This window comes from Desulfosporosinus sp. BICA1-9 (genome assembly GCF_000802135.1).
Genome location: NZ_JUEE01000223.1, coordinates 1 through 40,812, shown reverse-complemented (window position 1 = coordinate 40,812; position 40,812 = coordinate 1). Strand labels below are relative to the sequence as shown.

34 protein-coding genes and 1 pseudogene are annotated in these 40,812 nt (G+C 41.7%); 2 read left to right on the top strand and 33 right to left on the bottom strand.

Annotated elements, in window-relative coordinates:
* The 9 genes and pseudogenes from JL57_RS27660 to JL57_RS27620 form a co-directional block, all read right to left on the bottom strand.
* Nucleotides 1-842: BCCT family transporter (locus JL57_RS27660; RefSeq protein WP_034145119.1), on the bottom strand; the 842-nt coding region annotated here is incomplete at its 3' end.
* Nucleotides 843-1,596: 754 nt separating this feature from the next.
* The gene (locus JL57_RS27655; protein ID WP_034145123.1) at nucleotides 1,597-2,943 is read right to left on the bottom strand and encodes an MATE family efflux transporter; all 1,347 of its coding nucleotides are present in this window, start codon (nucleotides 2,941-2,943) and stop codon (nucleotides 1,597-1,599) included.
* Between the two features lie 10 nt (nucleotides 2,944-2,953).
* On the bottom strand, nucleotides 2,954-5,344 hold the full coding sequence (locus tag JL57_RS27650; RefSeq protein ID WP_034145118.1) for a type IA DNA topoisomerase: 2,391 nt from the start codon (nucleotides 5,342-5,344) through the stop codon (nucleotides 2,954-2,956).
* Between the two features lie 442 nt (nucleotides 5,345-5,786).
* Entirely contained in the window at nucleotides 5,787-6,887 is a 1,101-nt protein-coding gene (locus JL57_RS27645) for a polysaccharide deacetylase (protein WP_291300666.1), read from the bottom strand.
* Nucleotides 6,888-6,999: 112 nt separating this feature from the next.
* Entirely contained in the window at nucleotides 7,000-8,325 is a 1,326-nt protein-coding gene (locus JL57_RS27640; protein WP_291300665.1) for an MFS transporter, read from the bottom strand.
* A gap of 888 nt (nucleotides 8,326-9,213) precedes the next feature.
* Nucleotides 9,214-11,175 (bottom strand): sigma 54-interacting transcriptional regulator, encoded by a 1,962-nt coding sequence (locus tag JL57_RS27635; RefSeq protein WP_034145116.1) that lies wholly within the window; start codon nucleotides 11,173-11,175, stop codon nucleotides 9,214-9,216.
* 196 nt (nucleotides 11,176-11,371) lie between these two features.
* Nucleotides 11,372-12,784 carry an amidase gene (locus JL57_RS27630; RefSeq protein WP_034145115.1) on the bottom strand — a complete coding sequence of 471 codons (1,413 nt, stop codon included), beginning with the start codon at nucleotides 12,782-12,784 and terminating at the stop codon, nucleotides 11,372-11,374.
* Nucleotides 12,785-13,155: 371 nt separating this feature from the next.
* A complete protein-coding gene (locus JL57_RS27625; protein WP_034145114.1) occupies nucleotides 13,156-14,556 on the bottom strand; it encodes a dihydroorotase family protein in 1,401 nt (466 codons plus the stop codon).
* A 189-nt stretch (nucleotides 14,557-14,745) separates the two neighbouring features.
* Nucleotides 14,746-14,976: pseudogene (locus JL57_RS27620) on the bottom strand (IS4 family transposase); the annotation flags it as partial.
* A gap of 209 nt (nucleotides 14,977-15,185) precedes the next feature.
* On the opposite strand from JL57_RS27620, the gene JL57_RS27615 reads away from it, so the two are divergent.
* A complete protein-coding gene (locus JL57_RS27615) occupies nucleotides 15,186-16,499 on the top strand; it encodes a PAS domain-containing protein (protein WP_034145112.1) in 1,314 nt (437 codons plus the stop codon).
* A gap of 223 nt (nucleotides 16,500-16,722) precedes the next feature.
* On the opposite strand, the gene JL57_RS27610 is transcribed toward JL57_RS27615, so the two are convergent.
* Nucleotides 16,723-16,974, bottom strand: coding sequence for a hypothetical protein (locus JL57_RS27610; RefSeq protein WP_034145111.1), 252 nt, complete (start codon nucleotides 16,972-16,974; stop codon nucleotides 16,723-16,725).
* 356 nt (nucleotides 16,975-17,330) lie between these two features.
* Nucleotides 17,331-18,701, bottom strand: a complete 1,371-nt coding sequence (locus JL57_RS27605) for a transposase (protein WP_045691777.1) — start codon at nucleotides 18,699-18,701, stop codon at nucleotides 17,331-17,333.
* A 154-nt stretch (nucleotides 18,702-18,855) separates the two neighbouring features.
* On the opposite strand from JL57_RS27605, the gene JL57_RS27600 reads away from it, so the two are divergent.
* Entirely contained in the window at nucleotides 18,856-19,506 is a 651-nt protein-coding gene (locus JL57_RS27600; protein WP_366557121.1) for a substrate-binding domain-containing protein, read from the top strand.
* 40 nt (nucleotides 19,507-19,546) lie between these two features.
* Here JL57_RS27600 and JL57_RS27595 read toward each other — a convergent pair whose 3' ends face one another.
* From JL57_RS27595 to JL57_RS35760, 22 genes are all read right to left on the bottom strand, one after another.
* A complete protein-coding gene (locus JL57_RS27595; RefSeq protein ID WP_034145108.1) occupies nucleotides 19,547-20,809 on the bottom strand; it encodes an adenosylhomocysteinase in 1,263 nt (420 codons plus the stop codon).
* A 168-nt stretch (nucleotides 20,810-20,977) separates the two neighbouring features.
* The gene (locus JL57_RS27590; RefSeq protein ID WP_034145107.1) at nucleotides 20,978-21,628 is read right to left on the bottom strand and encodes a class II aldolase/adducin family protein; all 651 of its coding nucleotides are present in this window, start codon (nucleotides 21,626-21,628) and stop codon (nucleotides 20,978-20,980) included.
* Between the two features lie 152 nt (nucleotides 21,629-21,780).
* Nucleotides 21,781-22,479, bottom strand: a complete 699-nt coding sequence (locus JL57_RS27585) for a response regulator transcription factor (protein WP_034145106.1) — start codon at nucleotides 22,477-22,479, stop codon at nucleotides 21,781-21,783.
* Between the two features lie 14 nt (nucleotides 22,480-22,493).
* A complete protein-coding gene (locus JL57_RS27580) occupies nucleotides 22,494-23,918 on the bottom strand; it encodes a cell wall metabolism sensor histidine kinase WalK (protein WP_034145105.1) in 1,425 nt (474 codons plus the stop codon).
* Between the two features lie 9 nt (nucleotides 23,919-23,927).
* Nucleotides 23,928-24,680 (bottom strand): ABC transporter permease, encoded by a 753-nt coding sequence (locus tag JL57_RS27575; protein WP_034145104.1) that lies wholly within the window; start codon nucleotides 24,678-24,680, stop codon nucleotides 23,928-23,930.
* The gene (locus JL57_RS27570; protein ID WP_034145121.1) at nucleotides 24,652-25,392 is read right to left on the bottom strand and encodes an ABC transporter ATP-binding protein; all 741 of its coding nucleotides are present in this window, start codon (nucleotides 25,390-25,392) and stop codon (nucleotides 24,652-24,654) included. Before JL57_RS27570 ends, JL57_RS27575 begins: the two co-directional genes overlap by 29 nt.
* Before the next feature lie 94 nt (nucleotides 25,393-25,486).
* Nucleotides 25,487-26,737: a hypothetical protein gene (locus tag JL57_RS27565; RefSeq protein ID WP_034145103.1), complete on the bottom strand. Its 1,251-nt coding sequence runs from the start codon at nucleotides 26,735-26,737 to the stop codon at nucleotides 25,487-25,489.
* Nucleotides 26,738-27,004: 267 nt separating this feature from the next.
* Nucleotides 27,005-27,322: a TusE/DsrC/DsvC family sulfur relay protein gene (locus JL57_RS27560; protein ID WP_034145102.1), complete on the bottom strand. Its 318-nt coding sequence runs from the start codon at nucleotides 27,320-27,322 to the stop codon at nucleotides 27,005-27,007.
* A 100-nt stretch (nucleotides 27,323-27,422) separates the two neighbouring features.
* Nucleotides 27,423-28,583 carry a sulfate reduction electron transfer complex DsrMKJOP subunit DsrP gene (dsrP, locus tag JL57_RS27555; protein ID WP_034145101.1) on the bottom strand — a complete coding sequence of 387 codons (1,161 nt, stop codon included), beginning with the start codon at nucleotides 28,581-28,583 and terminating at the stop codon, nucleotides 27,423-27,425.
* Nucleotides 28,576-29,376, bottom strand: coding sequence for a sulfate reduction electron transfer complex DsrMKJOP subunit DsrO (dsrO, locus tag JL57_RS27550; protein ID WP_034145100.1), 801 nt, complete (start codon nucleotides 29,374-29,376; stop codon nucleotides 28,576-28,578). Before dsrO ends, dsrP begins: the two co-directional genes overlap by 8 nt.
* Nucleotides 29,373-29,864 carry a sulfate reduction electron transfer complex DsrMKJOP subunit DsrJ gene (dsrJ, locus tag JL57_RS27545; RefSeq protein ID WP_034145099.1) on the bottom strand — a complete coding sequence of 164 codons (492 nt, stop codon included), beginning with the start codon at nucleotides 29,862-29,864 and terminating at the stop codon, nucleotides 29,373-29,375. Before dsrJ ends, dsrO begins: the two co-directional genes overlap by 4 nt.
* The gene (gene dsrK, locus JL57_RS27540; protein WP_034145098.1) at nucleotides 29,864-31,483 is read right to left on the bottom strand and encodes a sulfate reduction electron transfer complex DsrMKJOP subunit DsrK; all 1,620 of its coding nucleotides are present in this window, start codon (nucleotides 31,481-31,483) and stop codon (nucleotides 29,864-29,866) included. The genes dsrJ and dsrK overlap by 1 nt, the downstream gene beginning before the upstream one ends.
* Before the next feature lie 6 nt (nucleotides 31,484-31,489).
* Nucleotides 31,490-32,491: a sulfate reduction electron transfer complex DsrMKJOP subunit DsrM gene (gene dsrM, locus JL57_RS27535; RefSeq protein ID WP_034145097.1), complete on the bottom strand. Its 1,002-nt coding sequence runs from the start codon at nucleotides 32,489-32,491 to the stop codon at nucleotides 31,490-31,492.
* 17 nt (nucleotides 32,492-32,508) lie between these two features.
* Nucleotides 32,509-32,778, bottom strand: coding sequence for a hypothetical protein (locus JL57_RS27530; protein ID WP_291300664.1), 270 nt, complete (start codon nucleotides 32,776-32,778; stop codon nucleotides 32,509-32,511).
* Nucleotides 32,779-33,281: 503 nt separating this feature from the next.
* Complete coding sequence (gene htpG / locus JL57_RS27525; RefSeq protein WP_034145096.1) at nucleotides 33,282-35,129, bottom strand: molecular chaperone HtpG; 1,848 nt, start codon at nucleotides 35,127-35,129, stop codon at nucleotides 33,282-33,284.
* A 126-nt stretch (nucleotides 35,130-35,255) separates the two neighbouring features.
* The gene (locus tag JL57_RS27520) at nucleotides 35,256-35,708 is read right to left on the bottom strand and encodes a DUF188 domain-containing protein (RefSeq protein ID WP_034145095.1); all 453 of its coding nucleotides are present in this window, start codon (nucleotides 35,706-35,708) and stop codon (nucleotides 35,256-35,258) included.
* Nucleotides 35,705-36,550, bottom strand: coding sequence for a S1 RNA-binding domain-containing protein (locus JL57_RS27515; RefSeq protein ID WP_034145094.1), 846 nt, complete (start codon nucleotides 36,548-36,550; stop codon nucleotides 35,705-35,707). Before JL57_RS27515 ends, JL57_RS27520 begins: the two co-directional genes overlap by 4 nt.
* A gap of 300 nt (nucleotides 36,551-36,850) precedes the next feature.
* Nucleotides 36,851-37,048 (bottom strand): hypothetical protein, encoded by a 198-nt coding sequence (locus JL57_RS27510; RefSeq protein WP_034145093.1) that lies wholly within the window; start codon nucleotides 37,046-37,048, stop codon nucleotides 36,851-36,853.
* 93 nt (nucleotides 37,049-37,141) lie between these two features.
* On the bottom strand, nucleotides 37,142-37,897 hold the full coding sequence (gene sdhB, locus JL57_RS27505) for a succinate dehydrogenase iron-sulfur subunit (RefSeq protein ID WP_034145092.1): 756 nt from the start codon (nucleotides 37,895-37,897) through the stop codon (nucleotides 37,142-37,144).
* 26 nt (nucleotides 37,898-37,923) lie between these two features.
* Entirely contained in the window at nucleotides 37,924-39,648 is a 1,725-nt protein-coding gene (gene sdhA / locus JL57_RS27500; protein WP_034145091.1) for a succinate dehydrogenase flavoprotein subunit, read from the bottom strand.
* Between the two features lie 59 nt (nucleotides 39,649-39,707).
* Nucleotides 39,708-40,313 carry a succinate dehydrogenase gene (locus JL57_RS27495; protein ID WP_034145090.1) on the bottom strand — a complete coding sequence of 202 codons (606 nt, stop codon included), beginning with the start codon at nucleotides 40,311-40,313 and terminating at the stop codon, nucleotides 39,708-39,710.
* A gap of 359 nt (nucleotides 40,314-40,672) precedes the next feature.
* The coding region (locus JL57_RS35760) for a helix-turn-helix domain-containing protein (protein ID WP_291300668.1) at nucleotides 40,673-40,812 on the bottom strand (140 nt) is incomplete at its 5' end.

Here is a 40,812-nt window from a genome sequence, read left to right as displayed (position 1 = left end):
GCTAATAATCCCATACATAACCAACTATTTAATTCCGACAATTTTTTAATTCCGCTATTTAAACCGGAGAAAGCACTATAGCCAAATACCGCTGAAATCACCAGTGTGACCGCAACTTTTACCGTCATAGAATTCTCAATACCCAGCATATTGGCGCTTACAGCCGCCATCATAGGTACAACCGTTCCTAAGGTAGTCCCTAATCCGCCTACCAGACCGATAATAACAAAGACATCGATAGCTCTGCCAAGCCATCCGTCAACCCGGTCCCCCAATATTCCCCTGCAAGCATAGCTTGGGTAGAAGTAGGGTATTTTTCTTACGTGAAGCATGTAGGCAAAGGCGATGGCCCCTGGAACAAAGATAGCCCAGGCCGTAATACCCCAGTGAAATATTCCATAAGCAATAGAGAATTGCGCAGCTTGCGCTGAGAATGCCTCACCCCAGAAAGGAGGAAACTTAAGATAAAAAATAGGCTCGGCCATGGACCAATAAACCAAACCTGCTCCGACACCGCCTGTGAACATCATCGATACCCAGCTGAAGTCTGAGAATTCAGGTTTATCATTTGATCCGCCCAATTTAACATTGCCAAATCTGCCAAAAGCCAACCAAAGTGAAAACACTACACAGCCCAAAGCAAATAATAACCATAACCAGTCCATTCTATAGGTTATAGCTTTTAAAATGATTGACACATAGGGTTGCAGTTCTTTACCCAAAAAAAGCATTGGGGCATATAACACAACGCATAAAATAGCACTGCCCCAGAAAACAACAGGATTAATACGAGCATATATACCTTTAGATTTAGGTATTTTTTCCAGTTTCTCTTGTGACAAGTTATTCACCCTTTCTTATGATTTAATCTGAGAATCGGGTTTAAAAAGATAAGTCAGCTGATAAATTCCACGTGTCTATTCATAGTATGTGTTACGAAAGAAAAATCCTTGGTTATTACCTTCTTGGTATTTTCAGGTCCGTGAAAAACAATCCTATGCTGATGCCCGCTAAGAACCTTAGGTTATCGGCCTTAATATAGCTATTTTTCACCTCACTAGACTTCAATAAAGTTTAAAATGATTTGTCAAGTAAGAATTACAAAGATATATCATGAAAAATGCATAATAATACCGTTAATCCTTTACTTTTATTCCTCCTTTGATTCAAATATTTCATTGCCCTGAAATGACCATCAAAACCTCCTTTTTATAAAAGGATTAACTTCTTTCCCACAACTTTATTGCAAGTTCTTTGCCAATTATCACACAAATTAGTATATTATCTCAGAAAGTTTAATAGCAGTGGATTATGTACGTATTTTCAAGGACTTATGCTAAGCTTTCAGGTCTCATTTATCAAACCCCGGAAAAGCATCAACTCAGAGTAATTTAAAGATTTTAACTTTTCAACCATAAATAAATAAGTCTTGATAACTCATTTAAGTCACCAAGACTTATTTTCGAAGTATTGCTGTAAGTCAGGAAGTCTTAAACTTAAATGCCAATTTGGTCTCAACGGCATTTTCTCAAATCAAATAGGCTGCAAATGATTGCCCTGCTTTCGACTTAAACCCTTTAACTAAGTTTACTATCCTCAAGAGGAATATCGACGTTGTACAATAAGAAGTCGCCCCGACAGACCAACAGCGCTGACCGCCAATCCCAAAATTAAACCAATCCAGTAACCCACTGCTCCTAATGAAGTATAGCTAGCCATGTAATACCCTGCCGGTAATCCGATAATCCAATAGGAGATGAACGCCGTTATAAACGTCACGTTAACATCTTTATAGCCACGTAAAGCCCCCTGAATCGGGGCGGCAATCGCATCCGATAATTGAAAGAACAAGGCATAAATGAGAAACTGTTGGGCCATTTGAATGACTTCAGTTTCCCGGGAATACAAATTGGCTACTTGCTCGCTAAAGATTAATAGAATAATTGCACAAAGTCCGGCCATTGCTAAGGACATCCCCATGCCTAAAAAGCTGTATTGTCGAGCATCCTTGTGTCTTCCCGCACCTACTTCAAAACCGACTAAAATAGTTAAAGAAGTAGAAATGCTAAAGGGTACCATATAGAGCAATGAAGCAAAATTCATAGCTGCCTGATGAGCTGCAATGGTTACAGTATTATAATTACTCATCAGTAAAGCAACCACTGCAAATATACTGACCTCCACAAAGATAGCAAACCCGATAGGTAAACCTATCTTTAACTGTTCACTCCATTCCTTAAGGGATACGCCAAATAAACGATCAAACACTCCATAAGTTGCGAAGGATTCCATCCGCAAAATGATGGTCAAGGCAATAAGAAGTAGACACCAGTAAGTAATCGCAGAGGCAACGCCTGCTCCAACTCCGCCTAAAGCTGGGACACCAAGTTTTCCGAAAATCAGAATAAAATTCAAAGCAATATTTATTGGCAATGAAAGTATGGCAATCATCATCGTGACACGAGTCTTCCCTAAGGCATCGATAAAGGAACGTAGAACCTGGTATATAAACAGTGCTGGAATTCCACAGGCTAGAGCTAACAAGTAATAACGCGAAATACGACGCACTGTATCTTCTAAACCCATCAAAGATAGCACAGAGTCTAAGCAAAGTGCTCCCCCAATAATCACTAAAACTGAAATTGCCATGGCCAAATAGATTCCCTGGACGACCTTGGCCGCAATCTTTTCACTGCGTTTAGCACCGATCAGCTGAGCTACGATGGGAGTCACCGCCACTAAAATTCCACCCAATCCGGCACCGATGGGTACCCATAAACTTGAACCAATTGCTACCCCGGCTAAGTCTGCTGTACTCGCTTGTCCGGACATCACGGTATCAAAAAAATTCATCGAGAACATTGTTACCTGGGCAACTAAGACAGGCCATAAAATCACAAATAATTGTCTCATCTTTTGCAGTAAGGTAAATGTCTGTTTCATCCTTAAATACTCATTCTTTCTCAAATTCAAATTTTAATTTAGCTTCGATTTGATCCTCCCAAGTTAGATAAGCCGCGAAAGATTTACCCGATTTAGATTTAAACCCTTTAATAAGGGGAGTTTTCCCTTTCTTCAACAGGCTTTTAACTTGGTTCGGGGTAAGCACCTTACCACAGATCGGGGTCTTCCAGAGCACAAAACGGCATCCTGCTCGCCAATTCGCGCACCCGAACCCCTTTTGCCCTTCGATCACGTCCCCACCACATTTTGGACACTTGCCAAACCCTTCGGTCTGGAGTTCACTTTTCTCTCTTTTTTCTTTGCCAGATTCCTCTAACTTATTAAGCTTAGCCTTCTCTTCCGTTGATCCAGGGTGATTCTGAGCTTTAGTAGGCTTCTTGCGGGGAGCTTTTGCCCCTTCCCCTTTTCCTTTCCCTGTCCCTCCTGTCCTAGAAGTCGTCTGACCATCTGCTGTTGGGGCAAGGGCTAGAGGGGTTTTCCCATGGGAATGTTCAAAAGAGCGCAGTTCCTGGATAATTCGACCTATCGCTTCTTCAACATCCGTCATATACTGTTGGATGCTCAATTCTCCCTTTTCCACTTTAGAAAGATTGAATTCCATTTGTCCTGTCATCTCGGCACTGATCAGAAGCTGGGCCTGAGGAAGTCGTTCCTTGATCAGACGAATCAGCTCGATCCCTTTTTGGGTCGGCTTTAAGGCCTTCTGTTCTTGAAGGATATATCCCCTATCGATGAGGTTTTCCATAATCGCTGGTCGGGTTGCGACAGTGCCCAAGCCTTTACCTTTCAATTGCTGACGGAGCACCTCATCATCAATCTGCTTGCCTGCGCCTTCCATGGCCTTGAGCAGGTCTCCCTGGGTAAAGCGTTTCGGCGGTTTAGTACTTTTTTCTTCGCTAAACACACGTTTCGTGCGCACCTCTTCCCCTTTGCTCAAGGGTGGTAGGGAGGCGTTTTCGTCATCTGCCTGTTCACTGTCGTTTTTCTTCTTGGTTTTACGAGTATTTGCCTCGTCTAATTCATCGGGTCCATAAACTTTTTTCCAGCCGGGACTCAGCAGTACTTTGCCTTTGGTACGAAACTGCTCCCCCTCGACCAATGTCACCACCTCTGTTTGGTGATATTTAGCAGGCGGAAACCAGACAGCCAAAAATTGGCGAGCGATTAAGTCATACAGGTTCTGTTCTTCACGACTAAGTCTCTCGAGGGCAACCTTCTCTGTCGTCGGAATGATGGCATGATGGGCTGTGATCGTATTAATAACGCGTTTCCCCTTAGGTACACCCAAAAGACTGGCCTCGTCCACCCAATTCGTGTAGGGTTCTTGGCGTATCGCTTGCAGGTGTTCCGGTAACTTGGGTATAAGGTCCTCAGAAAGATAGGCGCAGTCGGTTCGAGGATAGGTTATAGCCTTTTTCTCATACAGGGATTGTGCCAATTGGAGAACTTTTTCCACACTAAAGCCAAATTTCTTTGAGGCAGCAATCGTTAAGGAGGTCAAATCAAAGAGTAGCGGTGCCGGTTCCTGGACATCCTTCTGTTCCATTTTTGATAGTTTCCCTGTTTTACCTTGAGTTTTGGCTACAATGCTCTCGGCTATTTGGGGATCAGTAAGACGTTTCGACTCCTCACGTGGATCGAACCACTTGCCAAGGTACTCCCCTTGGGAGGTCACAAACTCTGCTCGGACTTCAAAGAAGGGCTGAGCTACAAAGCGTTCAATCTCCCATTCTCTTTCAACGATTAAGGCCAGAGTCGGGGTCTGCACTCTGCCTATGGAAATGACATTGGGTTTTTTGCGTACAGCATCAAAGCTGCCAAACAAGGCGGTAAACCCTTCGGTCAGATTCATGCCAAAATCCCAATCTGCAAAGGCTCGACCATTCCCAGCAGCTGCTAAGCCAGCCACAGCTTCTGCAGGACGGAGACTCTTTAAACCCTCTCGAATCGCCGCAGTCGTCAGCGAGGAAATCCAGAGTCTTGATAATGGCTTACTGCACTTCGAGGCATCCCATACTTCTTGAAAGAGCAACTGCCCTTCCCGGTCCGCGTCAGTTCCACAAATAACCTCTCCGATATCTGAAGACTTTAACCACTGCTGGATGACTTGGTATTGTTTAGCCGCCCCCGCTTTGACCACCCGACGAAAGGTCTGCAGACTCGGTAAGACCGGCAGACGATTTAGACTCCAGCGTTTCCCTACCCGCTCTAAATCCATATATGCTTCCGGACGCTCTAGCTCCAAAAGGTGGCCATAGCACCAGGTAATTACATACTGTTCATTTTCTAAATACCCGTCGCCTCGACCTCTAACTCCTAAGGCCGTTGCATATTCACGGGCTTGCGACGGTTTTTCCGCGACAATAAGTGTTTTTCCCATGCCTTAGCCTCTCTTTATCTAAAATATTAACCCAACTAAGATGAATCTAATCATAACGAATCTACTAAGAACTATAACACCAATTATATAGGAATAGACAGCTGCTTGACTGCTTGATTAACATTTTTTCTAGAGATGAACCAAAAATATTTGAGATAAAAATTTAATGATGTGTGAAAAGACTAAAAGAGCCTCCACAACCGTGAGACTCTTTCTGGTAAAGTATGCTTTTTCTGTGACTTACAGCTTTCTATAGCTTATCAGACCATGGTATAAACATTTCAATCCACGCCCCCATATGGGGAGCGCCTCAGGTAACGGTCATCAAGGAGTTGTTGTAGATTCTCAAATTGAATCTGAATCCTTTCCCCACCTCCCGCTGCATAGGGGTGCTAATTGATACGATGCCAGAGAGTATAGGGAGATAGATATATGATTTGACTTATTTCTGACGCGGGCTGCGTTTCAGGAAATCGGTGGCCATCTCATCGAGAGAGCACCAGCGAACGCCTTCATGCTTATTGATGTGTTCAATCAGCCGTTCATGTGCCAAAATGCATTGGGGACGGCCGCTGACATCAGGATGGATGGTCATTGGGAACACAGCGTAGTCATTTTCGCGATAACAGTAGTCAAACTGATCCTGCCACATGCCGAAAATATCCCGGGGATTTGCAAAGCCAAAGCTATTGGGGCTCTTTTTAATAAACATCATGGGGGGTAGATCGTCAAGATACCAGTTGGCTGGAATCTCCACCAAATCTATCTCATGGCCTCTAACCAAAGGTTTCATCCAATCCTTTGCTTCACCAGAATAATTGATTTTCGTCCATGAGTCGCCTACGCGCACATAATAGGGATGAAAATCATCATGCATCAGACTGTGATCATATTTAATTCCATATTTCATTAGCAACTCATTGGTAACATTGGAAAATTCCCACCAGGGAGCTACATATCCGGTAGGGTTTTTGCCGGTCAGTTTTTGATAGAGTTCAAGACTGTAAACCAAGACATCTTCTTCCTGCTTGGGAGTCATTGCGAGAGGGTTCTCATGGGAATAGCCATGGAGCCCAACTTCATGTCCGGCATCCACGATCATTTTCATTTGTTCCGGGAATGTCTCGATGGAATGGCCGGGGGCAAAAAAAGTCGCAGTTATATTATACTTTTGGAATAGTTTCAATATACGGGGAACACCTACTTCGCCTGCAAAAAGACCTCTGGAAATATCGTCCGGGGAATCCTCACCGGAGTAAGAGCCGAGCCACCCTGCTACTGCGTCAATATCAACTCCATAACCAACTAATATTTCCTTCTGAGCCATTTTATACATCCTCCTTTTTGATTTTTGCTGGCGTTTCCTACCACCAAGTACGTAAATAGGGACTCCAGTCAATAATATCTTTCTCATCATAAGCATTACCCGGGGGTTGATTGCAGCCGTTAATTTCGACGCATTGACCGGCAGCGATGTTATCCGTACATCGACAGCATCGTAAATAGCGTTCAGAATTTCCGGTACCGCCGGGTTTAAGGCCATATCTCCGAAATTCCAAGTAAAGGCGTAACTACTTTTATTTTTTTCACAAACACTTGTGCGGATTGAGCAAGCCCACCTAAATATTAGGTGGGCTCTTGGCACTAATATCCTTTTAGGTGGATATGTCTTCCAAAGAAGTCCCCGGTTTGATTTTGCGAGCCGCTAGGATCATGAGGCCTGACAGCAACAATGGCACCACTCCCGATGCAACCGCTCCTAGAATAACGTTATTACTCGTGGCTCCGACGATCACTGAAAATATCGCTGAACCAATTATTGCTCCTAATGGACCCATGGAGTTAACGAAAGCAGAGGCTGTTCCACGTATACGAGTTGGAAACGACTCCGCAATATAAGAAAAGAAAGCGGAATATGACCCTATCAGAAAGAACAATCCTAAAGAATAGGTGATCGTAACTGCTACGATACTTTGGGCCCATAGTACCATAAATCCGTAGCTTACTCCTGCAAGTAGCCAAGATACAGCACATGTTCCGCGGCGCCCCACACGGTCGCCTATCCAACCTAAAACAATATAACCAACATAAGATAATGCGTTAGAGAATACCAGCATAAAGAGGGAGTTAGTAAAAGTAATTCCTTTACCTTGTACCAAAATTGTCGTGCCTAATACCAGAAATGTCTGGCACGCGAACCAGTTGAGTAAAAACGCCAAGGATACGGAAATGGTTTGCCGTCTGATATCAGATGCAAAAAGTTGACCGAAAGTAAACTTCTGTATCTTGTCAACAGCAACCCCATATTTTTCACCGAATTCCTTTGCCTCGGCATGCCGTTCGGCTTTAATGAGCTTTCGTGCATGTTGCATGGCTTCGAAACGCGGAGATTCCTTAAGTTTGAATGATAGTATTACGATTATGACTGCCGGAAAAACTGCAATCGCAAATACGCCGCGCCATCCGACTGCATTTAGAGTTAATGCTGTCATTAACGAAGCAAACAATACGCCTATCGGCCAACCACCTTGCACAAACGAATATAAGAATCCCCGTTCCTTTTCATTATATATCTCTGAAAGATAAGTAGTGTTGACCGCTTGTTCAGCATAACCCATCCCTGAGAGACTGCGCACCAGTACTAAGTAAATCGGACTGAAAGTAAGAGCGGTAAGCAAAGAACTCAGCGCAGCAAAGACCGTCGTTATTACCATTGATTTTTTTCGACCTAAAGTATCAATCATAGGACCAACCAATAACGAGATAATAAAGATTCCGACTGATACAAAGGTTACGATTCTAGCGCTATATGCAGTTGTCCATTTAAATTCTATTGCCATTACGGGTAGCAATGTTCCGAAAAGGATATAATCATAAACAGAAAACATCCAAGCAAAAAAGGCTACAATCGATGAATAGGTAATATCCTTTTTCCTAATTACTGTAGGGTTAAAGCCACCAGGTTGTAACTGCGTCGCCACAAAAAATTCCTCCTCAATATTATATAGCCTCTCGGCATTCGCCGAAGCAGTCGGGACAACTTTCACTTTTCCAAAACGTCCCCACAATTGAGCGATGTGGGATATATTTGAGTATGGCGCCAAAGGTCCGGAACCTCGTGATCCGTCTTCCATGTTTCGTGCGTACCTTCTTTTTCTCATGACAAATTAGATTACAAAAATACCGAGCCATTTATTAACCTTAACAATCGAAGTAAGAAGAATACTAAAACCGGAGGAGATATCCGAATTTCGCCGAAAGGTATTCCCGTTTGCTCAGCTAATTTTTCCAAAAATTCCTCGCTACTCGGAAAAATGGACGTCAATCTCTAACCGTCGCTCATCCATTGAACTCTCCAATAAGCGAGAAAAGATTGACTAGAAGTTGATTGAACTTCAGAGTTATGCAAACGTGGTTTTCCGCTGACTCACTTGTATTAATTGTCCTTTTGATGACCTGTTTGAGAATAGCGGTATATAATTTCTCCCTCTGTTATATCTGTCATTATCGGTATCTTATTATGCCTGCCTTTCATTATCCCCCTTTCTGTTTATTTTTTTAAAATTAAAAGTTTACTCAGCACTGAAAAGCTCCTACGTTTGCAATCCATTAGACACCTCCTATCTATATTTACTTAAATTGCAATTATCATGCCACTTTGTAGAGAACTAAAAAAAAGCCGCCAAACCCCGATAATTCCTTACCCTTATATACTGAAATATTACTGTTTTAAATCTTTATGGAGGTGAGTCAGTTAAATATCTCAATAACATTTAACATAATGTTCAAAACTATTACATAATTTAAACATGATTAAATTTTCAGATTTTTATGGAGGTGATAAATTCTTTAATTCCGTTTATACAATGTCAATTTTTAGACAAATAACTTTTATCTTTTATCTTCTTCCACAAGGTCGTTCTACTTATCCCTAAGATCTGGGCGATTTCAGCCTTATTCTTTACCACTGATTGCAATTGCTTAATGACCTCGTATTCAATATCATTCAAACTTGCCGAATTTTCTATAACATTTTTTCCGGATTTTTCTATTAAGATTGCTAAACTTCTCTCTGATTCGAATTTTTCAAATTCCGCAGTATATTCTTCCTTAAAGACGGTTTCCAAGAAAGATGAGTCAACGAATGTGTCCTCAGCAATAATTACGCAACGTTGAATTAGATTTTCCAATTCCCTGATATTACCTGGCCATGAATATTGGAGAAACCATTTCCATAAAGTTGGATGAAATTGCTCAATTTTCTTATCAAATCGAGCATTAAATACCTTTAAATAATAGTTAATTAAATGTGGGATATCCTCTTTTCTCTCTCTTAAAGAAGGAATCTTTAGGCATAAAACGTTCAACCGAAAAAATAAATCGCGTCTAAATTTTCCTTCCTCAACCATTTGTTTTAAGTCCTCATTCGTTGCTGCAATAATTCTTACGTCAATTGGGATATTTTTATCCCCACCAATCCGCCTTACTTCTTTTTCCTGGAGGACACGTAAAAGATGTGCTTGCAGGTTTAGAGGAACTGTTCCTATTTCGTCCAAAAAGATCGTTCCACAATGTGCTAATTCAAAAAGACCGATATTACCACCTTTTTTGGCGCCTGTAAAGGCTCCTTCTTCATACCCATATAATTCACTTTCCAACAAATTATCGGGTAAAGTTGCACAATTAACCGCCACGAACGGACCATGTTTACGAGGACTAAACTGATGCAAACTTTGCGCAAGGAGTTCCTTTCCTGTGCCACTTTCTCCAGTGACAAGCACTGTAGAATCTGTAGCTCCATATTTTTTTGCTTGTTCCAAAACTTCACGCATAGCCTTACTTTCAGTAACGATGTTGTTAACTGAAAACTTTACAACAAGACCTTTCTTGTGTAACTCCTTACGAATTTTCTGTTCCATGTTCTGAATTGTAGTAACATCCTGAAAAACGTAAACAGATCCTAAGATCTCCTCTTCCAACTTAATCATTGTTTTTCTGACAACGAATCGAGAGTTCCTAATTTTCTTTATTTGATCTATTTCCATACTATCCTTACTGAAAATGTCAAAATTCCTTGTCAAGTTCACTAATTCATCAATTGTTATACCTTTTACCTGCGAGAGATCCAAATCAAAAATCCTTTGGGCTACAGAGTTAAATAAAGTTACGTTATTTAACCGATCGAAGGCAATTATACCTTCATAAGCAGAATTAATAATCGTTTTAAGTTCTTCTTCATGAGCCTTCTGTTTTTTTATAACGTCCAAAATAGCTTGAGCTCTTTGCAACGCTTGGATGACAGCCCTGCGGCTGGAATGAATCAAACCACCATTCATTCCATATGATTGTGACAATGTTACTCCATATTGCCCGCCCCCAACCAAAACATCAGTACCATCGTGATAGGCTTTCTCGACTTGTTCAACAATATGTTGACGACTTGTATATAGATATTGTCTAACTTGAATGTCAAGAATTTTTTCGATTAGTTCGAAATCATAATCTATTTGGTAGTATTTATAAGCTAAAAATCCAATACTACGCTTATTTTTGCTTTTAGCTTCCCACATGGATCGTAAAAGGTCGAAATCAGTCCCCTCAATAATAATTACTGGTATGTCTATTGTTTCTTTAATAGCTTCCGCTGTACCCCCCCGGCTAATGATAACCTCTATCTCCCCGTTGTTCTGTACTTTTTCCCTTACTGACTTAGCTGCATTATCTAAGATTTCCTCGATGACAATAATTTCGATATTTAAATCTACAGCTACTTCTCGGATCAAGTTTGTCATTTCCGAATATGACGAGGTAACAAGTATCTGAGCACCCATAGAACAATCCTCCTTGTAATGGTCGAGTACTTTCGAATACCCTCGATGTCCGGAATAACTAGATTCTATGGCTAGATTTTTTTTTGGTTTCCTCCAAAAAATATTTCTAATACATTTTACTGATTATACCATTATGGTTTAGATGACTATTGGCTTTTGTTAATCCCAAAATCGGTGTATGGATATTATTTACTATTTAATAATCCAGACCGGGAAGCTTAGTGATATCCGCACTCCCCACTACATGCTCAACATAGGAAGCAGCGCGATAAAGCTTCGCTTCTTCTCCTTGACGTCCCACAAATTGTACGTTAGCAGCATTGTTATCTTTGTTAAACGCGACCGGTATAGTCAAACCGGGCATTCCAAGATAGTTGCCCCACCATGTGTACCGGGTATTCGGCTCGTAAATCGGTACTTTTTGTCCGTTCAGAGTTATTTCACGCTCCATTTGACCGCAGGGAAAAGCACCCATTGTTGGCGTAAACATGAAGTCGCAGCCATCCATCAGGTCAAGGAAAATCTTCATTAAATCTTTCTGCATCTCTATATCTTTGAAGAATTCGCTTGCAGGAATATCTCCTGCCTTCATTCTGTCATACATTTCAGACTCTATCTGGTCGCCACGTTCTGCTAAAATATAAGCATGGTTGTAAATGGCGCCTACCATGAATATCTGCTGATGAGCCTTACGATATGTGGACAAGTCAGGCATCTCTACCTCTTTAACCTTGGCTCCGCCCTCTTTCAGAATTTCCAAGGCCTTAGTATACTGTTCGGTCAGCCAGTATTCAACATCATCATAACAGAACTTTGTCGGGACACAGATTATCATGCCTTCAGCACTTCTCGTTATCTCTTTTGCGAAGTTCTGCGACGGAGCATTGAACGAGTACTCGTATCTCGGGTCGTAGCCTGATGCAGCGGAAAGTACAAGCGCGTTGTCATAGACATTGCGGGTTGAGACACCTAAATGGTCAACCATCTTATGAGCAGAAGCCGAACAATAATAGCTTATACGTCCGAATGTCGGCTTAATGCCTACTACGCCGCAGAAAGCCGCAGGAATTCTAACGGAGCCACCCTGATCTGTGCCAATAGAGAAAGCGGATATGCCAGCCGCCACCGAAGCTCCGGAACCGCAGCTGCTGCCACCCGGTACCTTCTCCAGGTTGCGCGGGTTACGGGTGGCACCAAACAAGGAAACATCGCCGGTTGTGCCCATCGCGAGCTGTGATGTATTGGATTTCCCCATTAAAACGGCGCCTGCCGCGCTAAGCATTTCAACCACAGCAGAATCGTGCTCTTTGTAGTTATCATGATAAGCTTTGCAGCCCATTGTTGTAGCTGTTCCCTTAACATCGATCAAATCTTTTACATTATAAGGGATACCGCAAAGAGGGCTACATTTCTCATTACCCATAAATTTCTTTTCGGCCAGCTTAGCCTCTTTCATAGCCCTTTCTTCCGTAAAAAGAACAATGGAGTTTATCTGCGGCTGAGAGTCCTTGGCAAGCTTTAGCATTTTCTCCGTGACTTCTACGGGTGATAATTCCTTTTTTCTGTACAGTTCACCTAGCTCGGAAATCGTGTAATCGGATATTGCCATAAATGTTCTCGCCCTCTTTTTTCAAATAGTTTTTATACCTATACTGGAACTGCGGTATGCCTGTATTTTCGGTTTATGAAACCATAGCGCTATTAGCATCAGGAAACAGAATGCGACGATAAACGAGAGGAGTGCCAAAGCACTTGCTACCTTGCTGACTGCTATGATAAGCGGTATTAATACGATGCCGCCCATTATAAAAGGTATTGCGCCCAATTGTCCGCTTATCTCGTATCCAAGCTGCTCAAAAAGTCCTGAGCCTACATTGGATCATTCTTGTGGTAACACTAAAGAGGCCGATAACAGCTGCGGCCCCCTTAGTGTTTTCAACAGGCGGTATTTCTCCGGAAAAATTATTCAGCTCGTAATTATTATTTATAAGCAGGTTGTGATTTAACGAACTCGCCAAACCCAGGTTCCACAAGCAGTTTGTCGTCTTTAACAACAACCTTGCCTCTGAGCATTGTGAGCACCGGCCAGCCCTTAAGCTCCCAACCCTCGTACAGGCACCAGTCGGACCAGGACGGAGTTGTCTTGGCGGACAATTTCTTGGTTTTGTTCAGGTCGACGATGATGATATCCGCGTCGGAACCGGGCGCCAGCATACCCTTCTTAGGAGCATAGCCATGGATCTTTGCGGTATTATAAGAACTCATACGGACGACATCCGGCATGGTAAGGTGGCCTTTATTCACAAACTCGCTCAATACGAGAGGCAGCATCAGGCCTGCGCTGGACCAGTCAAGGATCATGTTCCAGATGTTGCCGTCCTTTTTCTTGTCAGCATACATGCTGTTGGCGCTGTCAGTAGCCAATACATCGTATTCGCCTCTTTTCAGGTTCTCTAAGCAGCCGTCTCTGTCTTTGTGGCTTCTGATAGGCGGGTTAATCTTGCCCAGAAGTGGCTCTTTGAGGTTCTTGCCTTCATAATCAAGGATACAATATTGAGGCATACCTTCCATATATACCTTGTTGCCCCGCAGCCTAAACTCACGGGCAATATCCGTAACCCGGGCAACGCTGCTGTGTACCTGATATATTGGGGATTTCAAGAATTCTGCAATCTCGCAGGCGGTAAAGAAATCTATTTCTTCAGCAATATTGGGTCTGGCATCAGCCCATGTTTTCAGTGTATTTGTATGCCTGAACTCGGGCTCGACACGGACTACCATTTCTACATTCTCAGCGTGGAACATAGGCAGACCGCCGACTTTCTTAATTTCTTTAATACCCTCATAAAGATATCCGTTGTCGATATTGCAGTTCATTAAGCCAATACTTTCAGCAAACTTGCCCTTATATGCTAGGAAGAACTTGTAGGAATTAATACCCATTGCAGAAAGTTCCGGTATCTTTGTCAAATCATCATCAGTTAGAAGAGCCGCATACATTCCTACGTCACCATAAGCATAGCTTTTAATAGGATCTTTCATCATCTTAACTACATCCATGATCGGATAGTTCCCGACACCGCACTGCATCATCATCGTGTTGCCGCCGATCAGTCCTGCGCCTGTTTCGGATTTAAGGTCGCCGTTATAATCAACGAACATGCCTATGTGGTTATGCGGGTCGATGCAGCCGGGCATAACATAGTTGCCTTTAGCGTCAATCACTTCTTTTGCCTGCCCCAGATTATACCCTATGGCCGCAATTATCCCGTTCTCGATTGCTACATCGGCTTCCAATACGTCGGTATGGGTTACGACTTTTCCATTTTTAATGATACTATCCAACATCTTGATTTCCTCCTCGATTTTCTTTTTTATCATTTTTCATACTCTTTTAAATGGTGGAAGTTAATCGCGGTAGTATCTTACGTCATGATTCCCTCCTTCCAAATCTTTATATTTTTAAGTTTGATTGAAGCTTAACATGGTGGGGTAAGCGCTTCAAGCACTTTACGGTGTTAGTCATTGTCTGTCATTGACATAATGCGTAAGCGCATATTGTAGTAGGTTGGCAACCTGGTGCAACACGTTCTTGTAAAGCATTTCTGAAACTCGGATGGGTAAAACCTTGAGTCTTCGGGAGATCTGGCTGTGACGGATGCTCTCTAAACCGATGGCTTCTCTAAGCCCTGTGCTATTGAGACTGGAGCCAATCTCTCGCAAAGCCAGGTATTCATGGAGTTGGGCATTACAGATCAGCAGAGCGAGTTGGGGCGTCTGAAGTTTCTGAGCCTTTCGATCGGACATTTAACAAATACTTTTATGCACTGATTGACAGTATAATTAATTGGTACTATTATTCTTAATATATAAAATATTTTGCAATATTTTATATATTAAGTTGTTTTGTGTGTATTGATGCCTTCTACTACATTACAAAGCATTTATCACTAAATGTTATGAGGGGGATTTTATACAGTGAGCCATATAAACGAAAGGCAGGTAGACTTATGACTTTTTCGAATAAGCTAATTTACCTGATGAACTTGACTGGGACAACGAACAGCAAGCTTGCAAAATCTCTTTGTGTGGACCCCTCTCTGGTGTGGCGCTGGCGTAAGGGTACGCGTTGCCCATTGAACAACCATGAGATAATGGTAGCCTTAGGAAACTATTTTGCTGGTCACCTCACTATGGAGTACCAGAAGAAGGAATTTCATATACTGATGGGACTAGATCTGTCCAAATACGACATAAATCAAATGATCTATCCTGAGTTATTGACACTCTGGCTTAGGGAGGACGAGTACTGTTCCGCTATTGCAGAACATAGGTCTATTAAGCAGACATATTGGCAGGTGGAAAGCTGTTATCAAGCAATGTCGTCCCTATTTGAATCGTACCGGGCTTCGGGGGGCGCATCCTCTCTGTCGCTGCTTATCGACGAACCTTTTGAGAAAGCAAAGCGTATTATGGAGTCATTTTTGCATGTTGCATCACGTTTTGCCACTATTTTCAAAAGTTTGAAGTCATTCAGGATAGTATTACGGCAGGACGTACCCCCATCCTACCTGCAGAGCCTGATCAGCACCACATCTACCACCTGCTGCGAAATACAAAAGAGAATCGAGTGGTTTTACTTCCCATATTCCCAAAATATGTTCGAGCATTTCTTCTTAATATTTGAAAACGTAGGTGCCGTAGTTTCCAGCGCTTTTTTATCTGAAAACGTCTCTGTATCGACAGTGAGCAAAAAAGTCACGCTGCACAGAATTATCGAGGATTTCAACTTGCTGCTTAAAATATGTGATATTATTCCTGCCGATCTCATTTACGACGAGGAACAATATCTGAATAATCCCCTGGCTTTTATCAACCGACAGCTTCTACACGCTTTTAATGTCGGATTATTCGAGAGCCTTCGTACCCTGTCGGGCGAGTTCCAATACGATGAGGTGAAGTTTGGAAGGATTTTTGATTACAATGATTCATTCATGTTTAATTATAATGCTCTTTTTATTGCCGATAGCAAAGGTATTACGCAGCGGGTAAAAGGAGCTTGCGAAGATCTGTGGGGTATGCGTCCGACCGACATGGTAGGGTTAAGCGCCTTCGAGATGGAGCTTAACGGTAATTACTACCCATCCGCCACGCGATTGGTATTGGAAAACCATAAGCAGATATGTACTTTCCAGTCCACTAAGACGGGAAGAAATTTGCTGGTACTGGGCACACCAATTATAGATCGAAGCGGCAATATAACGCATGTGGTCAACCTGACAAGAGATATTACCGAGCAAAACATTCTTTCGAAAACAATGTAATCATAGCATCCCTATAATACCCCCGACGTCAAGACACGAATCAAAGAATTTTTAAGTTAGTCCCCTTTCGTATTTAATATAAATACAGATCATAAGACCCTTGAAAATAGCAAGAAACCGCTACCATTCTCCACTGTTGCAGAGGTGCTGGTCAATATGTCCATAGCCCGGATTGCGTTGGTTTTATCGATTAAGGTTACCCTCTAAATGTTCACTTGCGTAATTAACTAAACCACCGACGGCCATTATTTTCCCATGAACTCCGGGAACGAAGCGGCTTGGTAGTGGAATCATAATCTTCGAACACATGCTTTGCTAATTCAACAGGGTCGGTGAGGTTACAGTAACGACCGGCTATGATTACATCCTCTTGGCGAAGAAAATGGACCCTGCGATAGGCTTCAAGCTGTTCAAACGCAATAATAATATCCGCTTCTCCAGGTTCGATGACAGGCGAGTGAACTTCTTCACCCATTCATCTCTATTCGATTAACTCCAACACTCTCGGTATATTCAGAAAGTCGCTTATCCTTTGCTTCCACTACTAACCGCCGAGCGCGACCATAAGCCGGTAACATAACGTACTTCAGAGCTTATGCCATACTCGTAGGCTCCCTGGCAATGGCTTCATTGCCCGTCATTAACATCTTCATACTTCAATATTTCTCCTCTCTTAGTTCTCATCGCTAAATAAGAAACACCACGGTTTAATTTAAACCGTGGTGTTTCTTATAATAGTATCCAGCCTCTGCGGTTCGTGGCATTGGCTCGTTAGAAAACACATTGCCCCTTTATTAGAGCATATCGGAGAAGCTTCCTACACATAATATACTAACTTCTAAATAGCTTGACATCAATAACACGATAAATGTTTTTACGGAAAAAATATGCGACAGTTGCTTCAGACACAATTTCATTAGTTTTAATCCTTAACCATCGAAACGAAGTAGAATTGAGTTCTTTAGAAAATTTCAAAGAGATGATCTGCAGCAAACCCATAGCAAACATAGACATGAGAACATAGCCTTCTGTAGCTTTTAGAGTTTTAACAAGGTTGTCTCTGGCGCAATTATCTGTGATTGCTTCTAAGGCTGATTCATTGATATCCTTGACATATTTATTTAACTTGGGCATGGACTTACTCCAGAAATGGTACGCGAATGCTCCAATAGTCTGTTTTAATTCTTTGAACCCAACTTCTATTTTGAAACGGTGGCTATAAAGCTCAATGATTTTCAGAGGGCATAGTTTCAATGAAGTAGATACTAAAATGGAATTAACGTCATTGTAGGATACTAAGACAAACCTTAATTTCTGATAGTGTTTCAGCCCCCATAGCAAGTCAACACTATAATAGCTTACTTCTTGCAATTGACCATATAGAAAAACTTTGGCGGTTAAAAAGGATGACTTTTCGGTTTTGAAGAGATCTTTTAGTTTGATAGAATGCCCTTTCTTAGGGTGTGGTCCTCTGCCCGAATAAGCGGGCGGCATCGCATAAGCAACCGCCGATTTCTTGGCTTTGGTTACGATTTGTAATAAGGGGTTGCCCCATTCGTCGACGAATTCCATGGCTTTCTTTAAGGCAGGAACACTGAGAAAATACCGATCTAAGAGAATTAATGAGGGCCCAATTTGAGTAACGATTTTGCCAGCTTGGGTTATGACTTGAACCACATGAGAAACTGAAAGTACTGTTGGATCGGCAAATTCACGAATTTTACTCACGCCATCTTGCACACTGGCACTTAAGGCAATACAGAAAAGTTTCGACTGGTTACCCACTAAAATCCCGACGACGCCAAACATGTGTCCGAAAATGTAGTCTGGTTTGCCCGAGTTTTCAGATTCCTGATGGAGCTTTTTAACGCCAGGCATTTTACGTCCTTCTTTAGATTGTTTGACTCCATCAGCTATGAGAATGTTCAATCCATCAACTTTTTGAATGTCTACCGACTCAGTCACTAATTTGATCCATTGTTTGGTTAACGTTTCCATGTTCCACGCTGAACTGCGGAAAAAATGAAGAAAAGTGACGTAGAACTTAGGATCAAGATTTAACTCTCTAATGATCGATGTTATTCCTAATTTATCTCCTCGTACAATGAATCCCATTATAGCTATCACAAACCAATTGAACGCATTTTTGCGGGAAAAGCAACTTCTAAAGCTCATAAGAGCTTCATCCAAAAATACTATCATACGATACACCGCCAACTATACATAGTTTTCCAGCTTATCGTATCATTTAGAGTTTTGTTTTACCAGCTTTTTTTTCAAAGCCTTTTTAGCTGTTATTTGCGAATATATACTGTATGTTTTTGTTGTTAGAACTTTTGACTGTTAAGAATAATTAATAATCGGGGCTGTTGATAGCGTACATAATTATATCCTACCTCCGGTTTACCGAGCTCTGATTCAACATTCTCAACACTTAGAAATCAGACTTAAAACTTATTTAGGATTCGAACTTTATTCCCTATTGGAAAAGGGTGAAATAGATATAGCATTTGCTTTATTTGAAAAACCCATGCCTAACATGATTATTCAAAAGTTTTATTCTGAACCAATGGTTGTCATTCGAGAAGGAAACCATTCAGAACAAGGTGATTTTATCAGTTTACTAAGCTTAGACCCCGATAATGAATTATATCATGAATGGAGTCCAACGTTTCGAACATGGTATGATCAGCATAGAAAAGATGTAAAGTTCTCCGGAATCCGTGTGGACTCAGCTGGATTAATACTTACACTGCTCAATAACCCTGGAAAATGGTCAATTATTCCTATGTCAATGGCTAGAAAATTTATAACCTTGGGAACGTTTACGTTATCTAATTTAGACGGTTCTCCTCCAGAACGCATGTACTATCAAGCCCGCCCTCGATATCCAAGTGCTAGGGTTGCAGAAAGCCTTCAAATCCTAGACTCTTGTTTAAGTATAATTCACGACAATACATATCCCGTCTTCCGCACCCATAATTTACTAAATGGTAAAGTTAGGTAATGTATTTTTCTGGACTATGCTAACGCATAAACAAGTTCACTTAAGCCTCCTCCGAACTCCAAGCAGCCAGATAAGCTTCTTGCTCCTTGGTTAATCTATCGATGGATAAACCGAGAGACTCCAGTTTCAGCATGGCTACTCTCTCATCGATCTCAGTATTAACCTGATAGACAGCAGGGGGCAATTTGTCGTGATTCAAAGCAACGTATTCTAAAGACAGCGCTTGTAAAGCAAAGGTCATGTCCATAACCTCTGCTGGATGGCCATCCCCGGCAGCAAGATTCACTAAGCGACCTTCTGCCAGTAGGTATATAGATTGACCATTGGGCAGCGTGTATTCGGTAATATTCGTCCTAGCCGTTCTTTCGGAGACGGCTATTGCTTTCAGTTGAGCAACATTAACTTCTACGTCGAAGTGTCCCGCATTACACATAATAGCACCGGATTTCATGACCACAAAGTGCTCCTGATTAATTATATTCGTGTTGCCTGTCACCGTAATAAAGAAATCTCCATACTTAGCTGCCTCAACCATTGGCATAACTTCAAAGCCATCCATCAAAGCCTCGTTTGCTTTGATAGGGTTAATTTCGCAAATGATCACCCGCGCCCCTAAGCCCTTAGCGCGTAAAGCAACTCCTTTACCACACCAGCCGTACCCTGCGACAACGGCTGTTTTACCAGCTACTACCAAGTTCGTGGTCCGCATAATTCCGTCCCAAACGGATTGTCCAGTGCCATATCGGTTATCAAATAAATACTTGCATTGAGCATCATTGACAGCGACCATCGGAAATTTCAGAACCCCATCCCGGGCCATTGAATGTAAACGCAGAACCCCGGTCGTCGTCTCTTCTGCTCCACCTTTCACTTTCTGAAGCAGTTCAGGTCGAGTTGTATGCATCGTGGAGACTAAATCTCCCCCGTCATCAATGATGAAATCAGGTTCAGTATCAAGAGCTAATTGGAGATGATGGTGAAACTCTTTGTCCGTCGCATTATACCAAGCATGTGCTCCAATCCCGCCTTGAACGAGAGCCGCTACCACATCGTCTTGAGTCGATAGTGGATTACTGGCAACTACAGTCACCTCAGCACCCCCGGCTTTGATCACCTGAGCAAGGTAAGCTGTCTTGGCCTCTAAATGTAAGCAAATCACGACTTTCTTACCTTTGAAAGGGAGTTGTTCTTCAAATTCCTTACGTACCCGATTGAGCACTTGCATACGTGGAATAACCCAATCGATTTTACGCTGTCCTTCTGGTGCCAAGGCTAAATCTCGGATGGTGTATTTTAAATTCATGTCTTAATACCCTCTTTCTAATTCTAATCTATGCCAAGAATCTACTAAATGTCCTGCTAAACCACGGGCATGTTCTTGAGTGTATTTACTGATTATACTCTATAACAGCCATCTTCTACAAAATTATCTTTATATGTGTACCTTGTCCGACTGATAAAACAACTGCGTTTATCTTTGTCCATAGCCATTTAGGTAAAAATTCCGCATTCCAGCAATATCCTCTTCAGATAACTCCACTACTCCACCCATCAGTTTTGCAAAGATGACGATTTGGGCTGACTTCTCCACGACTTGGCAAACTCTAAACGCTTCATCTAAGTTCCGTCCGACCCCGATCATTCCATGGTTGGCAAGTAAAACCGCGTTGCGGCCCTCCAAGGCTTTGACTGTGTTAGTACCAAGTTGCACTGTCCCTGGGAGGGCATACTCACTAACCCTTACCTTCCCACCCACAATTTGTACCATATCCTCAACTGCTCCTGGAACTTCCTTACGGGCGACAGCCAAGGCGGTGGCATAAGGGCTATGAGTATGCACAATAGCTTGGACATCATCCCGGGCGTTATAGATAGCTAGATGCAAAGGTAATTCAATCGAAGGCTTGTTTGTTCCGCTTATAGTATTTCCCCTGAGATCCATAACCACGATATCTTCTGGAGCTAATGTGTCGTAACTCATACCGGATGGGGTAATGGCAACATAGTCTTTCTCTGGGATCCGACAACTAATATTACCCCAAGTTCCCACTGTGAGGTTTATGGCGAGCATTTCGATCCCCTTCTCGACTACTTTTTGACAGGTTTCTAGGCGATGATCCATAGTATGTTTAATCTCCTCCATATCTTAACGAACAAGTATTACTTGCACTTAATTAGTCTTTCTAAATACATTCCCATTATAATATATTTTTAAATTACGTACTTTTAATTTAAGACAAAACTTTTACTAGAATCCATAGACATTATGCCCTATTATACCCTAAATCGATAACCTGCACCCCAAACAGTCTCTACGTATTGAGGATTTGATGGGTCACTTTCAATTTTCTCACGGATTCGGGCTATATGAACTGTAACGGTCGCTGAGTCTCCTAAAGCGTCTAATCCCCAGACACGTTCAAATAATTCTTCGCGTCCAAACACTCGATTGGGATTTTGGGCTAAATACAAAAGTAAGCCAAATTCTTTCTGGGCCAGATTTACCTCCTGGCCAAGAACGAAGACTCTTCGTGAATCAATATCTATTTTAAGCCCTCGTATCGTCAAACCATTTGTTTTGATAGCCCCTACGCTAAACCGATGTTTTAATCTCTCGTAATTCTCCAGATGTGCTTTCACCCTGGCCACTAATTCGCCTGGACTAAAGGGTTTTGTAATGTAATCATCAGCTCCAAGGCTTAACCCTTTTATCTTATCGATTTCTTCCTTTTTAGCTGAAACTAAAAGTACGGGGATATCTTTATCCTCCTTCAAGCTTCTCAAAATATCCAAGCCATCCATTCCTGGAAGCATGATGTCTAAAATCAATAAATCAACCTCGTTATCTTTAAACGCTTTTAAGCCCTCTAAGCCATTGCCACAGACACTAACCTCAAAACCGGCAACTTCAAGATAATCCTTTTGTAATTCAGCAATACTCGAGTCATCCTCGATGATTAAGATCTTTTTCATGGCTTCCTCCGTTATCATTCTTTACTAAGCGAGATCATGATACTTGTTCCCTCAGTTCCATGACTGACAGCCCAAACTCGTCCTTTATGCCCCTCAATGATCTGCTTAGCAATTGCTAGACCTAACCCGCTTCCTTTACTTCGAGCTGGGTCAGATCGATAAAAGCGATCAAAAATCCGAGACAGGTCCTCTTCACTTATCCCCGAACCATTGTCACGCAATTCTATAATAACACTGGCAAATGTTTCTCTAAGAAAAATGTTAATCTCGCCTTGCTCTTTATTCATATATTTTCGTGAATTATCAAAGATATTCATGATAACTCGTTTCATTCGTTCTCGATCGATTAAGAGATATTGCTTTTTCTGCAGTTCATTATGTAACGAAATCCGTATTTGTCTTCGTTCTAACTCCGGTTCGCTTTCGAGTAAGCAGAGTAAAAGATATTCCTCAATATCTAATCTCTCAAAATTATAGGGAATCTGTTTCAAGTCCAGCTTGGCATAGAGCAAAAGATCGTCAATCATCTGATCAATTTGATGGGTTTTTGCAGCTATTGTTCTTAAATAGCGTTCCATTTTGTCAGGATTACTGGCTATCCCATCCAAAATTCCTTCCACATAGCCCTTGATAGACGTGACAGGGGTTTTTAGGTCATGAGAAATACTTGAAATAAGCATTTTGCGGTTATCCTCATACTTCAATTGAGTTTGCACGGACTCTTTAAGTTTGATGCGCATGAGTTCTAAATCCCGGCATAACTCTTGAATTTCTTGGTCCCCTTCTTCAACAATCGGGTAATTTAGATTCCCGCGAGTAATTTCTGCAGCTGCACTTTGCAAGGAAAGTAGTGGTTTTATAATACTCTTAGAAAACTGATAGGAAACTATAAAATTGGTTAGCCCAAAGGCCAGTATGAAGGAAACAACGACAATTAGTAAGAGGCTGGTAAAGCTCGACGCAAACTTATCGACTGGCTCAAGCAGTAAGACGCTCCCCAGAGAACCTTCTTTAGACTTGAAATCAATCACTTGGACCTGATAGGATTGTTCTCCGATAATTACTGGCTCTCTTCCAGTTATGCTATTCCCTACCTCCAAACACTTGGCCACATCAATTTTAGACAAATTCTTAGAAGAGTGGATTATCTGATCATCCTTAATCAAGGCATACTCTCCCTTAATTTCAGACAACTTTTCCTGAAGGTATTTATGAAAACCTTCATCCTCTATCAACTCAGGTGATCTACTCAAAGCATTCGCCTCTTTGATCAGCTCAAACTTGATAATCGATTGCTTTTGGTATTTCTCAAAGGATATCTCGCTGCCTAATAATTTGCCGAAAATAAAAAAAGCAGCCAATGCTATTAAAACAGTAATAATCAAGGGAATAATTACTGTCGCAGCATTAGCAAAGATTAAACGTTTTTTGAGCCTCATAGCGTCACCCTAAAATTCCTTTTTATCAAAAATGTAAAACCCAGCCGTAAACAACATAATAGCAGATCCCAGCATAATAAAAAACTGGCGCACTATCTTTGCCAGGGGAAAAGAATTGACTAGAAAAAGATTATACCAGTCGAGTTGTGTCGTCAAGAGTAAACTTGAATATTGGGAAAAGATTAAACCCAGAACTTTCATGGCTAGAAATATTAGGATAGATACAAAAAAGACCGCTATTCCGCTCTTGAAAATATTGGCTAAGAGGACAATTCCTAAAGCTAAGACAAGCATAGGAAATAAACTTACAAGATAGGAAAACACAGTCCTTCCTAGGGAATCAAGGGTCGCTGAATTTGTATTAAAGATAAATCCCGCCATCATCGAAAAAATCAAGAGCAACAACAGGGCACCTAGGATAAAGAGGATTATAGCAGTGATTTTTGCCATATAAATCTTAAATCGGCTGACCGGTCGGGTTAGGGTGATACGCATGGTATTCTGTGAAAACTCTCCTGAGAAACTATCAATTGTAACTAACGCCGTAAATAACGGCAAGACGGTGTTAACAACCACTGACAAAACAAGCATGGGAAATTCTAGACTTCCCGTCCCACGGAGACCAAATCCACTTCTTACTCCAATTATCCCTATCTGTCCTATGACGATGACTGCCAGTGAAAGGAGCACGGCCACCAAGACCTTTTTCTTTTTATAGAGTTTCTCAACCTCATTAATCAGCGCTGCTTGGAACACGGCCATTTCTCTCCACCTCACTTACAAAGTAATTCTCCAGTGTTGCATAGTTTTTCAGAATGTTATGAGTACTCTCCACATTGAGTATCTTTCCATTGTAGATCACTCCGATACGGTTGCAGGTCAGCTCCACATCATGAATTAGGTGACTCGATATAAAAAACGTCGTCTGTTCATTTTCAGCTAAGTGTTGGATCAATTTCCGAATATCGATCATTCCCTCGACATCAAGCCCGTTCAGGGGTTCATCAAGTATAACAACTTTTGGTCTGGATAATACGGCAGCTGCCAGACCTAAGCGCTGCTTCATTCCTAGTGAGAACTTTTTGGGTTTCTCATTCTTGAATTTAATTAGGCCTGTAAGTTCTAGTACCTCTTCAATCCGCTTATGATCCACCTCGGGATAGTACCGAGCTAACTGTTTTAGATTATCAAAGGCACTTAGATAATGATAGGACTCAGCAATTTCAATCAGACAACCTACCTGCTTCATTGCTTTTTCAAACTCTTCAGTTACGCTATATCCGAAGATTCTTACATCTCCATGGTCTGGTCGAATTAGACCCGTCATAATTTTCATGGCAGTTGTTTTTCCTGCTCCGTTCGGACCCAGGAAACCAAAGATATCTCCTTGATAGATGTCTAGGTTGATGTCATTAATTCCCCGTCCATTCCCATAGGATTTAGTGAGATTCTTGATCTCAATAACTTTCTCCATGCTTTTTTCCATGCCTTACCTCCATCGTCAGGAACAATCTAACTGCCGGGAACTATCCCGGCAGTTTTCATTTCTGTTTTGATTTATAATTTTGTTAATCTAAATCCGGGCTAAAAGTTGAATCAAACATCAAACCACCAGGGGATGTATTCATATTATGGAGATTAAAGTTCACTTTTCCTTGATAATCACTTATATAAATATTCCCCTGCCCCTTACCACCGGATTCTGTAGTATATTCAAAATTCCCATTCCCTCTTTGGTCTTTTTCAAATTGGGCACTAAAATTGATATTACGATTATTGGTAGAGTATTCTTCAAATCCCGGCTTATACTCTTCATAATATCGCCCCACTACCGACTTATTATCCATATGCGTGATATCTACAAACCGTTCGCCGATTTTAGCAAACTTACCGTTTTTCTCAATCAGAATATCGTTTTTAAATTTGCCTACAAACTTCTCAGGATTAGTAATCTCAGACTCTGAGTAATCCTTGGCAATGTTTCTAACAACGACCTTCCCCGTAAGATCGGGCTTCGTGACAGTGGTAGAGTTGATGTCCGTTACCTTAGCTAAAGCCTCAATCGTTATGTTATGCTCCGTCCCTTGGTCATCTTTGCCTGATAGAACAACAGTCCCTAAAATGCTCTCCATCACTCCGTCTTGATTGACTTTAGCTGTACCGTTGACCTCTTTGACAAACACATCCTTGGTCAGATGAGGCACCTTGTTTTGATGACCATTAAACTCCTGTTTTAACTGAAATGAAGCGACAGCATTGACTAAAGAAGGGATTTGTACTTCAGTCAGTTTACCTGCCAGCCCTTTGCTGCCATCAGAATTTTCCGTTACAATGACATGGTCTTTGAGACTTCCGATAATAGCATCCGCAATTTTTTCCAGATCATCTGCGCTATCTTCTTTGAAGGGGTTTTTAAAGGTCGTATCTTCTCTCTCCTTAGTATACTCTGTCACATAATAGGTTGGATCACTTTCAGACACTCGGATTACCGTCGTCTTGTCTGAATAAGTCTGAGAGGTGTTGTTATATCCGCTTAGATCAACATTTGCTGATAAGCTTTCCGAAGCACCCTTTGTTCTGTCAAATTTCGTAGTTTCATTAGCGGATATCAAGGTTTTGCCATTATCCTTCATAGCCATAGAAAAGTCCATTGTGAAACTGTCAAACTTCTCACTACTTTGCTCAGCAGTTACCTTTAGAGCATCCTTAAACTCATCATACCCACTTTTACTAGCAATGTCCGCTAGGGCTGTTGTTGCCAACAACAGGGTTCCTACCGTAAAACTGACTAGCATAGTTGTTTTCTTTTTGAACTTCATCCGTACAACCCCTTATCTATTTTTCAGGAAGCTTCCTTATATATAGTTTAACATTGTGGTCTTGAATTTCTCTAAACAGGATATTAACAAATTCTAAACTCTCCTCATGACTTTCGTTATAGAAAACTGAGAAACCATAATTCAGCTATGACTTTTGAGTTTTCTATAAAGACGCAAGTTTATACTTTCTGTATAGTATAAAGAAAGAGCCGATCACGAAAGTGATCAGCTCAATTACACTATTCACTAAAACTAGAGTTGAATGGTTTATACACAACCGGTTGGTTTTGGAAGGCCTGCAATTTTACAAGCGCCTTTTCCAGGACCAGCTGGAAAGAGTTCATAAATTCTCTTTTGATTAAACCCAGTATCCTTAACCATTTTACGAACCATCGGAGCAACACCAAATTGATCATAATAATCGCGCAGATAATTAATCATGCTCCAGTGTTCTTCTGTGAGCTCTTCAACTTCCTCAGTCACTGCAAGGGCTCTTGCTACATCTTCATTCCATGCACTATGATCCTCAAGAAAACCATCTTCATCCAATTCAATTGTTAAATCGCCTACTACTAGTTGTGCCATTTTAAATTTTCCTCCTTTAGTAATGTTATTATTAAATTGATATTGTTTGGGCTTAAGATACCGGAGTTCTACCCAAACAAGTATCAAAAGACCCTCTCTACTAAGCTCTCTCTTGTCGAACCGAAACTGCAATTTTGTAGAGAATCGTGATTAACAACGCCCCAATTGCATAGACACCCAACGTCACTAAGATTTCATTAAGAGTGGGAGCGTACTCGACAATTCTTTCGAAGGAATTCGGAACAAATCCAGCAACAATTAGGATCATACCCTTATCAATCCAGTTAGCTATAATAATGGAAAGCAGGGCAATTACTAGAGTTTTTCCATTCATTCTTGTGGTTGGAAAAACGAGTAAGGCAATCCCTAAAAAGGCTAATACTGTGGCAGTCCACATAAAGGGAACTAGGTTGTTAAAGCCATCAAGACCAAAAAAGATATATCTAAGTGATGCGCTATATTCAGGAATACCACTATAGAAGGCAGTAAATAACTCTAAGATATAGAAGAAGACGTTAGCAATCATAGCATATCTGACAATCTTAACGAGGGACTGAATTGCTCCACCCTCTGGGTCAGCGTTATACTTACTGACCTTTCTAACGATTAAGCATAAAAGAATCAGAATTGCTGGACCAGCCGCAAAGGCCGATGCAAGGAAGCGCGCTGCCATAATTGCAGATAACCAGAGATGCCTACCAGGAAGACCTGCGTATAAGAAAGCTGTCACGGTATGAATACTAACAGCCCAAGGGATCGAAAGGTAGATTATTGGTTTTACCCACTTTGGCGATGGGAATCCTTTGCGTTCAGCGCTAAGAGTCGTCCACCCCACAACAATGTTTATCAAGAGGTATCCGATTAAAACACACATATCATAAAACATAACCGATCGTGGGCTCGGATACAAGATTACATTTAAGATCCGCATGGGTTGTCCTACGTCTACTACGATGAATAGCATACACATGATAACAGCTGGTATGGCTAAAAATTCACCGAGGATGACCATTTTACCGAACTTCTTAAAATCATGGAGATAATAAGGTAAGACAAGCATAACGGCCGATGCGGCAACCCCAACTAGAAAAGTAAACTGGGCAATGTACAATCCCCAAGAAACATCGCGGCTCATGCCAGTTACACCCAAACCGTTGTTATACTGATTCATATAAGCATAGAACCCTACGGCGATAACAGCCAGTAATAGTGAAACCCAGATCCAATACCGTTTGCTACCCGATAGTGCTGTCTCAAGCATGGTCGTCACCCCCTATTAGGTAGTAAACGCTCGGCTGGGTTCCCAGCTCAGGTTTACGACGAATAGTATGCTTAGTACTAACGATTTTTCGCACTTCTGAATTAGTATCCGCTAAATCTCCAAAAATCAACCCGCCATTAGACTTTGCCACACAAGCTGGTTCGAGACCCTTGGCTAAGAGTTCATAGCAGAAATTGCATTTCTCCACAACCCCTATGGTACGAGTTGGGTATTCTGTGGAAATCTCTTCAATATAGGGTCTTGGATCTTTGAAATTAAAGCTTCTGGCACCGAAGGGACAGGCACCCATACAGAATCTGCAGCCGATACAACGGTGAAAGTCCATCGCTATGATCCCATCGTTCCTTTTAAACGTGGCCTGAGTGGGGCAAGCCTTAACACAAGGAGGATTTTCACAATGATTACATAATACCATAAAAGGACTATGGATAACATGGTCATCTAGATATTGGTTATGCCCACCAGCAAAGGCATGATGGTAGTCATCTTTCCATATCCATTTAATCTCATCTTTTGTGTTTTTAAAATCAGGAACATTATGAAGACTATGACAAGCATCTGTAACCCGCTTAAAGTCCTCTTCTGTCTTGAATTTACTCATATCCACAACCATAGCCCAACGTTTAGCCGGTAAATCCTTTGAACTCTTTCCATATTCAGCAGCTTCAGCAACTTCTTTTTTTCGGAAACCGCTGATAATAAATGAACTCCCTAGTCCTAATGCAGTGATCATACCAGCTCTTCTCAGAAATTGACGTCTATTGATGCTCATTTCACTGCCTCCTTTGGCTCAAAATGGCAACTCCAACACAATGGCTTTACTGCTGAATAATCGTGGCAGGAGGCACAAAATTGAGGCGACGAGTTCGAAGAATTCAAGGTCGGGTTACTCATTCCTGTGTTGCTCGAGACTGGATTATTCAAAACAACTGGGCTCGCTGCCGTATCAGTGGCATGACATTTTAGGCAGGTATCTTGAAGACTGATTTCGTATTCTGTTCCTTTACTATTGACATAGACGGTTTGACCATCGCGTACCGCTGCTGTTCTCCAATCATTGAGCAGTTGCATGTGATTAGCCCTCATGTACTCCGGTGACTCTACACATTCTTTGTCTTTATCCGCAAGTTGCTGGATAGCAGGGGTATCCAGAGGAACATCCGGTCCCGCGTTGGCTTTCCCCATATTGTAGAAGAATGGTAGGGTGAGTAGTCCAATAAAGATAATCAGTGAGGCAATTATCTTTCCACCTTTATACATTACTCATCTCCCCCTTTTCCCGGAAGATCTTCAAAGCGCAGGTTGGTCGTTCTTTCTTTCTCGCCTTTCATCACTAAGGCATTACCTACTAACTCAGTCACACCAGTGACTCCTACACCAGGATTCCAGTAGTCCATTAGAGCAGGTAAAGCGGCTCGGTCCACTGCACAAATATTCGCCAACATGTTTACACCATGTTTTTCTTTGACATATTTAACGGCATTAGCTCGTGGGAATCCGCCTCTCATCCGCTGTTCCATATTTTCTGAGGCATTGAGTCCAGATCCGCTTCCACAGCAGAAAGTCTTCTCTCGGATTGTGTTTTCAGGCATCTCATAGAAATTATTGCAGACTGCCCTAATGATTTCCCGTGGCTCTTCGAGAAGTCCCATACCTCTGGAAGGATTACACGAATCATGATACGTCACCTTCAAGTGGTCGTTACGACTGGGGTCAAGTTTTAGTTTATTGTGTTTGATCAGGTCAGCGGTAAATTCGGAGATGTGAATCATCTTCGTGGATTTAGCATTTTCAAAGACCGTCCCGGTAATCGGAGATTTGGGAACCTCTAGGAAATCAGCTGGTCCGTGCCATGTATCCATGTACTGATTCAAGACTCTCCACATGTGACCACATTCTCCACCAAGGATCCATTTAACCCCTAATCGTTTGGCCTCTGCATAAATCTTGTAATTAAGCCTCTTAGCCATGTCATTCGAGGTGAAGAAGCCGAAGTTTCCACCCTCGGAAGCATAGGTACTCCAAGTATAGTCAAGGCCTAGTTCATGGAAAAGCATGAGGTAACCCATACAGGTTTGAATCCCCGGTTCACCTAAAAGGTCTCCTGAGGGAGTGACAAACATGATCTCGGCACCTTTTCTGTTGAAGGTTGGCTCTACCCTAACACCCGTAATATCCTCAATGTCATCAACCATTGATTCAATGTTACCAGTAATTGCATGCGGCTCCAGTCCGAGGTGATTCCCCTTCATGTAACAATTGGCAACAGGCCCCGAAATCCAATCGATGTTCAAACCCACCAAATTCAAGAGTTCTCGACCAATAATGGTAACCTCTGCTTGGTCGATACCATAAGGGCAGAAAACGGAGCAGCGACGACATTCAGTACATTGGAAAAAGTAAGACCACCATTCCTTTAAGACGTTCATATCAAGTTCTCTCGCCCCAGCTAAACGCCCAAGGAATTTCCCTGATTTAGTAAAATACCTCTTGTATACGGATCTTAGCAGTTCTGCCCTCAGAACCGGCATATTTTTAGGGTCACCTGTGGCGATATAAAAGTGACATTTATCGGCACAAGCACCACATCGAACACAAATATCCATAAAAATCTTAAAAGAGCGATATTTGCTTAATCTTTCCGCAATCCCGTCTAAAATAGTGGTTTCCCAACCCTCTGGTATTTTCCAGTCTTCGTCTGCTGGCGACCACTGTCTTGGGTTCGGTAACCCTAAGGTTAGGAGGTCCTTTTCCTTTGCTCCCCAGCAATAGGTACCCGGTTTGAACTCGACAGGTGTATCCATCCAATCCGTTGTCGGAAGAGAAAATTCTATCTTAGATAATTCTCCCGGTTTAGGAAGTTTAACTTTCGGCGCCATCTACGATCACTCCTTTTCTACCGGTATACCAGCTTTTTTCATTTTCACCCTGAATTCATCTTCGTATTGTTCATAAGTGTGTACTTTTACATCGTGATTCCAAGGATTAATGTGTCGTACCATACGATTGTTACTGATCATATTGCGAGTAGGGCTTAGGAAAACTCCACCCATATGCATTAACTTACTCATGGGGAAATAGGTGAATAGAACACTGACTAGAAATATGTGGATGAAAAACATAACACCAATTCCTGGAGGGAGAACAGGTTGAAACGTAGCTAATCCAATTGCCAATTGCTTGACGGCGACTAGATCTACTTTAAAGAAGTGACGCATCAGGACTCCTGTCGTTCCAATGCTCATAATCATGAATAGCGGAAAATAATCGGCAGGAAGTGAGATGTACTTCACTTGTGGAATGACAATCCTTCTGAGGAACAAAAACGTAACCGCAATTAAAAAGAAAGCATCTGTTAAATAAATTGCTGGTAACCCAATCTGTAAGATACCATCAATGCTTTCAATTAATTGCACAAAAAATGGAATGGGTTCCAAGAAAAATCTAAAATGTCTTACAATGATGATTAGGAACGACCAATGAAAGAACAAACTACCTAACCAAAGCCATTTTGCCGAGCCGTAGGCGAGTTCTGGGCCATTCTTACCTTCCCTTAATTCAGTCTTAGTGTTACGGAATAGTGAACGGAAAAAGAGGACTTCCATGGCCATTCTGACAATGACACCCAGTGCGCTGGTAGGGTTTTCGATCTTATTCTGTTTGATCCACGGGAGAGATTTTTGCTGTCCGATCGTTGTAGGAATACGAAACGGCACAGGAGATTGACCCCATTTGACGATTCGGTAAACGAATCCACCTACAAACATAGTAAAGGCTACATAAGGTATGATGATGCCAAACGTGTAATGCAAACTTGTTATAAACGCTCCCATGGTGGCGACTAGAATGAGAAGAATTACTGCAATGAGAGAAAACAAGACTTTCACTCTACGACCTCCTTCCTTTAATTTTGGTCTTTGTGTTCAAATTCCTGAACGGGGATCTCTGACATCAGATTCGCTTTTTTCAACAATGTAAATGTCATCCGTTTTAGCTCATCGGTCTTGAGCTCATAGATCTGTTCTCGGCACTTTACATATATATCAAAGGCAACAAGAGCCAGATCATCAATTTTGGATTCAAACCCTAATACTGCACTTGTGATCTGGTTCTGCCTGAGTTCCTTTTCCAGTTCTTTGCGAACTATCGCTTTGAGTAAAAATATGAAGTTCAAAGCAAGTATAGTTCCATTTTCGATCACTCCTTGTAGCTAAACTTAGTTAAAAACAACTCTGTTCTTTCCAACCAAGAACACTAATGTTTGAGTCCTCCGAGTAACATAATTCAGTCGATGTTGAATGGACCCGCCCCCCCATTCAACATCGACCTTTACCCTGAGAACGTTTTCACATAAATTAGCGTCCCTACTCTCCTTAAATGATAGTTTGTCTTCAGGTGGGCTTCTAAAATATGATGCTTGTTCTAACTTACTATGTCATTAATGAATTTGTTCTTATTATCACTATCAGTCTAAGGAATTTTCCTTAGCTTGTAAAATTCTAATTTCTTATAGATCAATTAGATAATCGTATTGCTACGATAAATATTATATGCAGATCAAATAGCATAGTGTTTATAATTACGATACTTCATAGGAAGGGCTGCAAAAACCCTGCAGCCCTTCTTATTTGGTCGCATCCGGATGATCCTGATCATTCTAAACTCGACTTCTCTTCCTTATCCTAAAGCACGTTCTAAAATCTCATTGAGTCGATTTACCATTCCCCGAGGATCTATGATCAGACCTGCTGCAATTTGCGCGTTTTCGAAGATCTGTTCTGCAGCAATGGTTGCAAATGCATCTCCATTTTTGTGTGCCGTATCCAAACGCTTAATCATAGGATGGGCTGCATTTATTTCTAAAACACTGGGACCCACGTTATTTAGGTCTTTATTCACGAGCTGCATCATGCGTTGCATACTGTTTGTACCATAGGGACTGAGGACAACCGCCGGACTGTCTACCAAGCGCTTTGATTCTCGTACTTCGGTAACCTTACTACCTAGAACTTCTTTAAGCCAGCCCGTTAAGGCTGAGACATCCTCTTCAGACAGGGCTTGTTCATTTCGCTCCTTCTGTTCAGGATCGTTTAAGTTCAGATCCGCTTCGTCCGCAGAAATGAGACGTTTCCCTTCATATTCCCTGATCGCCCCAAAGATATAGTCGTCTATCGGTGCATAAGTGTAGATTACTTCTAGGTCTTTATCACGGAATATTTCCAAATAAGGACCGGATTCGATAACCTCTCGCGAAGGGCCATTAACATAATAGATTGCCTCTTGCCCTTCTTTCATTCGCCCAACATAGTCGGCCAAAGACACGAGTTCTCCAGACTGAGTTTTTGAAGACTCGAACTGCAGAAGTTTGACAAGTTCTTTTTGATGAGTGTAGTCATTAGCCGCCCCTTCTTTAAGATAGAGGTTAAACTTCTCCCAGAATTCTTTATACTTTTCAGGTTCGGAGGTTGCTTGATTCTCCAGAAACTTAAGGAAGCGGGTAGTGACAACTTTGTTAAGTTTACTGACTAAGGCACTGTCCTGCATAGTTTCTCTCGAGATGTTAAGGGGAAGCTCTTCACTGTCCATGACTCCTCTTAAGAAGCGCAACCACTCAGGCAAAACGGCTGGCGATTTTTCTTGGATAAGAACTTTTTTGCAATAAAGGTTAACACCAGGTTCAGTTCGTCCGAAACCAAACTGCTCGAAGTTTTCCTTAGGAACAAATAATAAGGTGTTAATATTTAAGGGAGCGTCCGAAGAAAAATGCAACCGTAAAAGTGGTTCATCGTGCGCATTCGCTATAAATTTATAAAACTCATTATAGTCTTCGTCAGAAATTTCATTCTTATTTTTGGTCCAGAGAGCGTCAACCGTATTTACTTTTTGGTCATTAAGCCTAATAGGATAGGGTACAAAACTCGAATACTGTTTAATAACTCTCTTGACAGTTTCTTCCTTGGCAAAATCATAAGCATCTTCTTTTAAGTGAAGAACCAGCTTAGTTCCCCTAGCACAGTCTTCCCCTTCGGTGATTGTATAACTGCCAACACCATCGGATTCCCAAACATAGCTCTCCCCTTCTTGATGATAAGAACGAGTGTAGATCGTCACCTTATCCGCAACCATAAAAGCAGAGTAAAAGCCAACCCCAAATTGACCGATCAGATTGAGATCCTTTTGATCTCCTTTAGCAGACAAGTGCTTTATAAATTCTTTGGACCCTGAGTGGGCAATGGTTCCTAAATTTTCCACCAACTCATCTTTCGTCATCCCGATTCCTGTGTCAGTAATAGTTAAGGTATGTGCATTGTCATCTGTATTAATCTGGATCTCCAATGCCAAATCCTTGTCCTTAACTTCCGGACCCGTCAGCTGGGTGTAGCGAAGTTTTTCCATGGCATCCGCCGCATTGGAAATGAGTTCTCTTAAGAAAATCTCGCGCTCAGTATAGAGAGAATGAATGACAATGTCCAATAATTGCCTGATCTCCGTTTGGAATTCTTTTGTTTCTACTACCGTACTCATTCTTTACCTCCGTCGTTTTAAAAAAAGTAGGGGACATTAATTAGTCGAGCCTCTATTCATAGTTTAATCAAATTTTGGCAAAAGTGCAAAGTCTTTTGCATAAAGTACAACGCGGCTTGGGAAAGTTCACTCTGGAGTTATCGTAGAGTTTACTTTCAGTATTTTCTCTAAACAGGCTTCAAACTTGCGATCATCTTCAGTGATTCTCTTTTTAGGCCCTTTAGTTCTTCCTCCACCACGTCGAAACTTTGCTTTTGCTTCGCGCTCCTCTAATAAAAACTCGATTTTTGAAGGGTCGAATTCACGTCCTGCAGGACTTAGGCATTTAACTTCTTTTCCTAATAACATGGCCGCTAAACCCCAATCCTGGGTCACAGCCACATCTCCGGCTTGAGCTAGATTCATGACACGAATATCCGCTTCTTGTGATGAGTCTCCAACAACTATATGATGCTCGGAAACAATATTGTGATTAAAACTGGCTACCGTCCAAACTGGAATAGCATAAGTTTGTGCTAACTTTAGGCAGATCTGGAGAACAGATTTAGGACAAGCGTCAGCATCCACAATAATTTTCATGTTTCATCGTTTTCCTTCAACCCTGTTTCCGTCTGCGTAACTTTTTTCTCTTTAAGCAGTTTGCCTAAGGCACGTTTAAAGGCTGCTTTACTCATATTCAAACGACTTTGAATTTCGAGGGGGCTGCTTTTATCGTTGAGCGCTAGAAATCCTTCATGGTTCTTGATCCCTTGGAGGATTTTCTCTGTGTCGCTCCCAATTTGAAGATGGGAAAGTTCTCTAGGGGATAAGTCAAGCTTGCCATCCTCCCTGACTCTAATAACTCGAGCCTCTACCTGGTCCCCTTCTTTGAGTTCCGAAAAATACTCATTAACTGGAATTAAGCCGAGATATAGATTGTCGACCGCTACAAACGCACCATATTCAGGATTGACTGAATAGACCGTGCCCACCACTTTATCGTTCTTTTGGTAAGGTGTATCAGCCTTAAGATACTCATAAATCTCTGTTGTAGCGCTCATCCTCTGACTCTTATCCAAATAGACTTTCACCAGATAACTCTTTCCTACTTCGATGGGGTATTTCTGTTCCTTAAAGGGCAAAAATAAGCCTCTTTCTAAACCCCAATCCAAAAAAGCTCCGATCTTCGTCTTGGCATTGACTTTGAGATAGGCCAAGTCTCCTAATTGGGCTAACGGTTTTCTAGTCGTGGCGATTAACCGTTCTTCTGAGTCTCGATAGATGAAAACCTCTAATTCGTCCCCCGCTTTAGCCCCCTCGGGTAATTGTTTAACGGGCAGAAGAATATTGTCATGACGTATACCTGTGCCAGCATCTAAGTAAGCACCAAAGGATGTAAAATTTGCGATTTTAAGCTTATGGAATTTTCCAAGTTCAATCATTTCTTATGTTTCCTTTCTAAACTTCCATTAGAATAGTTTACCATAGACAAAGATGCACCATCCATTCCCATTCATTATAGCGAAAGGGGATACATGGTGCAAAAAAAGATGTTAAAAATTTCTATAATCTTCACATGAATTTTATTCTTAATTAGTATGTCCAAAGAACTTCGCACAATATAGATTGTTGCCCATTCTTTTGTCCTAATCTCACGACGCAAAGAAAAATAAGGGCTGTAAGAAACTTCATCACAAGTTTGTTTCAGCCCTAGTATCCTATCTATTCAAGTATGTCGACGTTTAAAAGAAATCAAGTCGATCGGACTTTTCATGGCAGTTTGGTCGACAGTACTGGCAACCATTGGTACAACAAGGACCAAAGATGCTCGAAGTGGAATAATTTAAAATGTCATCCTCATCGCGTTCTTGAACATTAGTCCGGATTTCGAGGTCATTGTCATGACGAAGAGCCTTAGAATCCTCTCGTTGTGTTTTCATAAACTCGAATCTCCTTTTTAATTATTCTATGCAATCCATTTTGTTTAGAATCTTCAAATATTACCAAATTATACAAACCAAGAGTTAAGCTATCTATTTTCGGAGCCAGCGATCTAAGGCAAACTTGTTCGTTTCACGATTTAAATCGGCTAGACTCGTAGTCAAGGGTATCTCCTTAGGACAAGCGCGAACACAGTTCTGTGAATTACCGCAGTCCGCTATTCCGCCCTCGTCAAGCAATGGTTCCAAGCGTTCATGTTTGTTCATCTCTCCTGTAGGATGCGCATTAAAGAGTCGAACCTGAGAAATAGCAGACGGTCCAATAAATTTGGACCTGGAATTTACTTGGGGGCAAGCTTCCATACAGCATCCACAGGTCATACATTTTGACAGTTCGTAGGCCCACTGGCGCTTCACTTCTGCCATACGCGGGCCGGATCCTAAATTATAAGTTCCATCAATCGGAATCCAAGCATGAACTGTTTTCAAATGATCGAACATGATTTGCCTATCAACCATAAGATCACGTACCACAGGGAATTTTGTCAGTGGTTCAAGGACAATCGGTTGTGGCAGTTGGTCTATTAGAGCCGAGCAAGCTTGTTTCCCTTGTCCGTTGATATTCATAGTACAGGCCCCGCAAACTTCCTCAAGACAGTTACATTCCCAAACCACAGGGGTCGTCTTCTTACCTTCAGAGGTTACTGGTTTTTTCTGAATTTCCATTAAACAAGAAATAACATTCAGTTTCTCTCTATAGGGAATATCAAACTCTTCCCAACGACTTTGCTTATCAGGTCCGTCTTGACGACGGATCTTAAAACGTATTGTTTTTTGTTGTTCAGCCATCTTAAATACACCTCCTACTTCTCTAATTAATAGTGACGTGGACGCGGTGGAATCAAGGATACGTCAACGTCTTCATAACTGAGTTCTGGGCCAAGGGGTGTCCAAGCCGCAATGGTTGTCTTTAGGAAATTCACATCATCACGCTCCGGATACTCCGGTTTATAATGTCCACCCCTGCTCTCATTGCGGCGTAAGGCACCCAAAGTAACAACTCTTGCCAATTCCAACATGTTCCAGAGTTGACGGATGAACGTCCCTTCTTGGGTTCCCCATTCAACGGTATCGCTCCTGCCAATATTATGCCAGCGTTTCATGAGTTCCTGAAGGAATAGGTCGGTTTCCGCCAGTTTATCATTGTAGCGTACGACGGTCACATTCAACGTCATAATATCGCCTAGTTCTTTGTGAAGATAATAGGGGTTTTCTGTCCCTTTCATAGCCAGGATCTTCGTCCACTGCTCCTCTTGAAGTTTCTTCTCCTTCAAAAAGGCTGGCTCAGTGCCGCTTGGGGTTTGAAGCTTATTTTTCTTAATGTACTGCATTACTTTAGGTCCAGCGACCATTCCCCCGTAGATTGCAGAAAGCAACGAGTTCGCTCCTAGACGGTTTGCCCCATGGTATTGATATTCACATTCCCCAGCAGCAAAAAGTCCAGGAATATTCGTCATCTGGTCGTAATCGACCCAGAGTCCACCCATGGAATAGTGAACAGCAGGGAAAATTCGCATGGGTACTTTCTTAGGATCATCACCAACGAACTTTTCATAGATTTCCAGGATTCCCCCCAGTTTGACTTGCAAGACCACCGGATCAATATGCGACAGATCGAGGTAAACCATGTTCTCCCCATTAATCCCCAGACCTTGATCAAAGACCACTTCATAAATAGCTCGAGTTGCAATATCGCGAGGAACAAGATTTCCGTAATCAGGAAACATCTCTTCAAGGAAATACCATGGTTTTCCATCTTTGTAAGTCCAGACTCGTCCGCCTTCGCCACGGGCTGATTCGGACATCAGCCTGAGCTTGTCATCGCCGGGAATTGCCGTAGGGTGGATCTGAATAAATTCCCCATTGGCATACTTTACGCCTTGTTGATATAACGCTGAGACAGCGCTTCCCGTACAAATCGTCGAGTTTGTGCTTTTACCAAAGACCGCGCCCGGTCCCCCAGTTGCAATAATCACGGCGTCCGCAGCAAAGGACTGAATGCTCATCGTTCGAAGGTCTTGAGCGACAATCCCTTTACAGATTCCTTCATCGAGCACAGTCGAGAGCAATTCCCACTGTTCGAATTTTTGTACCATTCCTTCGACTTCATAACGACGAACCTGCTCATCCAGGGCATAGAGCAGTTGCTGACCTGTTGTGGCCCCAGCAAAGGCTGTCCTATGAAATTTGGTCCCTCCAAAACGTCGGAAATCAAGCAACCCTTCCGGCGTACGGCTAAACATTACACCCATCCTATCCATCAAGTGAATAATCCCTGGTGCTTCATCACACATAGCTTTCACTGGCGGTTGATTAGCCAGAAAATCTCCTCCGTACACCGTATCATCAAAGTGAAGCCAGGTAGAGTCCCCTTCGCCTTTGGTATTGACTGCACCATTAATGCCTCCCTGGGCACATACTGAATGGGAACGTTTAACGGGTACTAACGAGAATAAGTCGACGTGCGTGCCGGCTTCGGCCATCTTGATCGTAGCCATCAGTCCAGCAAGTCCACCTCCTACAACGATGACTTTACTCATCCCTTGAACCTCCTAATTATTGATTTGATTAAATATAAGTATGAATAATAGAGTTTTCTTTACTTCAGGAAGGCGGAAATATCAAATAAACCGATCGCAGTTAAGACAAAGAACACTGCGGCCAATGAATACGACCATACTTTTTGAGAATGAGGTCCAATCGTTAAACCCCAAGTAATGGCAAAGGCCCATAAGCCATTCGTGAAATGGAAAATCGCAAAGATCACACCTAAAGCATAAAATAAAAGTCCTAAGGGTTGACTCAGGAATTGTTGTAGTGCGGCAAAATTGGCTTCGCCAAAACGCAAAAGATAGACATGAATAACAACAAATATAACGGTATAAAGACCTGAGATCCGTTGGATAATATAGAACCAGTTCCGAGCATAGTTGTATCTAAGAATGTTGCTTTGCCCAGTATAAACCACCCAGGTTCCATAAATGGCATGGATTGCTATAGGAATAAAAATCACGATCAATTCGATCAGGAAAATCCCTGGAAAACTTTGCATAGTATGAATAATCCGGTCATACAGTTCCGGACCCCCAAGAGCTGTTAAATTGAGAACCATGTGAAACATTAAAAAAAAGCCAATCGGGACTAATCCTAATAAAGAATGGACTCTTCGAATTAAAAAATGATAGGGTTTTTGTGTAGTACTCATACTCTCAATCCTCCTCCAAATAAATTTGATACAATCTTGCTCTGTCAATTTTTAGCTTAGTTCTATATCTCCCTCCATTTGCAAGTCAAAAATCTTAAGGAACACTTATTATTAAGCAATCTTTGTGCCAATATAATAGAATAAAATTAATTTTCAGACATTATTTTAGAAAAAAAATCAACCCCGCATGATTACTCAGCTTCCAGTAAAATAGTTGTTAGTTTATACCAGCCTAAGAGCTATACTGCTTATCATCCGTTGAGCCTGGACGACAAAAGTGTTTATAATTTCTAGAATTTAGACATGAATATTCTAAATTCTAGAAATTAAGTCAGGAATCAGCCTTAATCCCATTCAAGTCACGACATTGTCTTTAGTTTATTATAGAGCGTCGCCAGGGATATCTTTAAGGCCTTGGCGGCTTGTTTTTTTCCTTCTACAGTATCCCCGTATTGTTTTAAGGCCAAACGGATCAGCTGCTTTTCCATTTGTTCAAGGG

Coding starts and splice junctions, on each gene's coding strand:
- JL57_RS27655 (WP_034145123.1), bottom strand. CDS start 2,943: ATGAAACAGACATTTACCTTACTGCAAAAGATGAGACAATTATTTGTG.
- JL57_RS27650 (WP_034145118.1), bottom strand. CDS start 5,344: ATGGGAAAAACACTTATTGTCGCGGAAAAACCGTCGCAAGCCCGTGAA.
- JL57_RS27645 (WP_291300666.1), bottom strand. CDS start 6,887: ATGGCCTTAAACCCGGCGGTACCGGAAATTCTGAACGCTATTTACGAT.
- JL57_RS27635 (WP_034145116.1), bottom strand. CDS start 11,175: ATGGGTGCTCAGATACTTGTTACCTCGTCATATTCGGAAATGACAAAC.
- JL57_RS27630 (WP_034145115.1), bottom strand. CDS start 12,784: ATGGCAATATCCGATTACACGATTTCCGAGCTAGGTGAACTGTACAGA.
- JL57_RS27625 (WP_034145114.1), bottom strand. CDS start 14,556: ATGATAAAAAAGAAAATCGAGGAGGAAATCAAGATGTTGGATAGTATC.
- JL57_RS27615 (WP_034145112.1), top strand. CDS start 15,186: ATGACTTTTTCGAATAAGCTAATTTACCTGATGAACTTGACTGGGACA.
- JL57_RS27610 (WP_034145111.1), bottom strand. CDS start 16,974: ATGGGTGAAGAAGTTCACTCGCCTGTCATCGAACCTGGAGAAGCGGAT.
- JL57_RS27605 (WP_045691777.1), bottom strand. CDS start 18,701: ATGATAGTATTTTTGGATGAAGCTCTTATGAGCTTTAGAAGTTGCTTT.
- JL57_RS27595 (WP_034145108.1), bottom strand. CDS start 20,809: ATGAATTTAAAATACACCATCCGAGATTTAGCCTTGGCACCAGAAGGA.
- JL57_RS27590 (WP_034145107.1), bottom strand. CDS start 21,628: ATGGATCATCGCCTAGAAACCTGTCAAAAAGTAGTCGAGAAGGGGATC.
- JL57_RS27585 (WP_034145106.1), bottom strand. CDS start 22,479: ATGAAAAAGATCTTAATCATCGAGGATGACTCGAGTATTGCTGAATTA.
- JL57_RS27580 (WP_034145105.1), bottom strand. CDS start 23,918: ATGAGGCTCAAAAAACGTTTAATCTTTGCTAATGCTGCGACAGTAATT.
- JL57_RS27575 (WP_034145104.1), bottom strand. CDS start 24,680: ATGGCCGTGTTCCAAGCAGCGCTGATTAATGAGGTTGAGAAACTCTAT.
- JL57_RS27570 (WP_034145121.1), bottom strand. CDS start 25,392: ATGGAGAAAGTTATTGAGATCAAGAATCTCACTAAATCCTATGGGAAT.
- JL57_RS27565 (WP_034145103.1), bottom strand. CDS start 26,737: ATGAAGTTCAAAAAGAAAACAACTATGCTAGTCAGTTTTACGGTAGGA.
- JL57_RS27560 (WP_034145102.1), bottom strand. CDS start 27,322: ATGGCACAACTAGTAGTAGGCGATTTAACAATTGAATTGGATGAAGAT.
- dsrP (WP_034145101.1), bottom strand. CDS start 28,583: ATGCTTGAGACAGCACTATCGGGTAGCAAACGGTATTGGATCTGGGTT.
- dsrO (WP_034145100.1), bottom strand. CDS start 29,376: ATGAGCATCAATAGACGTCAATTTCTGAGAAGAGCTGGTATGATCACT.
- dsrJ (WP_034145099.1), bottom strand. CDS start 29,864: ATGTATAAAGGTGGAAAGATAATTGCCTCACTGATTATCTTTATTGGA.
- dsrK (WP_034145098.1), bottom strand. CDS start 31,483: ATGGCGCCGAAAGTTAAACTTCCTAAACCGGGAGAATTATCTAAGATA.
- htpG (WP_034145096.1), bottom strand. CDS start 35,129: ATGAGTACGGTAGTAGAAACAAAAGAATTCCAAACGGAGATCAGGCAA.
- JL57_RS27520 (WP_034145095.1), bottom strand. CDS start 35,708: ATGAAAATTATTGTGGATGCTGACGCTTGTCCTAAATCTGTTCTCCAG.
- JL57_RS27515 (WP_034145094.1), bottom strand. CDS start 36,550: ATGATTGAACTTGGAAAATTCCATAAGCTTAAAATCGCAAATTTTACA.
- JL57_RS27510 (WP_034145093.1), bottom strand. CDS start 37,048: ATGAAAACACAACGAGAGGATTCTAAGGCTCTTCGTCATGACAATGAC.
- sdhB (WP_034145092.1), bottom strand. CDS start 37,897: ATGGCTGAACAACAAAAAACAATACGTTTTAAGATCCGTCGTCAAGAC.
- sdhA (WP_034145091.1), bottom strand. CDS start 39,648: ATGAGTAAAGTCATCGTTGTAGGAGGTGGACTTGCTGGACTGATGGCT.
- JL57_RS27495 (WP_034145090.1), bottom strand. CDS start 40,313: ATGAGTACTACACAAAAACCCTATCATTTTTTAATTCGAAGAGTCCAT.